Raw genomic sequence first — 46,087 nt, 5'->3', positions numbered from 1 at the left:
GGATAGAGCAGCCTGGTAGCTCGTCGGGCTCATAACCCGAAGGTCAGTGGTTCAAATCCACTTCCCGCCACCAAATTCAAGCGAACCCTGTAATCATTAAGGTTTCAGGGTTTTGTTTTTGGAAACCACTAGAGACAGACAAAGCGACGCGGGATAGAGCAGCCTGGTAGCTCGTCGGGCTCATAACCCGAAGGTCAGTGGTTCAAATCCACTTCCCGCCACCAAATTAAATAAGACAAGCCCCGGCAGCCTAAAAGTTGCTGGGGTTTGTTTTATACCGTCCCTGACCTCTATCTGTAAGAAAAATTAGGACACAGCACTGCTGTGTCCCTACTGGATATTTGTGTTTTATCCAAAAGGAAAAGATCGGACCGATCCTCAACTTCCAGACTTAACCCCATACTTTTCGACGATCGATCGTTTGTGCAAGCTTAATTTGTCAAAAATCTGCAATCCGATATCCATCTTTTTCAACTCAGGATTTTAAATTGCTAAATCGGCTGAGCTTCCAGCCAATCAAAAATCAGGTTTAACTGTTCCAGTGTAACTAATCCGTACTGCCACAGAACCATCGGCAGTTGGCTGGCGTCTTGTTCACCGTGTCGGAGAGCAACGGCGATCGCAGAATTCGATATCGCCAACTCCCCCCGCAAATAATCGAGTAGTAGAGCCTTTCCCATCACCTTCACCGCCAGTTTTATACGATATTGTAAAGATATGTAGCTTAGCCGGCTGAATCAGAAGTTTAATAGTCCTAATTTTCTGTTGAGAATCGGCGATGTGGTGTGATGGAAACGGCACAAAACTTGTGATAAAACTCATAAAAAAAGGCGATCGCAGTCACAATAATTCCGACCATCAAAAATTGGGTTCCGCGATCGCTTGCTTCAAATGAATTAATTTAAAATTGCTAAAGTCCTAGCTGAAGCTGAACTCCCGCTTCTGTGCCACTGTCGGTTTGTTTGGGAGGTAAAGGATTTCCTTGACGCTGGGCGTCCGAAGGAGTAGTGATAAATTCCAATGGGCCATCGATTTTGAGGCGAAATGTGTCGCCCAAGCTGCTTTCCCTTCTAGCAGAATTAGCCGCCGTTTCTGGTTCACCAATCAAGTTTTGGTAGTCCGAGTCTACGGTTCTGTCCTCCACAGTCCTGAGGGAGTCGCCGGATAAAGTCGTTTCCGAATTTTGGGGCGCTGGTTGCAGTCTTTGTTGGGCGAGAACCGCCGGGGTGAAACCGATAAAAATTGAACTCAGTCCAAGAGCAGTGCCAAGAGTAGCAATAACTGCGTTCATCATCCATGCCTCCGCTAGTTGCATCCTACTATGCTTATTGTACTCAGCCGGAATTAAGTTGCACTCTATCAAAAGTAGCTGCTTGTGGAGATATCAATTAAAGTTCCGGCAAAACTTATAACTTTGGATAGCGTTATCGGAAACATACAACTGACGCAGCAACCGGGTTGAAACGCCAAAATACGTCATTTCAGGAATGAGTCAACCAAAAACTCGGTTTGTTTGATTAGCGCACGTCGGGAGTAGAAAAATAGTTAGTGCTGGAGGCACGGACTGGTATCCACCAGTTTTTTTGTCATGAAAATAGTTCGTTGCTGCAGGCCGAAACGCTAATAAAACCCCGTTTCAGATACCAGTTTAAAAAAGAATGCAAAAGCGGGCAAATTCTAAACCCTTACAGAATCAGTCTTTCCCAATTGTTTAATTCTTTCATCTCAAATCTATAATAGTATGAGCGTGTAGGGCGATCCTAGGATTAATAGTGCATTCCTCTCGATCGCCCCTGTTGTTAAAGGGGACGATCGCGCTAAGATGGCGGTGGCAGTCGTTAAAAATTCAATTACCAGCGACAAATTCCGAACTCTTAACAGCACTTTGCCTACTAAAACCATCTCAACTTCAAAATTTGCCCTCGTCAGGCTTTACTTTTCTGAAATGTTGTGGGTTCGTAATATTTCTGCTTCATCATGCCAATCAGATATTTGACCGACCAAATTTTAAAAATGTCAGGCAAAGTGCCAATTCGCATCGTCCTTGTTGTGCCTTTTGCCCTTCAGACTTTCGCTGCTGTAGGGTTGACGGGGTGGCTGTCGCTGCGGAACGGGCGCATAGCCGTCAACCATGTTGCCGCACAACTGCGGACAGAAGTCACATCGCGTATCCAGCAACATATTAATAATTATATTGAAACGCCACACCAAATCAATCAGCTCAATCTCGATGCCATCCGTCTCGGCATGGTGAACGAGCAGGATAGTGATAGTTTGCAACGCTACTTCTACAAACAAATCAAAATTTTTGACAAAATTAGCTACATTCAATTCGCATCCGAAAAAAAAGATTTTATTGGAGTTGAACGCCTCGAAGACGGCAAGTTGCAAGTTCAGATTTCTAATCAATCTACTGGCTATAATTTGCATAGCTACGTGCTGTCGGAGTTCGACGAACCAACCAAGCTATTAAAAACTACTCTCAACTACGACCCCCGCGCCCGACCTTGGTACATAGCTCCGGTGCGCGCAGGGAAACCGACTTGGAGTAAAATTTATAATTATTTTGACGCTCCCAAACTAGCGATTACGGCTGCTCAACCAGTTTATGGCGAGGATGGGAAACTGATAGGAATTCTGGGTTCTGACTTGGCACTTTCCAAGCTCAATCAATTCTTGGAAACTCTAAAAATTGGCAAATCAGGACAGACTTTTATTGTAGAAAGGTCTGGGCAATTGGTGGCAAATTCTACTCTGGAACCGCCATTTATTGTTAGTAATGGTGTTGCGAAACGGATTGTGGCAGCCAGTAGCAAGAATGTTCTAATTCGATCGACCGCCCGCTATTTGACAGAACACTTCGGGGATTTGCACAAAATTGACAGATCTCGCCAGTTAGATTTTACGATCGACGGTCAACGGCAATTTCTACAGGTGACGCCGCTTTTAGACAGCAGGGGCCTCGACTGGTTGATTGTGGTGGCGGTTCCGGAAGCCGATTTTATGGAAAGGATTAATGCCAACACTCGCTACACAGTGTTGCTGTGTTTCGGTGCTTTGGTGGTGGCAACGGCGATTGGCGCTCTGACTTCGAGGTGGATTGTTGTACCGATTCAGCGTCTGAGCAAGGCTGCCGAGGCTTTGTCGCGGGGAGAATGGGACGGGATGGCGGTAGATTTCCGCTTGATGGCGTCTGTAGAGCGGGAGGATGAGGTGGGTGTCCTGGCTCGCTCTTTTAATATGATGGCCGCTCAATTGGAAGAGTCGTTTACTACTCTCGAAGATCGGGTAGAATCTGCGATCGCCGACAAAAATGAATTAATTCTTTCTTTGCAAAAATCGCAGCAAAAACTGGCTCTCCATCTTCACCAAACTCCTTTGGGGGCGATTGAATGGGATCTAAACTTTGAAGTAGCGGAATGGAATTTGTCAGCGGAAAGAATTTTTGGATACAACCGCTTGGAAGCAATGGGACGCCACGGAGTCGATCTAATAGTTCCTGAAAGTGCTAAGGAGTATGTCAGGCAACTATCTATCACTTTGCTAACTAATCAAGGAGGAATTAGTAGCATTAACGAGAACATGACAAAGGACGGCAAAATTATTCTTTGCGAGTGGTACAATACGACTTTGGTTGATGCTGACGGCAGCATTATCGGGGTGGCATCGCTGATTCAGGATGTGACTGAATTTCACAGTGCTGTGGGGCAGTTGCGGGCTAGCGAGGAGCGGTTTCGTCAGTTGGCAGAAAATATTCATGAGGTATTTTGGATTAGAGAACCCAATCAAAAGCAGCTAGTTTATGTGAGCCCTGCTTGCGAGAAAATATGGAATTTGAGCTGTCAGAGTTTGCAGTCAGAACCGGAGGCTTTTTGGGATGCTATTCACCCGGAGGATCTCGATCGCGTCAAGGCTGCTTTTGAGAAACAGGTGCTGGGCGATTATGATGAGGAGTATCGGGTAGTGCGATCCCCTACGGGGGCTACGCCAACGGAAGGTTCAGTTTGCTGGGTGCGCGATCGGGCTTTTCCAGTCCGCAGCCAAACCGGAGAAATTTACCGCATCGTCGGTATTGCTGAAGATATTACTCAGCGCAAATTAGCAGAAGAATTCCAAAAAGTAGCGGAAATAGCTCAAGCCGCAAGCCAAGCCAAAAGCGCCTTTTTAGCGAATATGAGCCACGAATTGCGAACTCCCCTCAATGCGATTATTGGTTACAGCGATATGCTCAAAGAAGACGCCGAGGATTTAGGCTGCGAAGATTTTATCCCCGACTTGCACAAAATTCAAATGGCGGGCAAACACTTGCTGTCTTTAATTAGCGACATTCTAGATATTTCTAAAATTGAAGCAGGGCGGATGGAACTTTACTTAGAAACTTTCAACCCGGTTAATTTAATTGACGAGGTAGTTTCTACTGTCAAACCCTTGGTATATAAAAATTATAATAAGTTTGAAGTTGATTGTGGTAGCGATTTAGAAGTGATGTATGCTGACATTACCAAAACTCGTCAAATATTGCTCAACCTGCTGAGCAATGCAGCTAAATTTACAGAAAACGGCACTATTACCCTCTGCATTGAAAGAGTTAAACATGAAAGCTTAACAACTCAAGAAATAGCAGAACCTTCCGACTTAATAATTTTTCGCGTAGCTGATACGGGCATTGGGATTTCCTCCGAACAATTGCAGCATTTATTTCAAGCTTTTATGCAGGGCGACGCCTCAACTACGCGCAAGTACGGCGGCACTGGTTTGGGATTGACTATTAGCCGTCACTTTTGCGTGATGATGGGTGGCGATATGCAGGTTGAAAGCGAGTTAGGTTGCGGTTCGGTTTTTACAGTGTGCTTGCCGGCGCGGGTTGAATTATTAGTAAGCAGTTAGTCTTGCTGTCCGGGATGCAATTCTTACAGAATAAACCAGGTTTATTGACAAAAAACCTACGCTTTCAGATAAGTTCGGGGCAATAAACTACGGTCATGATACCGTGCACCATAAGTCCTAATCCTAGTTAATTTTCCGTTTCTGCCGCCCCAAAAATTGAGCGGTTAATACCCCGCCGACAAAGCCAAAGAAATGCGCTTGCCAGGAAACTCCCGGCTGCGAGGGCAAAACTCCCCAAATTAAACTGCCGTAGAAAAAACCGACAACTAAAGATACCAAAATAGAGGTAAAGCTGCGTTCAAAATAGCCACGCAGCAGCAAGAAGCCGAAATAACCAAAGATTAATCCGCTGGCACCAATGTGAACGGAATAGGGGGCGCCGGTCAGCCAAACTCCGAATCCGCTGACTAGCACCGTGACGGCACTCACGATAAAAAAGTCGCTAATTTCTCGCAGCATTATCAACCAACCAAATGTCACAAAAGGGAGGGTATTGGCTGCTAAGTGAGCAAAACTGCCGTGCAAAAAAGGCATAAACAGGATGCCTTGAAGTCCGTCGATGCTGCGGGGGCGGACTCCGTAGGCATTCAGCCTGCCTCGGAACACGAATACATCGACAATTTCGATAATCCAGAGGAGGGAGACGAAGCCGCCGAGAATGGCGGCGTGGCTTTGCAATTCGCGGGTGATAGCTTTGCTTTCTGGGTTGCTCATGGGTTGTGAGGGCGGTGATACCGATTATTTCTCATTGTAGGAGTTTCTGAGCGATCGCGACCAAATATAGTTGGGGCAAGGTTTCAGGGTTGTTTGCAGCAGAGCTTATTTAGAAATATGATAAGTTTTATTAAAAGTTCCGCATTTTCACGTATAGGATAATTCACCTCGATGCGTCACAATTGTAATTGAACTACAAAAGGAGAGTCAACCGAAGGTTGAAGCTAAAAAGTAGAAGACAGAATTTTTACCCTATCAATCAATTGTTGGGCTTGAAATGAGGACACTTTTTAGAGTGCACACCGTCTTTAAAAAAAAATCAGGAACTACTTTTCTCGCCCTAAGTCATTAATTTAAGAAGTTCAATCCGGTAAAGCAAAACGAGATGCTGTAGATACTGATTGTAGATAATATAGCACAAGCTCTACAAAGAGTTCTTGGCACCTCGTTATCAAAGAGGAACAGAGCAAAATGAACGTATTTGAGCATACAGTCTCCTACCGAACTCTACCAAATTGGGTAAGGTTTAGCAAACAAGAAACCGCAGTTAATGTCGCTACAAATTCTCAACCTTACGGTCAAAAGCCACACTTTGACCCCTTGCATCCGCTAAAAGAATGGCTTGATAACACTGCAATTAAAAGTCAAAAGTTGGCTCGGTTGCTGTGTAAATTTATTCCTAGCCAGTGTCCGTTTGAGCGAGAATTCAAACTTGGCGCTCGCACTTTATTATCCATTCCGCCGCTGTGCAAGTTAAATCCGCTTTACGAGCAAATCGTTGGGCTGCGCTTTCGTGCTTTGTGTTATTTGGCTGACGAGTGTGGCGAGGATGTGACTCCTTATTGTTAATTCTGCAAAAACTTAAATTTTTAACTGTCTTTTCACCCTCCCTTCTCCTTGTTGGGGAGGGTTTTTGTTTTGTGCGGGCTTTCAAGGATCTAAAGTGCGATCGATTTCTTGCTCGCCCAGTAAATCCGCTTTCAATCAATTCTTTTATTCCGTGATGGATAGTTATCTCAAGGGTGGTTGTTTGGGAGGTTTTCGTGGTTCGCCTCTTGCCTAACTTTATTGGGTTATCTCCCAAAATATGTACGGTTTTGCCCCCTCCACAGCGCTATGAGCTAGATACCATTAGACAAGTGTCAAGGACATCACCAATCTATGTAGGTTGAGCAGTGGAGTGAGGCAAACCGCAATTAAAGTTCAGGTTTATTCCCCACATTTTTTACCAAATTGATATATTAGTAATTGAGACCAATATTTAAGCGATTTCAAGAATATAACTAACACTAAATGTCAAAATCACGAACTCGGTAATTACCTGGTACAAATTATCAAATATTTCAAGGATATAACTAATACCAAGTGTTGAAAAAAACGTTTTTTGCCGTAATTATTGCGGTTTTATCTTTTATGGTTGCACTCATCCTATCAGCTCAAAGTTCTGAGGCTGTCAATGAACTATATGTATTTGGGGACAGTCTTTCGGATATGGGAATGGTATTTCGAGCGAGCGGGGGTCAATATCCGCCTCGTTCGACTTACTTTCAAGGGCGTTACTCGAATGGTAAAGTTTGGGTAGAGTATCTTGCCGATCGCCTAAATTTGCCGCCTACACGAGTTACTAATTTGGCTTATGGAGGTGCAACAACGGGGAGCGATCGCAATAGCCTTGTCCCTGGTTTGTTAGCGCAAGTTCAGTCATGGACTAACTCCCAAAAACAGGCAAATCCTCATGCGCTGTATGTACTGTGGGCGGGTGCAAATGATTATTTGCAGGGGGTAAATAATGCGAATCTTCCCGTTGAAAATGTGGCGAAGGCGATCGCGTCTCTTGCTGGTGTGGGTGCCAAAAATATCCTGCTGGCAAATTTACCAGATTTGGGGCAGTTACCGGCGACGCGAATAGGCGCTAGTTCTACAAGGCTCACTGCATTAACACAAGCACACAATCAAGGTTTGAGGCGAGCTGTTAAGGTATTAAATCAACAGCATTCAGACTTGAAAATCGCGACTTTGGATGCTAATGCACTTTATCGCGAAGCGATCGCAAACCCGGCTAAATATGGCTTGACTAATGTGACGAATGCGTGTTTATCGGGTGGAGGTGTTTGTGGTAGTCCCGATCGCTTTTTGTTTTGGGACGGCATTCATCCGACGACGGCCGCACACAAAATTTTGGGGGAAGCAGCCTCCGCGATTGTGCAGGAAAGCGGGATGATTAAATCTGAATTAGGGACGTTTCGGTAAACCATTTTTAGGCTTTCCGGGCGATCGCCACAAGATCGGGATACTTCCTTTTCGTAGAGGTTGACATGATTTTTTGCCTGAGAGCAAGATTGGCTCATCTGATATTGTAGAAATTTCTCTCGTGGGCGATCGCCCTTGGTTTGAAAAGGGCGATCGCTGCTGCCTCAGGTTAAACTGAATCTAGCGGTTGTCTTAAGCAAGGAAAAAATAGCCGTAATACCTATTCCCAGAAAAATTTGTTGACCAACTGAAAAATTTCTCTAAAATCGAACTGCAAGGAATCTTGAAATTTGCTGATTTTTTGGGATGCAGCGGAGAAAGCAGGAAGTAGCTTCACCCTCCGATGAAACTAGCAACAGCAAACCAGCAAATATGGATGAAGAGTGCGAGGTTCATTATGTTGGTGGAGTCTTAGTCGTCAAAGCATCATTAATAAAAAATCAAGAACTGATTAATTGGGATACAATTATTCCCGATATGCGCGAAGATGGAAAATATCTAATTGAAAAGACATGACTCAAAATAATTTACTGTCTCGCATCTCAATCGACTCGAATATCTGCTTTGGCAAACCGTGTATTCGCGGTCATCGAATCTGGGTTTCTCTGATTCTTGACTTTCTAGCTAGCGGCATGACTTTGGAAGAATTGCTTGAGGAATATCCGGGAATTGAACGAGAAGACATTTTGGCTTGTATTGCTTATGGGGCTGAGTTGGCAAGAGATTATTATGTCGAAATTCCTCTGGGTGAAAAAAAGGTAGTTTTAAAGTGAAGTTAAAACTTGATGAAAATTTGGGCAGCATCCGCGTTGTTTCGATGTTACGTTTGGCTGGCCATGATGTTGCGACTGTACGGGAACAAAATTTGAGTTCCACACCGGATGAATTATTAATTGATATATGTCGGAGGGAAGATAGATGTTTGGTGACTTTGGATAGGGGGTTTGGCAATCGCCTCCGCTACAATCCTTCTGATTATTCTGGGATTGTGTTACTGCGTCTACCTTCTCAAGCGCAACCGCAAGATTTGCCAGCGGCAGTAGAAATATTAATTCGCGGATTGGATGCGGCAGAAGTTGCGGGTAAATTGTGGATTATCCGAGGGGAACAGCTTTTGGAATATCAAGCAATATCGGAAGATGAATCTGACTAAATGCGGGCAGAAATAATGGATAAATTTATTCAAGAATAAACTTTTTATTGGATACATCCGTACAGCTAAACCTTTTTACCGAGGCTGTTTAGGTAGCATTGCCTTTTCCAACATTTCTGCGAAATATGCAATTAATAGGTATCCCGATCCGAAAGGTAAGGCTTTGATAATATCTCGGTCAATGCGATAAACTCTAGAACCAAGTCGGAGAATGACATCTCCATCTTCACGAGCTTTTATACGTTCCCTTAAACGTCGAATTTCCTCACTTATAGCACTTTCGCCAACCTGCTCATCTATTAAAATTAGTTCTCTATCGAGATTTTCGAGTTCAGCTAAAATCCTCACAGCATCACCCTCCAAGCTATCTATCCTATCCAAGGCTGCTTGTCGCCGCGACTCAATTTTTACAATTTCTGCAAGTCGTGAACGTTCTGCTTCGAGAACTTGGATCTTTTCCTCCTGAGTTTTAGCCTGCTCTATTAACCTTTCGATCTCGGGAACTTTAGCAAGCTGCTGTATAATTTTCCTATCAGAACGGCTAAATAATGCGTAATTAAATAAGTTTAGACCAACGGGGGCAGCAATAGCAGAGGCAATACCGAACCAAATTACAAAACGATTATCTTTTCCCGACAGAATGCCAAGATAAACGGTTCCGGTAATAAGAGCAGTTGCAATTAATGCTGAAATAATCTTCCTTATCAAAATCACTGAAGTAATTCCAAAATTAAGGGGTGAAAGAGATCTGTGCAAGATTTTATAGATCGGTAAGGGCATCCACAAGAGATGCCCTTACCGCAATCCAAACTACGCCCCGACAGATTCCTTCGCCGCGTACAGCACCTCAACGGTAATCTTATCAATCCCCCGATCGCGCGCAAACTTCTCAGTATTCCGCTTCACCTTACCCCGCACAAAGCCAGGGATTTTATTCAATTCTGCCTGTCCATCCTTCGTCCAACCCATATCAGAATCAGCCGAAATACCCTTCGTAATCACTTCCTTGGTATCGTGACCGCCGAAGATTTCCAGCAAGTGGTCTTCCATTCCCAAAGTGAAGGAATTGTAAACCAGATCTACGCACTGATTCGTGCCTTCATAACCCAAAAATGGCTTGTAGCCGATCGGGAAATTTTGGACGTGAATCGGTGCAGCAATTACCCCGCAGGGAATATCCAACCGCTTACCGACGTGGCGTTCCATTTGCGTGCCGAAAATTGCCGAAGGTTCGGCTTTGGCGATCGCATCTCCAATCGCCCCGTGATCGTCCGTAACGAGCACTTCATCGCAATACTCGCTAACCTCTTGCCGGAACCAGTCAGCGTCGTGTTTGCAGTAGGTTCCAGCCCACACAACGTGGATTCCCATCTCGCGAGCCAAAATCTTCGTCATCGCCGCAGCGTGCGTATTATCGCCAAATACGACGGCTTTTTTGCCAGTTAAGTTTTGGCAGTCGATCGATCGCGAAAACCAAGCAGCCTGCGACACAAACCGCGTTTGTTGGTCGATGAAATTTTCGTAATCAACATCAGCACCTTGCGCATTCAAAACTTGTTGGATCTTGCGAATGCAGCGCGCAGTTTCTACCACGCCCATCGGCGTAATATCCACCATCGGCGTGCCGAATTCTTTTTGCAAATACTCCCCGGCCATCATCCCCAATTCCCGATAAGGAACCAAGTTAAACCAAGCGCGCGGCAGTCTTTTTAAGTTGTGAACCGAAGCACCTTCGGGAATAACTTCGTTGACTTCAATGCCCAAATCTGCCATCAAACGCTTCAACTCGGTGCAGTCGTGCTGGTTGTGGAAACCCAGCGTAGACATACCGATAATGTTGACCGATGGTTTTTCGCTTTTGGCTTCTACTAAATCGCCTTTTTTGCGGGCTTTGTTAATGTAAAACTGGACGATTTGATCCAAAGTGCGATCGGCAGCTTGCAGTTCGTTGACGCGGTAATGGTTGACATCGGCTAGCAATACATCGCCTTTAGCATCCAATTGAGCTCGCTCCACGAAGTTTTCTAAGTCTTCTTGCAGAATGCTGGAGGTGCAAGTCGGGGTGAGCACGATTAAATCTGGGTGTTCTTCTCTGTCTTTGCGGGTGATGTTGTCCACCACCCGTTCCTGCGAGCCCCGCGCCAGTACGTGTCTGTCAACGACGCTGGTAGTCACCGGGGTGAAATCCCGTTCCCTCTCCAGCATGGAACGCATGACGTTAAAATAGTCGTCTCCAATGGGTGCGTGCATGATCGCATGGACGTTTTTGAAGGAAGTGGCGACGCGCAAAGTGCCGATGTGGGCTGGGCCTGCGTACATCCAATAAGCCAATTTCATAGGTATTTTTCCTGGTGCTGGTTGAGAATTGCCCGATCGGGCGATTACTGCTAAATTTTAAGGTTGTTTCTGATTTTCTCACCGGATGAATCCTTTAGAAATAGTAACTTTCTGAGGATTTACAGATTTGAGAACTGCTCAAACGCTTTGGCTGCTTGGGATTTAACTTGCAATTCCCACAACTTTACCTTTGTTTTATGGCAATAATTCTTAATTTATTGTCAAGTTTCGTTAATAAATCGGCAAATTTTATCAACGTAGGATACCCCTGGCGCAACTTACAGCTAGATTGCTGCCAGAATTTTCGCAAAATATATATTGACTTTTTAGCCAACTCAGAATAAAGTATTAATTAATCGACTATTTTCCCGGCATCAAAAGTTGCAAAGCGGGGGAGATATTGACGTAAAATCAATCCTTGACAAATCCCATGAAACTATCCAAAATAGACTTGAGCAACGTATTAGCAGTTGGTCACTCTAACGGCAAGCTAGGACTGTTAATCGAGCGGGGGGAAGAAGTCGAATTTATCGAAATTGTCGCTCCCGAAGCTGCAAAGGAAGGGCTGCAAATGGTTGATTTCATCGCGAATACAGATTCAACAGAACTCAGTGCTGGTATAGAATTAAAAGAAATTGCTTCAAGCCCAGAACCAATTGCGATGATGTCGGTAGATTCCGAAATGGCTAGATCGATCGGATACGACGAAGAGGAGCAAGTTTTGCAAATAGAATTTAGCAGCGGGTCAGTCTATCAATACAGCGATGTGGAACCCCAAATGTGGGAATCTCTACAAGATGCTGATTCTACAGGCAAATTTTTTAACTCCGAGATTAAAGGTTATTATTCGAGCCGGCGCGTTGATGACTAGCGTGTAGTTAGGAGTTGCACCTTTGCGCGGTTTGATTGAGGTGTGAGGCCTTCATTCAAGCAATCTCCTAAAAGCTGAGATTGTTTTTTTTGTCAGGCGTGCGATCGAGTCTCACAGTAAATCCTTGCACCAATCCTATATTTGTGCTTTTGTTTACGTAACTGCTGAAGTGACGAAACCCCGAAGGCGCTTTTGTCACCTCAGCAGTTCTTTGCTGTCAAGGCGTGTCTTCCCACACATCCCAAAAGATATCTCTTGAGCGATAATGAAGGATAACATAGGATTTACGAAAAGAAACCCGGCTTATACGAGAAAATCTTGGGTTCGTCAACGACTAGCAACGAAGAAACAGGGTTTCTAGCCCGCCGCGCGTAAGTCCTGTAACATTGACCAAGCACACCTAATTTGAGAGAACCCAACTATGATGGCAATTCCCGGCGTTGCAGTTCTCGCTCTCATTTATGAAAGCAGCACTTCCCTGGTTTACCGCGGCCACAACGAGCAGGACAACCAACCTGTTATTATCAAACTTATCAAAGAAGACTATCCGACTCCTGAAGAACTGAATAGATACAAGCGCGAATATGAAATTACTGCCAACTTAAACCTGCTGGACGGAGTTGTTAAAGTTTACAAGTTGCAGCAGGTTAGAAATAGTCTGGCAATGATCTTAGAAGATTTTGGGGGCGAATCTTTAAAAATCTTTATGGCTTCCCAAAAATTTACAATTTTAGGATTTCTGACTACTGCCATCAAAGTTGCTGAAACTTTGGGAGAGATTCATGGTAAAAATGTAATTCATAAAGATATCAACCCCTCTAATATAGTTTTTAATCCAGCTACAGGACAAGTTAAACTCATAGATTTCAGCATCTCAACTGCATCAAACCTGGAACACGTTCCGAATAAAAATCCTAATTTTTTAGAAGGCACTTTAGCCTATATGTCGCCGGAACAAACCGGCAGAATGAACCGGGTAATCGATTACCGCACCGACTTTTATTCCCTCGGCGTCACCTTCTATGAAATCCTGGCAGGACAGCTCCCTTTTCCCACTACAGATCCCATGGAGTTAGTTCACTGTCACATAGCCAAACAGCCAGTACCTCTCGCTGAAATAGCCCCAGAAATTCCTAAAGCTGTTTCAGATATTGTGATGAAATTGTTAGCAAAAACCGCTGAGGAGCGCTATCAAAGCGCTTGGGGACTAAAAGCCGATTTGGAATCCTGCTTGTTTCAGTGGCAAACATCTGGGGTTGTTTCCGAGTTTCCTCTCGGCAGCCAAGATATTTCCGACAAATTTCAAATACCTCAAAAACTTTACGGCAGACAGCGAGAAGTTGAAACTCTTTTAGCGGCATTTGAACGGGTAGCAGCAACAAATAATCGAACCCGCACCGAACAATCCCAAATTTCTGTCATCAAGAAAGAGAGCAAATCCAGGAAAGAAGTTTCCCTGTCAGTCTTATCGAGAGGACAGCATAAATCTCGCAGCGAGATGATGCTGATTGCTGGTTATTCCGGCATTGGCAAATCTGCAATGGTAAAGATTTTAGACAAACCTATTACCCGCAGGCGCGGCTATTTTATTGGGGGAAAGTTTGACCAGTACAAGCGAACTATTCCTTACTCTGCCGTTGTCAGCGCTTTTTCGGAATTGGTGCGACAACTCTTAACTGAAAGCGAGGCTCAATTAGCAGTTTGGCGCGAAAAACTCCGCAGTTCTTTTGGTCAAAATGGGCAAATTATTATTGATGTCCTTCCGGAAATTGAACTAATTGTCGGAGCTCAGTCTCCTGTAGCTGAATTGGGGCCGACGGAATCTCTGAACCGCTTTAATTTAGTCTTTCAAAACTTCATTCGCGTATTTTGCCAGCCCGAACATCCGCTGGTAATTTTTCTCGACGATTTGCAGTGGGCTGATTCTGCTACTCTCAAGTTGATCGAATTGATGATGACAGATGAAGCTACGCAATATCTGTTTTTAATTGGCGCTTATCGGGATAATGAAGTTAGTCCTACTCATCCTTTAATGATGACTGTGGAGACGCTGCGAAATCAGGAAGCTATCATTAATCAGATTGCTTTGTCGCCGCTGGGGGTGGAAAACATAACTCATTTGATTGCCGAGACTTTGCACAGCGATCGAGAATCTGTGAAACCCTTAGCTGAATTGGTAATCAGCAAAACCGACGGCAATCCTTTTTTTGTAAATCAATTCCTGCAAACATTGTATCAGGAAAACTTGCTAGTTTTTCACCAGCCACAGTCGGGGATCAAGGGCGGCTGGCATTGGGATATGAGTCAAATTGAGCAGTGCGCTATCACTGACAATGTAGTAGATTTGATGGTACAAAAATTGAGAAAACTGCCAAGTTCAACGCAGCAAGTTTTGCGTTTAGTGGCTTGTTTGGGCAACGAATTTGACTTAAATACTCTTTCTTTAATTCATGAAAAAGAAGCCTCTGAAACTTTTTCTCACCTGTTGCCGGCGATTAAGTCGGGACTGATTCTGCCAACTTCGGAATTGGAAAGCAAGTCATTAGATTACGTGCTATTTCCGCTTTTAATTCTGAATTATAAATTTTTGCACGATCGGGTACAGCAAGCAGCTTACGCTCTAATCGACGACTCGCAAAAAAAGGCAGTTCACCTGAAAATAGGCAGGCAAATCCTAGAAAACACTCCGGCTGAATATCGCGCTGACAGAATCTTTGAATTAGTCGATCACTTGAATGTAGCTCGATCGCTAATTAAAGACGATCGAGAATTAATTGAACTGGCAACGCTGAATTTAGACGCCGCCCGCAGAGCCAAAGATGCCACTGCTTATGTTGCTGCCTTGCAGTATTTGACCGCAGGCATGGACGGTTTGAGCGCCGATATTTGGGATGCCCACTACGATTTAGCCTTTGCCTTGCACATGGAACGGGCAAATGTTGAGTATTTAAACGGTTTTTTTGAGAAGTCTGAAGAATTTATTAATATAACTTTGGAAAAAGCGCGATCGGCCTTAGAAAAGGTAGAAATTTACAACCTGCTGATCGTCCAGTACACCCTGCGGGCGAAGTACGAAGAAGCCGTTAAAGCCGGAATCCAAGCTTTGGACTTGCTCGGAATTGACTTGCCGCTAGACGGGCTACAAAAAGTCATATCCGAAGAATTTGCAGCAGCCACGAATATTTTAGCTGGTAGAGAAATAGCTTCCCTGATAGACGCCCCGGAAATGACTGTACCAGACAAAAAAGTTGCAGTAAAATTAATTACAAACTTGCTCACATCGGCGTACCTCAAAAATCCCGACTTGTGGAAAGTCAGCGTTTTAAAAGGAGTCAATCTTTCTCTACAATACGGTTTAGTACCCGAAGCCTCTCTTTGCTATGCTGGCTACGGTATGTTCTTAAACGCAGTTTCGGGAGATTACAAAGCTGCGTATCAATTCGGCTTGCTCTCGCTGAATCTCAGCGAAAAATCTGGCAATATCGGCTTGAAGTGCAGAGCTTGTTCATCCCTGGTCAGTATTTTTTATTACTGGTTCAACCACATCAAAGATTCCCACGCGATCAGCAATGAAGGATATCAAGCAGCTTTAGAATCAGGAGATTTAGAGTATGCGGGTTATATCCTGTCCAACCGCATAGCTAACTCATTTTTTCAAGGTAAAGAAATCTCGCAAATTCTGGCCGACACAAGCAGGTATTTGCAGTTCAGCCAAAAAACCAAAAATCAGCTCGTAACCGATATATTATTAGGGGTAGAGTTAATCCTGCGCAACTTGAGCAAACTAACTTCTGAAAAGTTTGTATTTGAAAGCGAAGATATCAGCGAAGCTGAATACGTCAACAACTGTAAAGCTCATCAAAATTTGTACTCGCTCTGCCTTTATCAGATTCGGAAATGCCAGGTAATGTACTGGTACGGCAACTTCAACGAAGCACTAGAACTAGCTTTTGAAGTAGAAAAACAGCTATCTTTTATTACCGGAGCCATACCAGCTACAGAATGGAATTTTTTCTTTTCTCTAGTTTTAGCAGCCGTTTTCCCAAATGTTTCCGAAGACAAGCAAAAGGAATACTTGGAAAAGTTAGAAGCCAACCAAAAACAGATGAAAATTTGGGCAGACAACTGTGCCGAAAATTTTCTGCACAAGTACCTTTTAGTACAAGCAGAAATAGCCAGAATTTCCAAGAAAGATTCAGAAGCTGTAGAGCTGTACGATTTCTCTATAAGTTTAGCCCAAGACAATGAGTTTGTCCAAAATGAAGCGCTGGCTAATGAACTAGCAGCTAAGTTTTGGTTGAGTAAAGGCAAGTATCAATATGCCAAAATCCACTTGCGCGAAGCTCACTCGTGCTACTTGCGCTGGGGTGCAGTCCGCAAAGTAGAAGATTTAGAACAGAAGTATCCGCAGTTGCGGGAAATGACGCCGCTCAACGGAAGTTTTAACAACAATCAAACTACAACAACTATTCATACTTCTACTGGCAGCGATGCGAGAGTGCTGGATTTAGCAACGGTAATGAAAGCATCTCTGGCAATTTCTAGCGAAATTGTCCTCGATAAATTGCTGGCTTCTTTGATGAGAATATCCTTGGAAAATGCGGGTGCTCAATTAGGTTTTCTGATATTAGTCAGAGATGGTCAACTGTTGATTTTAGCTAAAGCGTCAGTATTTTCTGAAGATGTAGCCGTGCTGCAATTTACGCCTGTTGAAGGCTATCAGGATTTACCTGTGACGGTGATTAATTATGTGGAAAGGACTCGCTCGGATTTGGTGTTGAGCAATGCGGCGGCTGAGGGACTATTTACAGGCGATCCTTACGTCGCCAAACACCAACTGCAATCTATTTTGTGTACTCCCATCATCAATCAAGGCAAACTGATCGGCATTCTTTATTTAGAAAACAATTTAACTGTCGGGGCATTTACTCCCCACAGATTGGAAGTTTTAAGGTTGCTTTCTTCCCAAGTTGCTATTTCTTTGGAGAATGCTCTGCTTTACAATTCGGTGGAACAGAAAGTGCAAGAGCGGACGCAGGAGTTAAATGAAAAGAACGAGCGTTTAGAACAAACTTTGCGCGAGCTTAAACTAACTCAAGCTCAATTAATCCAAACGGAAAAAATGTCGAGTTTGGGGCAAATGGTGGCTGGTGTAGCTCACGAAATTAATAATCCTGTAAGTTTCATCTACGGCAATCTCAATCCGGCTAGCGAATACGTTAAAGACTTGCTAAAATTGATTGAGCTTTACCAGCAGCACTATCCCGAACCGGCTGATGAAATCCTAGAGGAAATAGAAACAATTGAGCTGGAATTTTTGAGCGAAGATTTGCAAAAGCTGCTGGATTCTATGAAAGTAGGAGCGGAAAGAATCCGGGATATTGTGCTGAGCTTGCGGAATTTCTCGCGCCTCGACGAAGCGCAAATGAAGTCGGTAGATATCCATCAAGGCATCGACAGTACGGTGATGTTGCTGCAACCGCGCCTGAGAAAAGAGGGCGGGCGTTTGGGAATTGAGGTGATTAAAAATTACAGCACGCTACCACTAATTACTTGTTATGCGTCTCAGTTGAATCAGGTATTTATGAATATTTTGACAAATGCGATCGATGCTCTCCTCATAGCAAGAGATTGCCCGGAAAACTCTCAGAACCAGCCTGCTATTACGATTTCTACAGAGGTGACAGACAGGAATTCTGCTAGAATTAGAATTGCTGACAACGGCCCTGGAATGAGCACTGAGGTGCTGCACAAGATATTCGATCCGTTTTTTACAACTAAGCCAGTGGGTTCGGGAACTGGTTTAGGATTGTCTATTTCGCACTCGATTGTGGTTAGTTCTCACGGCGGAAAGTTGACTTGCGTGTCTGCACCGAGAGAGGGGAGCGAGTTTATTATTGAAATTCCGATCGCCCCCAGGCAAGTTTTGTAATCGGCGCGACTATCAACCCAAATCCCCAAATCAATTCCAATTAGCAACCCTTAACAATCCGACCACGGATTGCGTTTACTAAACTTTGAATTCGCACTGTTAACTCGGCTAAAACTCTGCATTAAAGCCGATCGCTCTGGTTTCGACAAAAGCGCGATCGCCCTTTTTCAGCCGCAATGAGGACTTTCGATCGCGACGAGGTGGCAATGCTCTGGCAAAGCATAAAAAATCTTATTTTTTTACTTAAAAAAGTTAATATTGTGTGTATAAACATGATGGAAGTGTATAGTAGAACACACTAAAAGAAAAGTAATTTTCGAGCATGAACATACGTCACTTCGCCAAAACTAAGGCGATCGGATTGCAGCTCATACTGATCGTCCCATTTGCTTTGCAAATCTTTGGAGCGGTCGGTCTGGTGGGATATTTGTCGTTCAAAAATGGACAAAAAGCCGTAAACGACCTGGCGGCTCAGTTGATGCATCGAACCAGCATTTCGGTGAATCAACATCTGGAGGCTTATTTATCTATTCCGCATCAAGTGATTAAGATTAACGCCGATGCGATTCGGATGGGATTGCTAGATGTGCGCGATCGCCAAACCGTCGGTAAGTATTTTTGGCACCAAATGCAGGCTTATGACCTGACTTACATCGGCATCGGACTGACGACTGGTTATGGGGCCGGAGCCGCACGCTACGACGGCAAAACCGTCGTGATCGATGATTGGAGTCCCAAACCTCTAAACAATCTCCAAACCTACGCCACCGATGACCGGGGTAATCGTACCCGTATCGTTAGTGTCACTAATTGGAGTAGCTTTACTGAAACCTGGTACGCCGAACCCGTGCGAGCAGGTAAACCTCTTTGGTCGCGGATCTATACCTGGAATTATCCCGGTCATCCTTATATTGTTGCCTCGGCGGGTCGCCCCATCTATGACACAAATAATCGCTTGCTAGGAATGGTTGGAGTCGATATCCATCTGTTGAAACTGAGCCATTTCTTACGGAATATAGATGTCAGTAGCTCAGGGCAGGTTTTCATCATTGAGCGCAATGGGCTGTTGATCGCAAATTCTGGAAAAGAACAGCCCTTTACCACCGTCAAAGACGAGATTCGGCGTTTGAAGGCGATCGACAGTCCCAATCCCATAGTGCAGGGAATTGCCAAACAAATCCAGCAACGCTTCAAAGGGTTTCAATCTATTTCTAAAGACACCAATCTCCGACTTGATTTTCAGAGAGAACTCTACTATGTGCAACTCACTCCCTGGCGCGACCAATATGGATTGGATTGGTTAGTGGTGGTGAGTGTGCCAGAAAGCGAATTCATGGCACAGATTGATGCCAACACCCGCACCACAATCTTGCTCTGCTTAGCAGCATTGGGGGTAGCTTGTGGGATGGGCGTTCTCACCTCCGGCTGGATTGCGCGTCCGATTCTGCGACTGAATCGGGCGAGTGAGGCAATAACATCTGGCAACTTCGACCAAGCTGTAGAAGACAGCCGTATTCAAGAACTCAACGCCCTTGCCAACTCCTTTAACCACATGGCAAGACAACTGCGCGAATCGTTTACCGCCTTAGAAAAAAGTAATGCAGAATTAGAAGACCGGGTGGAAGACCGCACCGTTGAACTCAAAAACGCCCTAAGCCAGTTGCAACGCACCCAATCACAGATAATTCAAAGCGAAAAAATGTCTAGTTTGGGGCAACTGGTTGCTGGAGTCGCCCACGAAATTAACAACCCGGTCAACTTCATTCACGGCAACCTCGTCCATACACAGCAATACGCCCAAGATTTGTTGAAGTTCGTGCAGCTTTATCAACAGCACTATCCTAACCCTGCTGACGAAATTCAAATCGCAGCCGAAGAAATCGACCTGGAGTTCTTGCAAGAAGACCTGCCCAAAATGCTGTCTTCGATGAAAATGGGTACGGATCGCATCCGCCAAATTGTCCTGTCGTTGCGGAACTTTTCGCGGATGGACGAAGCAGAGTTTAAACCAGTGGATATCCATGAGGGTATTAACAGCACCCTACTGATTTTGCAACACCGCCTCAAAAATAGACCGGAACGACCGTCTATTGAGGTGATTCAAGACTACGGTTCTCTACCCCTGGTGGAATGCTACGCGGGACAACTCAATCAGGTGTTTATGAATATTCTCACCAATGCGATCGATGCTTTAGAAGATGGCAATGCTAGTCGAACGTTTCAGGATATCCAGGCAAATCCCAATCAAATTAAAATTATGACTTCAGTGGTTGATGGCCACTGGGTGCAAATTGCGATCGCAGATAACGGGCCTGGTATTCCCCAAGACATTCAGCAACAGATATTCAATCCCTTCTTCACCACGAAACCGATTGGAAAAGGCACAGGGATGGGAATGTCTATCAGCTATCAAATTGTCACGGAAAAACATAACGGTAAACTGGAGTGCTTCTCTACTCCTGGTGAGGGAACCGAGTTTGTGATTCAAATTCCCATCCGCTAACACGTCAGCGAAGCTATGTAAGGCCAAGTATCAGCCGTTATTAAACCATTTGACTAAATGCCTGTCACATATAGTCCTGAACGCAGAAACCGAGTTTTCTAACCCCCATACTTCGTTCAAACCTTGAATAAGACTTAAAAACCCGATTGCTGTCGGAGCGCGGAGCTTCCTGACATATAAACTCTTAATAACAAAATCTAAACCCGTCACTTTAGTTGAGATTTTATGTTTTAACTCACATCTTGCAGCATTCTCAATAACAGGCTTTCCGGCCTCTCCTTAAGAATGAATTTCTTGTGGGGTGGGCAGGAGAACCCGCCCAGAAAAGCCTTAGGTCGAATGGTGCAACATCTCTGTTTTAACCTAATGTGGAGTTGACTACTTTATATGAAGGTTCAATTTCTCATTTATCAATCAATATCGTTCAGTCCTTGCCGTGTTGGGGTTTGGTTTTTGCCTTTTTGAACGCAGAGAAACTTTCGCTGACTCCAAGGAAGTTAAAAGCTAAAGAGCTTGTCGCTGAGCCTCCAATAATTCCTGAATCCCAGTTTCTGCCATATCCAAAATTTGATTTAACTGACTCCGGCTGAAACTTCCTGCTTCCGCAGTTCCCTGAATTTCGATGATGTTCAAATCTCCATTCATTACCACATTGCAATCAATTTCAGCCGCCACATCTTCAAGATAATTCAAATCTAAAAACGGCTCGCCTTCCAAAAGCCCCACAGACACGGCAGCCACTTGACGAATAATGGGCGATCGCACTAAATCACCTTTTTGCACCAACTTGTTCAAAGCATCAGCCACAGCCACAAACCCGCCAGTAATTGAAGTCGTGCGAGTCCCAGCGTCCGCTTGCAAAACATCCGCATCCACAAGTATTGTGCGTTCGCCCAATAGTTGCATATCCAAGCACGATCGCAAACTGCGCCCAATCAACCGCTGAATTTCTTGAGTGCGTCCCGATAATTTCATAAATTCCCGCTCTTGGCGCTGCGGCGTAGATCCTGGCAACATTCGGTATTCCGCTGTTAGCCAACCTTGTCCGGTATTCTCCAAAAATCTCGGCACTCCAGGCTTGATTGTAACGCTGCAAAGTACCTGAGTATCGCCACTTTTTGCTAGCACCGAGCCGCTAGCAAATTTGGTAAACTCTCGATCGAAACTAATCGGACGAAGTTGATTTGGTTGTCGGCCGTCGGGACGCTGGAAAGACATAATATTTAGGTGATTCGTAATGGATAATTGGGAATTAAAAATTGCAATTGGGCATTAATATTCCGGCTTTGTTTGATTCCTTACATATGCAGTTATTCAATCTAAAATCTAAAATCTAAAATCTAAAATGGTATGACTATTAGCCCTTAGCCTCGATCAATTTGAGAAGATCCTGCTGGACTTGTTCAGGGGATTGGTCGCCATTGACAGTTAACAGTTTGTTGCGGTGTTCGTAATACTCTAAAAGAGGAATAGTTCGTTCGTGGAACACATCGAGCCGACGCTGTAAAATTTCAGGGTGGTCATCCGCTCGATCGCGCTCGATCGATCGCCTCAGCAAAACCTCGATCGGCACTTTCAACCAAATCGCCCAATCTAGCTGCTGAGCCAAATCGTTCAGCAAAAAATCTAACTCCTCAGCTTGAAAAGCCGTTCGCGGATATCCCTCCAACACCCACCCATTAAAGACATCCCACAGCAGCAGCCGGCGACCGATAAATTTAATCAAAATTTCATCGGGAACTAGCTCCCCTTTTTCCACATAAGGCACCGCGAACTTGCCCAAGTCTGTTTCACCTGCGATTTCCGCGCGGAGAATATCCCCTACTGCAAGCAAAGGAATGCTCACATTGCTGCACAGTTTTTCAGCCTGCGTTCCCTTCCCCGCTCCAGGCCCTCCCAGAATCACCAATCTCACAGTGCTTGCTCCTAGTGCCGCGACATTCAAATTCTACGCGATGTGTAGCTTTTCTTAACAGTCCTGGACTTCCCAAGACTTTCATCGCCTTGCTTTTTCACCGTCTAACTATCTAACTAGGGCGCTCCCCGCCGTATTTTGGTAAAAAAAATCGGTTTTTGCGTAAGTGCTAATTGAGTTCAAAAATCGAACAAACGACTGCGAATGCCACTGCCGCTAGCTTTTGACAACTTGTATATCTAGTGTTCGATCGGATATGCACTCGGCCCAGTACACTATATATTGTCAAGCAGGCTTCAGCCGCGCCAAGGTCGGAGCTGCACTCAAGACTTAGTTGCTGATTAAATATTGCCCTATGGTTGCTCAGTTACAAACCCCTAAACTCAATTTAACCCACAGCTTGCCCTACACAGTTCAAGGGCTGGTGCAAGTTTTTACAGGCCCGCACCGCTGCTTTTTTACCAGTGTCATGGCTCAAGCCCTCAGAATTGCAGGACAGGGAGCTCCGGTGCTGGCGGTGCAGTTTCTCAAAGGGGGAATTAATCAAGGGCATCAGCATCCGGTGCGGCTGGGGCAAAATTTAGATTGGGTGCGCTGCGATTTGCCCCGCTGCATTGACCAGGCAGATTTAGATGAGCTTGAGACGCGATCGATCGAACAATTGTGGCAGTACGTTCAAAATGCGGTGCGCGAAGGCCGTTATGCGCTAGTTATTCTCGATGAATTGAGTTTAGCGGTTAATTTGGGCTTGATTCCCGAAGCAGAAGTGGTGGCATTGATTGACAACAAGCCACATCATTTGGATATGATTTTTACCGGGCCATCCATGCCCCAAACAATTTTGGATGTTGCCGACCAAATTACTGAAATTCGCCGCAGTTAATGACAATAATTCAACTTGCGATCGCCTTTTTAGCGGTCGCATTTTTTATGTAAACAAAAGGCGATCGCTTAGCTCAAAGAGCGATCGCACGCTTATCAATTTAGCAACAACATTACGCTTGAACTACCGGATCGAACACAACACTCAATCGATCCGCCGGAACCATCCGCTTGAGAATTTTCAAATGACCGTCTGCATCAGACCAATTGCGAAACTCACCCACAACCACCTTTTCCACATTCGGAAGCGAGCGAACTACAGTCCACGGCTTGAGACGTTTTTCTGGCAACATAATTATATCTCCTTGGTAAATTGGAGCCAAAGCCAGTCAACGATACTTATTCAGGGCCTAGGCCTGGCTTTTGACTTTCTAAACTTGCCCTTCTCTCAAAACATAGCACAAAAAAAATGGTTTGTAATTATATCTTTTTTTCCGCTTTTTTTATACCTATTTTCTAGAGAACATATGATTAAACTCAAAACTTGTTAAATCTTTAATTCGCAACTCAAAACTATTTAATTACTAACACTTCCACTTCGCTAGCGTGCAGCGTGACTAATAACTTCTGCCTTCTGCCTTCTGCTTTCTACCTTCCTTCTACAAATCCCGCCGCGACAGCAGAAACCAGATCCCGCCCAAACCCAAAACACCGCACAAAACCCCGCCTTCCCACCCAAAAACAGTCCCCCCCGGCAAATGTCCAGGCTTTGCCTTAGAAGTAAAATTCAGCTCCGAATAGTATACCCACTGGCTGTTAACCCGCCAGCCCACTCGATCGCCAAACTTCTCCCAAACTGTAGCATCATAAACACCAGCTTTTCCCCCCGACTTTACCCACAAAGCCTTTTGCACAGAAAAACCGAATCTGCGGTGACTGTGCCGCACCCACAGTCGATCGATAGTCTGCAAATCCTTAGCTGGAAACTTCCTAATATCTTCCTCGCTCAAATAACCCCGTGAAACTTGCTCCATCACCTCCAGCATTTTCACAGAAGTTTCCTCATCAGCACCCCGCCAATTTTTAGCAGCCAGCAGCCTTGCCAAGTGAGAATAATCAATACCTTTTTCCGACTCTAAATTCTCAGAAACTACCGGATACTCAGCCACAGGTTGAGTCGGTACAGAAGGACTAAGAACAGTTGCCTGCTGCAACTTTTCCAGCGCTGGCACAACAATAACAGGAGGTTTTAAAGCCTCCAAAACTTCCACAGCAGATTTGTAGCGGTCTTTAACATATTCCTGAATCAACTTATCCAAAACCTGACCTAAATCCTGGCTAATTAGTGTTCCTTTTGGTAAAGCCTCCCTCCAAAGCCAGCGGCCTTCAAGCGGGTCGTAAAGGTCATCGTGAATGTCCCCGTAGATGTCGAGATAAGGCATAACAGAAGTCAGCAACCGAATGCAAGTCACGCCCAAACTGTAAAGGTCGCTAGCAGGAACAGCCCTACCGTGACGCTGTTCTAGAGCCGCGTAGCCGGGAGTTCCCAACTTAGTTCCTGTTTTCGCCGGAGCAGCAGCTACTACCTGTTTGGAAACCCCAAAATCTATCAGCACTAACTTACGATCGCGAGATCGGCGGATCACATTCTCAGGCTTAATATCGCGGTGAATTACATTCCTCTCGTGAACAAACTTCAATAAAGGCAACAAATCTAACAGCAGTTCGCTAGTTTTACTTTCGCTATAAGCACCGTACTTGTCTAATTCATCCTTTAAATTATTGCCATCAATAAACTCTTGCACCAAATACAAGCGACCATCTTCCTCAAAATAAGAAATTAACTGAGGAATTTGCGGGTGCTTCAGTTCGTATAACCGCCTTGCCTCTTGTTCAAACAGTCGAACATATTTTTTAAAATGAGCGGGCTTCCGCTGGAACTCTTGAGGGGGCGACAACTGTTTGATCACGCACAATTCTTCAAATTTTCCATGATTGACAGCTCGGAAAGTCCTGCCAAATCCCCCGTCGCGCAGCGGTTCAGTTGCTGCATAAAGGTCTTTTAACAGCAGCTTTGAACCACAATTAAGACAATACTTTGTGCCTGGTGGGTTCTGACGCTTGTCTCTTGGGCAATCGAGATTAAGGCAGTATGTCATATATAAAAAAAATGCGAACAAAATTATACTCAGGGTTTTATATTATTCAAGAGTCCGATCGCGAGCTGGTTGTTGTAGAGGCTAGACCTCGAACCTTACGGAGGCAGCAGCCACCTTCGCGATCGGAGGGGGCGTTCTCGCCCGACTGCCCCTGAGCAAGTATAACTCTCTTGAGGGTTTGACCTCAAACTCGAAGCCCAAATCTAACCTTAGACTTCGATCCGTGCAATACATTTGATTTAGCGGTCAAATAGCCAGCAGATTAAACAGAAATAGTAATTTATTACCAGCCCAGTTAGCTCTGCAACGCCGAAAAAAAACTTAGGATTCCGCCTGAGATATAATTTTATTGCCAGAGAGAAGCAGACTAACGGGAGCCACAGCTTCCGTCAAGTTCGATCGACTTTAATATTTTACCAGTATATTTTTTTACCTAAACAGGCAAAATCAACAATTCAAAATTCCCCAACAAACGCACGTTAAAATAAATACTAGCTTCCTCGATCGCAATCCGAGCGGAACCAGACAATTAGCCAGGTTTCCCTGTTTCCTTTTTTCAGCTATTACCAGTTACATCTATTTCGATCTGTCTACTTAATTAGGAACCGCCAGTGACACCAAAACTACAGCCCTCTCCAACTCCAAACTCCCACAAAAAATCACCAAAAGTACCCTGGTTCGAGCGGTTCATGGCACTGGTCGCCCTAGGAAATTTAAGCCTAGTAATATTTGACTTAAGTTACGTACCCGGGCGAGATTTCTACTTCCGGCAACTGCCAGCTCTCACTCAAGTATACGACCCATTTAAAGGAATTAAACCCCACCGAGACACCCAGCAATATCTAGAAACCTTAGAAGAATTAAAAATTCAAGTAGTGCAAACAGGCTTGCCCTCCCCCCAAGTAGCAGCTAAATTGCAGGAAATAAACAATCTGAGCGCGAAAATGATCGACGAAGATCCCTTTCGAGTAGCATCAAAAAGCGGCACCCTAGAAAAAATAAAAGACCGGATGCGCGATCGCGCCCCGAATCCGCAAGACTCGGCTAAACAATCATTCCAAACATTCTGGAGCCCTGACTATTTAAACAAACAAGGCTGGCAAAAAGAAATCAACTGGTTTGACACCAAAATTAAGCCATTAATCGCCACCAACTATTACCGCGAGATTGGAGAAAACGGCGAATTTACCGATAACTTCTGGCAAATCGACCTGCCATTTATTGCCATATTCGCGATCGAATTTCTAGCCCGTACCTACTCGATCAGCCGCCGCCACCGCAGCGTCACTTGGCGAGCAGCCATGCTCTGGCGATGGTACGACATCTTCCTGCTCCTCCCATTCTGGCGCCTGTTGCGAGTATTACCCGTCACAATTCGCATTCACCAAGCCAAAATGCCGGATCTCCAACCCATACGCACCCAAATCAGCCGAGGTTTCGTCGCCAACTTCGCCCAAGAATTGACAGAAGTAGTAGTAATTCAACTCATCAACCAGATGCAACAATCAATTACCACAGGCGAACTAGCTCGTCAACTCTTTAAATCCCCAAAACATCGCTATCTCGACATCAACAATATCAATGAAATAGAAGCGATCGCCACCCATCTAGTGCAAATAACGGTCTACAAAGTCCTCCCTCAACTCCAGCCAGACCTAGAAGCCCTCCTCCGGTACAATATTGAAAGCTTCCTCAAACAATCCCCCCTCTATCAAGGATGGAAGCAAGTACCCGGCTTGGGAAACCTGCCCGAACAGCTAGCACAGCAATTAGTTGCAGAACTCTCAAAATTAGTCACTCTCGGCCCCCAAGATGCCTACGAAGCCTTCAAAATCGCCAGCGAAGACCCCGTAAGCATCAAACTCTCAAGCCAGCTAGTCCAACATTTCGGGCAAGCTTTAGGAACCGAACTGCAACAGCAGCACACCTGGCAAGAAATACAACTGCTGCTGTGCGACTTCCTAGAAGAGTTCAAAATCAACTACATTCAGCGATTGAGCGAAGAAGACTTCGAGAAAATTTTAGAACAAGCCAAAGAACTGCAACGAATAGCCCCGCGTTAGGGCGTGTCATAACTCGGAAGTCCCCAAACTGTTCGGGCAAGTCTCCCCACAGAATGCCCGATCCGTAGCGGTACAACACCGCTTCCACGAACAACCGATTGTAGGCAGGCTGTCGCACACAAATAACCTTCACGTCCCAACAAATCTTTGATCCTTTCCCACTGTTCGTCCCGTAGGGCAAAACGGCGGCTTGTCCTGGCGATCGACTCCTTCTAGTCGGCTGTATCTCTACTTGACCTTCCTTTACATCAACTGATGACAAACCCTAGCCTTTAGGATTTGAAGAACCTTAAAATCATTGCCCGCCATGTGTTCACCTATAATACCAACCAAATTCACTATTAAGCTTAGATAGTTTCCCAGAATTACAAGAATAGCCCTAACTCCTATCCTGTGTCATAATCCCCTCTGCTGCACCGCTTTACTTATTTTTTTCCTCCCCAATTAGCAATTAGCAATTACCCTGCTGTAACTCCTGCAAATAAAACTTGCTGGAATTGTAAAGGTTCACGTGCGATCGGCATTGTCTACGAGAGTCATCTGCAGGGTTGTGCATCAAATCTTCAGCGCAGTAGTTAGTTAGACGGCCGTTAGGGTTCTCAGCGGCCTGGTGTGCCATGTTTTTAGCCAGAGGGATCATTTTTTTTAGACGTATATTATATCAATATATTATATGTAAGTTTGATGAAATTACACTTTTGGCAGCCCATCTGTAAAGTAAAGTTAAAAACTACTACAAATAGCTCTAAGCCCAGTAATCTATTAAATAGGATTGCTAACTGCTTTCCTAAAAGCCAAAATTTTTTACAAATGCTAGAAAAAAAATCAGGCGCGTCAGCATCTTTAGTCAGCTATAATTATAACTATATTATAGAAAACACGTAAGTAGCCATGCTTGTTAAAGCAAGTTACTGTCTAAAATTTTTCAATAACTATTATAAATTGCTTTTCAATATATATTTCCTCAGCCTCATTTCACTAAATCCACAGAGATTTTTCAGCCAACTCGTTACCCTAGGAGTAACAGCAATCAATGTCACAGACCTCTCCAACCACTTTCCTGTCAAACCGTTCTCAAAAAAAGCTGTCACTTCGCCTGATTTTAGTATTGCCATTCGTCGTGCAAATCTTTGCTGTTGTCGGGCTGACAGGCTGGCTATCCTTACGCAACGGACAAAAAGCAGTCAACGAAGTTGCCAGCCTGTTGCGGAGTGAAATTACGGCCCGCATCCAGCAGCAGCTCAACACTTACCTAGACACAGCCCCTCGCGTCAATCAACTGAATGCCAATGCCCTTCGCCTAGGGTACTTAAATCCAGACGAATTGGAGAGTATGGAGCGCTATTTGTGGGAGCAAATTCAAGCCTTTCCTTCTCTGCCCCAGATGGGTTTTGCTACTAAAACGGGAGAGTTCATTGCTATTGAACGCCAAAAGAATGGCCAAATATTTTTTAAAAGAGTAGATAAGGATAGTCGTACTGAATTTCATATTTATGAATCGGACAGCAAAGGCAATCAGACAAAGCTCTTAAAAAATTCTCCTAGCAACAATATACTCAACCGTTCTTGGTATAAAGACAGTGTACGCTTAGGCCGCCCCACATGGAGCAAAATTTTTCCGCTTACAGGTCAGAAAACGCTCTCGCTTCCTGCCGGACATCCAGTGTATGACGAAAGTGGCGAACTGCGCGGAGTATTCGTTGCTAATTTTTTGATCTCTTTCCTCAGTGACTTTCTGCAAAGCTTAAGAATCGGTCGATCGGGACAGACATTCATTATGGAACGTTCTGGACTCCTAGTAGGCAGTTCAACTCTCAAAGAAGCATTTATCACCAACAATGGCAAACTCGATCGCCTGAATGCTTTAGATAGCACAGATGATTTAATTCGGCTGACAACAGCGCATTTAAAAGAACGCTTTGGCGACCTCAGTAAAATTAGCAGATCTCAGCAATTGGATTTTACGATCGCCGGTCACCGACAATTCCTCCAAGTTATGCCCTTTCAGGATAGCCGAGGATTGGATTGGCTGATCGTGGTCGTAGTTCCTGAAAGCGATTTCATGGATCAAATTAACGCCAATACCCAGACTACCATTTTGTTGTGTTTGGGAGCCTTGGCGCTGGCTACCGTTTTGGGAATCTTAACCGCACGCTGGATTACGAGCCCGATTCTCCGTTTGAGCGCAGCTTCTAGGGCGATCGCCAGTGGCGACTTAGAGAAAAATGTGCAGGTAAAAGGCGTAGAAGAACTAGAAGTTTTGGGTCAGTCTTTCAACCTGATGGCACAACAGTTGCGCGAATCCTTTGAGGCGCTAGCCAAAACCAATTCCGAGCTAGAAATTCGAGTAGAAGAACGCACCGCCGAACTCACGGAAGCCAAACAAATTGCTGATACTGCCAACCAAGCTAAAAGTGAATTTTTAGCGAATATGAGTCACGAATTGAGAACGCCACTCAATGGCATTTTAGGATACGCTCAAATTTTAGAACGCTCGAAAACGATGGGCCCGAAGGAACTCCAAGGCATCAGTATTATTCACCAGTGTGGCTCCCACCTGCTAACCCTGATCAATGACATCTTAGACCTCGCTAAAATTGAAGCTCAGAAATTGGAACTGTACGCGAAAGATTTCCATTTTCCTTCCTTTTTGCAGGGAGTCGCAGAAATTTGCCGCATCCGAGCCGAACAAAAAGGAATTGCTTTTGTTTATCAACCAAGTTCTGAAATGCCTCCTGGTATCCACGCTGACGAAAAACGGTTGCGACAGGTACTCATTAACTTACTGAGCAATGCAATTAAGTTTACCAACGCTGGAGGGGTGACTTTTAAGATAGAACATCTGGAAAATGGGACAGGCGAAAAGGTAAAAAGCAATGAGCAAAAGCCAGCCTCACCAATTCACAAAATTCGGTTTCAAATTGAAGATACTGGCGTTGGTATGACACCAGAACAATTAAAAAAAATATTTTTGCCTTTTGAACAGGTAGGAGACAGCAAGCGTCAGGCGGAAGGAACCGGCCTCGGTTTAACAATTAGCCAAAAAATTGTTGAAATGATGGGTAGTACCATTCAAGTAAAAAGTCAGTCAGGAGCAGGCAGTGTTTTTTGGCTAGATTTGGATTTACGGGCAGCGGCAGACTGGGCAAATACAACCACTATTGTCAAGCAACGAAAACTCGTGGGCTACCAAGGTAGAAAGCAGAAAGTTTTGGTTGTGGATGACAAATGGGAAAACCTCTCCGTCATTGTCAATCTGCTGGATCCCCTCGGATTTGAAGTAACCGAAGCTAAGAACGGTCAAGAGGGTTTAGAAAAAGTAGAAGAGTTTAAGTTCGATCTGATTATCACTGACTTGGTGATGCCAGTGTTAGATGGCTTTGAGATGATGCGCCGTATCCGAAATTTGCCAGACTATAAAGAAGCGGCAATCATTGCTTCATCTGCCAGTGTATTTGCTACAGATCAACATAAAAGTTTGGAGCGTGGAGCCAACGATTTTCTCGGTAAGCCCGTGCAGGCAGAAGAGCTATTTGAGATGTTGCAAAAATATTTGGAAATAGAATGGATATATGACGAACTAAAAAAGGAAAAAATCAGCACAAATCCCCTTTCCTCGGCTCCTACATCACTTTCTGAATCGACCTCTTTCATGGCTCCCCCGCCAGGAGAAATGGAACTTTTATTTGAACTGGCGATGAGAGGCAACGTGAAAGGAATTGTGAAGCGCAGTGAGCACCTAGAGAAATTGGATCAGAAATTTGTGTCCTTTGCTGTTGAGCTGCGCCAGTTAGCCCAAGGCTATCAGGTCAAAAAAATCAAAGAGTTTATTACATCCCACAGGATAGAAAAAGAATGAAGGCAGCAAATATGGAAACAAGCACCATCTTAATCGTCGATGACAACCCTAGCAATCTGGACGTGCTTTCTGAAGCTTTAGCTGGTTCAGGATGGGAAATATTGGTAGCAATTGATGGCGAAACTGCCATCGAACAGGCTGAATACAGTCAGCCAGATTTGATTCTGTTAGATGTGATGATGCCAGGAATTGATGGGTTTGAAACCTGTCATCGGCTGAAGGCAAGTCCGCTGACAAACGAAATTCCGGTGATTTTTATGACTGCTCTTTCTGACATAGGAGATAAAGTCAAAGGCTTTAATTTAGGGGCGGTGGATTACATTACTAAGCCCTTTGAACAACAGGAGGTGTTAGCTCGCGTCAACCTCCATTTAAAGCTGCGTTCTCTTACTAAAATTCTTGCCGATAAAAATCTGCTTCTCAAACGGGAAATAGAAGACAGGCTCGCAGCAGAAGCAGCGTTACATCAGCTCGCGCAGGAGTTAGAAAAACGAGTGGAAGAACGAACGGCTGAACTTTCTCAAGCTTTGGATAATCTTAAAAAAGCTCAAGTGCAAATCGTTCAAAGTGAAAAGATGGCTTGCCTTGGTCAACTTGTAGCTGGGGTGGCTCACGAAATTAACAATCCAGTTAGTTTTATCTCCAATAATATCCCTATTGCCAAGGAATATATTGCCGATTTGATCGGGATGACTCGGCTGTGCCAGCACAACGTTACTTCGACATCAGAATTTGAGGATAAGTCCCAGGACATTGAGTTAGAATTTATTGTTGAAGATTTGCCAAAAATTATTGATTCAATGGAGCTAGGAACAGAGCGACTTTACAATCTTTCTATGTCACTGCGTAATTTCTCTCGGTTGGATACATCGGCACTAACGCCAGTGAATATTCACGAAGGGCTAGATAGTACCTTATTAATTTTAGCGCATCGACTGAAATCTAAAGGAAGTTTCCCAGGAATTGCAGTGATTAAAGAGTATGGAAAATTGCCGCTAGTCGAGTGTTATCCGGGGCAACTTAATCAGGTGTTTATGAATATATTGGCGAATGGAATTGATGCTTTAGAAGAGTCTACGATCAGTTGTCCGCTGTGCGGGGAAAAGAAACAGAGCAATGACAGTCCACAGATTCGGATCTGCACTGAAATGCTTCAGGATGACAGAGTGGTGATTCGGATTGCTGATAATGGGGTTGGTATAACTCAGGAAGTAATGCAGCATTTATTCACGCCGATGTTTACTACTAAATCAGTGGGTAAAGGCACAGGTTTAGGTTTGTCGATTAGCCGTGAGATCGTAGAAGGAAAACATGGTGGTAAGCTGACCTGCATTTCCTCGCCTGAATGGGGGGTAGAGTTTGTAATTGAGCTTCCTATTCAGCATTAGTAATGGGGATTTTTTAGGGTTAATCTTAGTTTTGCTGTTTAGTTAAAATACCGTTAATAATACGATCGCCCATGTCTAATCTACCAATCACCATCACTGTCAAACTCTTTGCCGCCTATCAAGAAGCAGAGGGCTTGTCCCAACTGAAATTAGAATTTCCCAAAGAAACCTCCGTATCGCAAGTCCTAGAACGCCTGAGTGCCGCCAACAGTTCTAGAGGCGACCCACCCGCTTCGCTATCAACAAGGAATTTGCCCTCGCCCCACCCCACTCCAAAACGGTGATGAAGTCGTCCTCATTCCCTCTGTCAGCTCTTCCCCTCTCCCCTCGGACGCTCCCCCGAGGGCGATCAGGTTTGTCACCGGGCGGGCGATCGAGCTAAACTTAGAACAGAGGCCTCCCTTCGATCGAAAGAAGTCCTCAAACTTCTTGGAAGAAATTGTTTTACCTAGGAGTGGGTCAAGCCCACTTTTTTTGTTGCATTAGTCGCAGGAAAAGAGCTCAGGGCGTCTGACTTGCAAGTTGAGGACTGATTTAGTAGGGGTAATCCCCCCGCTTGAGATCCCTGCTGGGATGTTAGGTAAGTCCCAAAGTTGAAGACGAAAGTCGCAGCCACCTAATCAAACCACCTCAAAGCCAAGCAATCTCAACACCAAATTTTTCCTTGCCGTGTCCGAGTTCAGGAGTTTTAACTTAAGTATTCGATATGACTCATCCCCTAATCCCACAAATCATTGACTTAGCTACCCCCGTTGCGGAAACACTGGGATTGGAAGTAGTGGGAGCAGTGTTTCACACCAACCAAAATCCTCCCGTCTTGCGGGTAGACATCCGCAACCTCCAACAAGACACCGGTTTAGGCGACTGCGAGCGCATGAGCACAGCCCTCGATGCCGAGTTAGAGGCAGCCGACATCATACCCGATGCCTATGTGCTAGAGATTTCCAGTCCCGGAATATCCCGATTGCTCAGCAGCGATCGAGAATTCATTACCTTTAAAGGTTTCCCCGTGACAGTCAAAGCCACCGAACCGGACTCGCGAATCAAAGAGTGGAAAGGACTGCTCCTGTCCCGGGATGAAACAGCGGTTTATCTCAATCAAAAAGGGCGACAGGTTAAAATTCCCCGCCCTCAGATTGTCAAAGTTGAACTAGACGAAGGAAAGGAGAGGTAAAGGGAAATTTTGAGTTTTGAGTTTTGAGTTTTGAGTTTTGAGATTGCCTCGCAGCAAGCTGAAAACGCTTGGCTGCGAGTTAATTTTTAACAATCCTATCTGTAGCTGCAGGTTGAATAGGGACAACAAATAAATTGTTACAGCACCGAGTTACCCTAATCCAATCCAGTAACTCATCACTCCTCTGTCATCACTTTTCCTTGAAACTTTTCAAGTACAAATTACCGATTACCAGTTACTTATTACCACAGCAAAAAAGGAGCGTTTTATATGTCAATGGTTCCCCTGCCCGGACTAAAAGAAATGGTCGAAGGTATTAGCAAAGAACGCAATTTACCCAAACACGCCGTCCAAGCAGCCTTGCGAGAAGCCCTGCTCAAAGGATACGAACGCTACCGCCGCACCCAAAAACTCGATCACTTCAGCGAAGAATACTTCGACAATTTTGATGTAGAACTCGACGCAGAACAAGAAGGTTTCCGCGTTTTAGCCAACAAAACTATTGTCGAAGAAGTCATCAATCCCGATCACGAAATCTCACTTACGGAAGTGCAAGAAGTAGCCACGGAAGCTCAACCAGGCAGCATCGTGCTCGTAGATGTAACACCAAATCAAAAAGAATTTGGTCGCATGGCCGCCATCCAGACGAAACAAGTTCTAGCTCAAAAACTGCGCGACCAACAGCGCAAAATGATTCAAGAAGAGTTTAAAGATTTAGAAGAAACCGTTCTTCAAGCAAGAGTGCTCAGGTTTGAGAGGCAGTCGGTAATTTTAGCAGTCACCAGCAGCTTCGGTCAGCCAGAAGTAGATGCCGAACTCCCTAAGCGGGAACAGTTGCCCAACGACAATTACCGGGCCAACGCTACATTCAAGGTTTATCTCAAAAAAGTAGGCGAAGGCTCTACTAGAGGGCCGCAGTTACTTGTTTCTAGAGCGGACGCAGGTTTGGTGGTTTACCTGTTTGCTAACGAAGTACCAGAAATAGAAGACGGGGTGGTGAGGATTGTCGCCGTAGCCAGGGAGGCAAATCCGCCCTCCAGGCACGTCGGCCCCCGGACTAAAATAGCAGTTGATACTCTCGATCGCGACGTAGATCCCGTAGGAGCCTGCATCGGAGCGCGGGGATCGCGGATTCAGGTAGTAGTCAACGAATTGCGCGGCGAAAAAATAGACGTGATCCGCTGGTCTCCAGACCCAGCAACTTATATTGCCAACGCTCTGAGTCCCGCTAGAGTAGATGAAGTGCGTTTAGTTGCTCCTGAAGGCAGGAGAGCTCACATTTTGGTCGCTGAAGACCAACTGAGTCTTGCCATTGGCAAAGAAGGTCAGAACGTCCGCCTCGCAGCTCGCCTCACCGGTTGGAAAATCGATATCAAAGATATTGCTAAGTACGATCGCGCCGCCGAAGACAGCAAATTGGCAGCAGAAGCAACTAGGCTCGAAGAACTAGCAGGCGACTACGACGCAGACGAAGCAGGCGACTACGACGACGAGGAAACCGCAGAATTTGAGGAAGAGGAGGCAGTCGCCACGGAGGAAACCGAAGCCGCCGTCTAAAAACTGTGACATTTACCGAAGAAGAATTCAGAATTCAGGAGGCAGAATCCAGAATGGGTTCTGTGCGACAGGATGGAGAATCGAGGTTGAAATCCCGCGATTTTAATCGGGGATCGCAAAAAATTTTTCCGTGACCGTTACCCCTGACATGGGGCATGGCGTATTTTGAATTCTGAATTCTGTCTTCTGACTCCTTGTCATAAGATTTTCTCTCTTCGGGAGACAAGGAGGACTTGTCCCCTACTCCCCCCTCTCCCCCTACTCCCCCTCTCACAAGAAATGAAATCGAACTACCGGTGCTGTGCAAGTTGTCGAAAAATAGCTCCTAAGGAAGCTTTTTGGCGAGTAGTCAGGCTCTATCCTTCTCATCAGGTACAATTAGATCGTGGCATGGGCCGATCTGCTTACCTTTGTCGGGAAGGCGAATGCCTCAAAGCAGCTCAGAAAAAAAATCGACTTGGGCGATCGCTCAAAGCGCCTGTGTCTGACGAACTGTACCAAACACTTTGGCAGCGTTTAGCCACATCTGACTGTACATCTTACTCTGACCGGGCCTGACGAAAAACCGACAATAGTTCGGTATCGACTGTATAAACCCTCTTGGCAGCCCTACCAGTAATTACCGGTAGCGCCAGCTATAAAACCCCAATCCGATCTGCCCACCAGTCTGGAAAGATTTGTGTCAGATTAGATAAGGGTAGGGTACTACCAGAGGTATCCTCAAGGTGGAAAGGCAAACTTTGAAGCTTGAGAGAGTGGGTTTTGCCAAAACTCAGACTTCGGAGTTCCAAGTTCCCAAACAGACTTGAGAATTCTTCAACCGCAGACTTCAGCGAGTTGCATCTTTTTAGATAAAATTGCTGAGCGAGTACCAAAACCCCGATTCCTGACACTGAATCAATCACAGCGAATGATGTCGTCATTAGAACAAAAAATCACAATGTAAAAACTGGTTGGCACAAAAGAGGGCAGAGTGGATGAACAACGGCAAAGTAAGAATTTACGAATTATCACGGGAACTAAATTTGGATAATAAAGACATCTTGGCAGTTTGCGAACGGCTCAATATTTCAGTCAAGAGCCACAGCAGCACAATTACAGAATCCGAAGCAGAGCGCATTCGCAAAACGGCGGAAAAATACGTAGCCAGCAGCCACTCTTCCCCCGGCAAGCCAGCTCCCCCCGAAAGAGCAGCAGCGCCATCTAGAGAATCTGGCCCTCACCCTAACGACCAACAAAAAAAGCAGCAAATTTTAGAAATACGCAGTCCAAAAGTACGGCCGGCTGGTGCAAACTCCCAGCCTGCGGGCAACGAGGAGCAAAAAACCCAGCCTGGGGCCACCGTGGCAACTCCTCCCAAGTCGCCCGCAGCTCAACAACTCCAGTCTCCAGCTAAACCGAATATCAATCGACCTGTACTGTCGAAGCCAAATGTCGCTGTGTCGGCGGCTCCGTCAGAAACAGTGTCGGAAACAGTGTCGGAAACAGTAGGTGCGATCGCGGAAACAACCGCGCAGGCTCAGGCACCTCTGACACCTCAACCTTCATTGGAAAAGGCTCCCGAACGCACCAAGCAACCGCCGCTCGCTCCCCCCGGGCCGTCGGCCAAACTCACGTCGCCGCCAGTTAGAGCAGCGTCCGAGTCGGCTAGCCGTACCCCACAAAATCTGGGAAACAAGCCGGTACTCAAACTTGCAAAAACCGAGCAAGAGCAATCAGAACAGTCAGAAACTCTGGAAGCGCCGGCTAAACCGAGCCGCCCTAGCAGACCTGCACCGGGAACTGCTACCGAATCTCGCGACGCGCAAAGACCTCGCCGCGAAGGCGTTGGTGGCCCAGTAAAAACTCAACTGGCCGATCGACCCCAGCCCGGTGGCCCGCGCCGGAGTCTTGCCCCCGCAACGTCAGCTACCGGGCTGCGTAGCCGGGGCGGTGGCACCGCAGCCATAGGGGATGACACTGATGACAATGAAGAAGATAATACGCCGTTGCTGGAGATTCCTCTCCTCGAAAGGCCCTCCCTCCCTCGTCCTGCCAAAAAGACATCGGTCATTTGGGAAGAAGATGATGACGAAAACTCAGATGCTGCTAAAGCTGCTAAGGCTGTTAAGGCAAAACGTTCTCGCCTCAAACCCATAGACGAGGATGATGATGACTTAGAAAACGGCTTGGATCTGCCAGCACCAGTCACTGTCAGCCTGTCCCTAGCCCGCCCAGCTAAAGCGAAGGGACAAGCAGCACCCAAGTCAACACCAACTCCGGGCGCACCTGGAAGCAGCGGAAAAAATAAGAGACCAGGCCCTTCTCACGATAAAAGTTCTTCTTCAGGCTCCAGCGGGGGACGCGGCAACCGGGGCAAAACAGCGGAAGCTAAGGTAGAACGTCCAGAAAAGCTGCTGCTGAGCAGGCCGATGACCGTTCAAGAACTAGCAGTTACTCTGGCTGTTCCCGAAACCGAAATTATTAAGCGGCTTTTCTCTAAAGGAATTGCGGTAAATATTACCGAAACCCTGGACATTCCAGCGGTGAGGATGGTAGCCGAAGAAATGGGCGTAGAGGTGGAAACCCCAGAAAAAGTAGCCCCAGCTATCAAAGTGATCGAGATGCTGGACGCAGCGGATTTGGAATACCTCGAACGCCGTCCCCCAGTAGTAACGATTATGGGTCACGTGGATCACGGCAAAACTACGTTGCTCGACTCGATCCGCAAAACCAAGGTGGCTCAGGGAGAAGCTGGGGGAATTACCCAGCACATCGGTGCTTACCACGTAGATGTGGAACACGAAGGCAAGAGCCAGCAGGTGGTATTTTTGGATACGCCCGGTCACGAAGCCTTTACAGCGATGCGGGCTCGGGGAACACGGGTTACGGACATCGCCATCTTGGTGGTGGCGGCCGACGACGGCGTGCGACCCCAGACAATTGAAGCGATCAGCCACGCGAAAGCGGCGAAAGTGCCAATTGTCGTGGCTATCAATAAAGTTGACAAGGAGGGTGCTCAGCCGGAACGGGTGAAGCAAGAGCTTACTGAGTACGGTTTGGTGGCAGATGACTGGGGCGGCGATATCACGATGGTTCCAGTCAGCGCGATCCGAGGCGAAAACCTGGATACGCTGTTGGAAATGATTCTGACAGTGGCGGAAATGGAAGACCTCAACGCCAACCCGCACCGACCGGCTAAGGGTACTGTGATTGAAGCTCACCTCGACAAGGCAAGGGGGCCTGTGGCAACTCTGCTGGTGCAGAACGGCACTCTGCGAGTGGGCGATATTGTGGTCGCAGGTTCGGCTTTGGGCAAGGTGCGGGCAATGATCGATGACCGGGGCGAGCGCGTAGAGCAAGCAACTCCATCCTTCGCGGTGGAAGTGCTGGGGCTGCGGGAAGTTCCTCGCGCCGGAGACGAGTTTGATGTCTTCGCAAACGAAAAAGAAGCTGCTGCGATCGCCTCTGGAAGAGCTACATCCCAAAGAGATTCCCGCCTGCTGCAAGGCGGCCGGATCAGCCTCAGCGGCTTCTCTCAACAAGCTAAGGAAGGCGTTCTCAAGGAACTCAACTTGATCTTGAAGGCAGATGTCCAAGGCTCCCTCGAAGCAATTGTCGGCGCTCTGACTCAACTTCCTCAAAAAGAAGTTCAACTCCGACTGCTGCTATCTGCTCCTGGGGAAATTACAGAAACGGATATTGACCTCGCAGCAGCCAGCAACGCTGTAATTATCGGGTTCAATACTACTCTCGCCACCGACGCTCGCCTCGCCGCCGACCAAGCAGGCGTAGACGTGCGGGAATACAGCATCATCTACAACCTCTTGGATGACATTCAAGGGGCGATGGAAGGCCTGCTGGAACCCGAATTGGTGGAAGAACCTTTGGGTCAAGTCGAAGTGCGCGCTGTCTTCGCGATCGGTCGCGGGGCTGTGGCTGGATGTATGGTACTCTCTGGCAAAGTCATCCGTAACTGTAAGGTTCGGGTGCGTCGGGGCAACAATGTCGTTTACGAAGGTGTCCTCGACTCCCTAAAACGGATGAAGGAAGATGCCAAGGAAGTAAATGCGGGCTTTGAATGCGGCATTTCCTTGAGCGGGTTTAGCGACTGGGCGGAGGGCGATCTTATTGAAGCCTACCGGATGGTTACTAAGCGCCGGACTCTTTCTCAATAGTTTTGAGTTGTGAGTGTTGGGTTGGAAGAGAAGTTTTGAGCGAAAGCAACTAAATTGCCGATCGCTCGCCACTATTCTCTTCACTCAATACTCCCAAACTCATCACTCGCAACTTTTGTTTTCAACTTATAGCAGAAGCAAGAAGGAAAAATGTTTTAGTTATCTGGGAGAGAAGGAAGAAGCAATACAAGCAGAGATGTCAGCAATTAAAAACGTCCTAATCCTCTTACCTGTTGCTGAAAATTCAAAATTTAAAACTTAAATAAGACTTACGCAAAGCAACCGATATTCTTCCCAAAAAGCTCGGTTTGACCGCTAGATATGTACTCTTCGCACCGGATTTCTGGGTCAAGAGTGCGTCTCAGACTGTTAAAACTCATAACTCATAACTCATAACTCATAACTATTTAAAGTGCGTTCTTTTTGGTCAGATCCTTTTTTGTGGATTCATGTTTCTGGGGCGGCTACACTGCCGATTTTCCTGGGACTGTGCTTGCTGGGACTCGCAGTGGGTTCTCCCCTGCTCCCTGTGTGGTTAGAAATGTTTTTAGTGGCTGTAGCAGGTATTGTTCCTGTGCTGTTGATGCAGTGGTTCCGCCCTTTTTACATTTTTAGTATTTTAGTGGTGGCGGTGAAACCGCAGAATTTAACTTCTTTGCAGCAGCGGATTCTGACTCGGTTTAAAACTAAGTTAAATAAAGGAATCGCTATTTTTGTTGCTGTTTTGCTGGCAGTAATTTTGTGGCAGCTCTACCGCTTCGCTCCCCTCGCGGCTTCGGTGGCTCCCTTTCCTCCTTCCTCGCGGTGGGCTGGATTGTTGTTGGCAGCTTCTGCTTTTTTCGCTAGCAATTTGTTTTTGCAGGTGTCTGCTAGTGTCATCGGGGTTTTGCTGACGCCGGAATCAGAATTTGCAGCGACAAAGCCTCATGTTTTAGAAAAAATTCGGCAGGATTTTACGATCGCGCCTTGGCAAGTCGATCGACTTTTGCCGGCTTTCGCAGCCGAGACAACTGCCGCTGTGGCTGCACCTGCAGAGCCAATGGGGCAAGCATCCGGCATAGGGAATTCGTCAGGCGGCAGTATTGTCAACCCGAAACCTGCTGATATCAACGGCGTTACATCTCTACCGGAAGAGTCGATCGAAAAAAAGTGAAATAAAAAATTAAGATAGACACACTTGTAGTTTAAGCTACTTTACTTTGGACAGATGTATGCTTTTAAAAAAACAGGTAATTCCCCTCTTATGATTGAGATTATTAATAGTCTTAATATTTAATTTTTAATCGCAGGCTGTGGATATTTTATATTGGTTATTTGGAGAGAAGAATCTATAATAGAGAGTGTCAAGGTAAGCTTTCAATCCTTACAGGGGATTAAAACAGAGGTATAACAATATGGCGAATTATCTACCGCTCTCACAACAGCCTCAAGCCGGAGAGCCGATCGAGCTGTGCGAAGATTCTGAAATCTGGGGCAGTCTCAAAGAAGCGATCGGCGCAAGTTCGGGATTTCAACGCTGGCAGCTAGAACTCAATTTTGAGCGTCAGCAGCAAAATGCCACCATCGATCAGCAGGTTCGTTCCTATCTGCGGGAAACTTTAGAAACTTTGGCTTACTGAATTCCTTAAAACCAAATATTGTCAAGGTTTGTGAATTTTACAGGCAAATTTTGCTGGCATCCCCTCCAATATGCTAAGTGAGTACCCAAAGTGAGCAAAGAGCCCAACTTCGGACATCAAATTGCAGGGGAGAGTATTTCTGCTTACTAAGTCTGGATTAATTCCCGCATTTTACTTGCAGCACACTATCAGAAAAATCAAGAAAAAATTAGCCTAAAACCCCCAATACAAAGCGACTGCAGCCGCTATCTATTGACGTGACCGTTGCCGAAACTCTTTATAATAAGGCTGAAGCAAAATAAAATTAATAGTGCGGTCGTGGCGGTACATCAAACCGTCCCAATCACCGTGTTTACACATCTTTTGCACCGTAAGTCCTATTAAATACTGTACAACCAGAGTTGAGGAAAATGCGCTTAGTCATAGTTCAGTATGCCGGCGATTACGCAGAAGCCTTTCAGCGTTTAGCCAAAGGTGGAAACGAAACATACTACGCTCAAAAATATTCTGTTGATGCCGTTACCGAGATGGCAAAACGAGCGGAGTCCGTAACTGTTATTTGCTGCATGACACCAGAATTTAACGATCGGGTTCTAGAAAACGGCGTGCGGGCGATCGCTTGCGGATTTAATCACAAAATTAATTACCCAAAATTGATCCAGTTAATTGCCGAGCAAAAACCGACTCATTTAGTGATGCGGACGACTCTTACAGATGTTTTCAAGTGGGCAATTAAAAACAAAATTAGAACCATCGCTGTATTTGCAGAATCTATTGCGACCACAAGTTGGCGAAATAAAATCCGCAACTATTTCCTAGCCAAGTTGTTGAATAACAAGCAAATAGAATGGGTAGGGACTTACTGCCTTACTTCATCTTTATTGTTCAAACAAATTGGAGTGAAACCAGATAAAATAATTCCTTGGGACTTCCTGATAGAGACCAATCCCGGCTCTTTGTCGCCGAAAGAACTCCCACCGACCCTCAACTCTTTGAAACTCTTTTACGCGGGCTTGTTAATACAAAGCAAGGGAGTTGGTGATATCTTAGAAGCCGTAGCCAAGCTAAAAGAACGGAATATATCAGTTAACTTAAAATTGGCAGGTACAGGCGAAGAAGAGTTTTTTATCGAGCGAGTCGAACAGTTGCAAATTAAAGATTCTGTAGAATTTCTGGGAGTAATACCAGCTCAGACTATAGAACCCTTAATGAGAGAATGCGATCTCGTTTTGGTTACTAGCAGGCACGAATATCCCGAAGGTTTTCCACTGACTATTCAGCACGCTTTACGCACTCAAACACCGATAGTAGCTTCGGATCACCCGATGTTTAAAATCTATTTGAAGAACGGCGTTAATTCCATGATTTTTGAGGCGGGGAACTCTCTGGCTTTAGCCGAATCTATCGAAAAAGTAATTTCGGATTCAGCGCTTTACCACAATCTTTCTGTCGCTTCTCACTCAACCTGGTATGAGTTGCGCCTACCTGTCAAATGGGCAGAATTGATCGATCGCTGGCTGGATGATTCCCCTGAAAGCAAACAGTGGTTATTTGACAAACGGCTGGCTTCTGGAGGCTACAACTCAAGGTAAAGTTAATAATTAGGTCGCTCTAATTAAACTTGAGTAGGACTTATATGTAGTCCTGTCATATAACCACCATCAGGCAAGTAGTGAGGACGAAGAGTCGTTTCTTAAAGATTTTAGGCAATAAAGACTCTTCGTCAGTCCTCTCCTTTTTAGTATTTATTTTGCCTGCATTTTTTCCCGAATCTGCTTTCCGCGCCTAGCAGCAACTTGTGGCCAAGTCAACTCCAAAGCTCGCTGGCGGGCGGCGGCTCCCATCTTAGCCCGCAAATCAGGAGAATTAGATAGTTTTCGCAGTCCCTCCACCCAGGCGTCTGTATCGTAGGGATCGAGAATTATGCCGTCAATGCCATCACGCACAACACCGCCTCCTCCCATCGGTGAAGCGAGAATCGGCAAACCATGACCCATTGCTTCATAGATAACGAGTGCGCTACCTTCCTCCAGACTGGGAAAGGCAAAAAAGTCAGCTTGGCGATAGGCAGAACTGTAGTCCAAGGCATAATCAAAATGAACTACATCAGGACGTTCCAGCAAATGGCTGCAAGTTTGAGCGATCGCCGGTTCGAGTCTGCCAAAAATTGTCAGTTTTCCCTTAATCCCTGCTCGCTCCCAAGCTTGCAAGAGCAGGTGAGTCCCTTTGCGGACGCAGGCAAAACCGAGAAACAGGATGTTAATTTCCTCTGACGGCGGTTTGTGGGAGTTATAATTAGGGAAATTTTCGGGCGACCAACCTTCAGTGGTTAACAGCAGTTTTTCTTCAGGAACTCCGGCTTCTTGAAACGATTTTACTACTGCCGGACTGGGACAAAACAGAAAGTCAACTAGCTTGAGTTTTTGCTCTTCGTTCTTAATTGTTTCTGGGGTAATTGCGTGTTGAGGTTGCAATTCCAAGCGAGAGTAAGCATCGTCAAGGATACTCTTAGCTTGCCTTTGACAAGTATTAACTCGCTCCCAGAAAATCGGCTTGCTCTGCTTGTTGACGCTCTTTACAGTATCTAAGGAGAGACCGGGCCACAAGTAGGCAGCATCAAAATCTTTGAGATCTTTGAGAAAACGCTTCTCTGTCTTAATTTTGGGAAGACTGGGGCTGCGGTAATACAGTTTTTTCAGAAATGACGGAATTGCTTCAACTATATTGGAGCCGCGGCAGGAGCGATCGCAACTCGGGACAACCATGCGAGCTTTCAGCTCAGGGTGTTGCCATTCTTTGCACACTGAAAAAAATACGTGGCTGATGGCTCGGTCATTGCAATGTATTGGGGATAAAGCACTTAGTTTTAACATGGGATTCATCTTGAGTTAACTAGAGTTTTTCTACTTTTTTCTAAACACGAAGATAGAAAAATGAGGCTCGGTTTAGAGACCAGTCTCGTTTGATTTAAAAGTAGATTCTGCCGTCTGACAGTGATTGTATGGTGACAAGATAACATTTCAGTAAATTCACTGACAAGGCCCTGAACCCAAAATTATGTATTTTTACTGTAAAGAATGAAACAGCAGCATCCACAACGCACTGAAAATTTTTCCAATATGTTTAGCGTCCTCCTACTAAATAGGGCTTTTCAAGCTTTTTAGATAACTTGGCGATTGAAATTGCTCCTACACATACTTTCGTCCTGGTTCTTACGGACTAAGATAACAGACCGGGTTTTAAGCCCGGATTTGCTAAGTAAGACCACTTAAAAAAACAGAATACCCTGAACCCCAACTTCGCGCCTAGTTGTCGGGAGTCTAAAAGCTATTGGATTTTACGTTTAATTAAAGTGATACCATTTTTTTAAAGATGTGATAGAGATAAAGAATGTAAAATCCAAGACCATCCGGTGAGAAAACCAATGACGCGAGCGGTGAAAGATGCCAAAATTTCCTGGACTTTTGTGCGGAGTTCGTCAAGATTACTAAACACCGACCAAGCTAAAGAATCTTTGAGATATTCCCACACTCTTTCTGTGGGATTTACTTCAGGACAAGCCGGAGGCTGAAATAGTAAAATAACATTGTCTGGTAATTCAGATGAGCCTAAATTATGAGCGGGTGCGTTATCAACTTGAATGATGTGTAATTCAGCAGGATATTGTCTTGACAAAAGTTGTAAATATGCTTCAAAACAAACTTTGTCTAAATGCGAAAACTCCCAAAAAAACTTTTTCCTGTAGCGCTCGATACTGCCCCATACAGCCAAAAACACTCAAACTTCCATTGATGCTTTCCGATTGGCTTTACGCCTGAAAGCGTCAGCTTGCGCCGACGAATTGTATGCAGCCCTAGACGAGTTTCATCACTACACCAAAAAGTGACTTTTTTATATTTTTTTACTTGAGGTAAAGCTTTGTCTAGTAAAGCTTTTATCTGTTGATGCAAGTTATTTTTAAATTCATTAATTGCCGTAGATTTATGAGAAACACTGCGAGGTCTTGGAATTTTTAATTTACTTTTTAATTCACCTCTCACTAAAGAATATACAGCCGGGTAACTACTGGCTATTCCTTTAATCAACCAGAGCCAGAGATGAACTTCTTGGTAACTCCGAAATCCTTCGGGGTCTCTCAACTCTTGTTGCAAGGTCGCTGCTATTTCAACTGAAAACTTTTTTGGGCGGCCAAAAACCTGCCTATTTTTCAACAGATTTTCCATACCGCCCTCTTTATATTGAGAGAGCCAGCGATGAATTGTTGCCTCACTTTTACCTAAAAGTGCCGATACTTCCCGCACAGTTTCTACTTGTTTTGACTGAAATAAATAAAGCATTTGAACTTTGTTATAAGCTAGTATTCTTTTTTGCTGTTTGAGGATTTCTCGTAAATTTTCTACAGATTCGGTAATCTTTATATGAGGACGACCAGACATTGTAATTCTTTCCTTTACTTTTTACAGAAGTCTATCACATCTTTAAAAAAATGGTATGAGGTGCTGATAATTAACTTGTCAAAGGCGTTGTGAAGAAAAAAACATCGAAAAAAAACATCCTAGCTGCTTTTCTGAAAAAACAGCTAGGATGTTTGTATGGCAAACTATTTCAGGACTTTAGGCTGCTGTTGCCAAAACCAGATTCTTAGTTTGACCGATCGCCAAACATTTTTTAACAGCAGCAATGACATCTTCCACATCTGCATCTGTTAATTTTGCCGAAATCGGCAA

General features: G+C 45.2%; 32 protein-coding genes, 2 tRNA genes and 2 pseudogenes. 23 read left to right on the top strand and 13 right to left on the bottom strand.

Annotated features, from left to right (window positions below; genetic code table 11):
• A tRNA-Met gene (locus QUA20_RS20365) sits at positions 1-73 on the top strand.
• A 74-nt stretch (positions 74-147) separates the two neighbouring features.
• A tRNA-Met gene (locus tag QUA20_RS20360) sits at positions 148-224 on the top strand.
• Positions 225-491: 267 nt separating this feature from the next.
• On the opposite strand, the gene QUA20_RS20355 is transcribed toward QUA20_RS20360, so the two are convergent.
• Entirely contained in the window at positions 492-680 is a 189-nt protein-coding gene (locus tag QUA20_RS20355; RefSeq protein WP_333190865.1) for a DUF2949 domain-containing protein, read from the bottom strand.
• Positions 681-910: 230 nt separating this feature from the next.
• Positions 911-1,315 carry a hypothetical protein gene (locus QUA20_RS20350; RefSeq protein ID WP_333190864.1) on the bottom strand — a complete coding sequence of 135 codons (405 nt, stop codon included), beginning with the start codon at positions 1,313-1,315 and terminating at the stop codon, positions 911-913.
• A gap of 698 nt (positions 1,316-2,013) precedes the next feature.
• On the opposite strand from QUA20_RS20350, the gene QUA20_RS20345 reads away from it, so the two are divergent.
• Entirely contained in the window at positions 2,014-4,887 is a 2,874-nt protein-coding gene (locus QUA20_RS20345; protein ID WP_333190863.1) for a PAS domain S-box protein, read from the top strand.
• Between the two features lie 123 nt (positions 4,888-5,010).
• On the opposite strand, the gene QUA20_RS20340 is transcribed toward QUA20_RS20345, so the two are convergent.
• Positions 5,011-5,601, bottom strand: a complete 591-nt coding sequence (locus tag QUA20_RS20340) for a rhomboid family intramembrane serine protease (RefSeq protein ID WP_172189944.1) — start codon at positions 5,599-5,601, stop codon at positions 5,011-5,013.
• Positions 5,602-6,072: 471 nt separating this feature from the next.
• On the opposite strand from QUA20_RS20340, the gene QUA20_RS20335 reads away from it, so the two are divergent.
• From QUA20_RS20335 to QUA20_RS20315, 5 genes are all read left to right on the top strand, one after another.
• The gene (locus QUA20_RS20335) at positions 6,073-6,450 is read left to right on the top strand and encodes a Mo-dependent nitrogenase C-terminal domain-containing protein (protein WP_333190862.1); all 378 of its coding nucleotides are present in this window, start codon (positions 6,073-6,075) and stop codon (positions 6,448-6,450) included.
• Positions 6,451-7,014: 564 nt separating this feature from the next.
• A complete protein-coding gene (locus tag QUA20_RS20330) occupies positions 7,015-7,851 on the top strand; it encodes an SGNH/GDSL hydrolase family protein (protein WP_333190861.1) in 837 nt (278 codons plus the stop codon).
• 306 nt (positions 7,852-8,157) lie between these two features.
• Positions 8,158-8,367, top strand: a complete 210-nt coding sequence (locus tag QUA20_RS20325) for a hypothetical protein (protein ID WP_333190860.1) — start codon at positions 8,158-8,160, stop codon at positions 8,365-8,367.
• A complete protein-coding gene (locus QUA20_RS20320) occupies positions 8,364-8,624 on the top strand; it encodes a DUF433 domain-containing protein (protein ID WP_332981292.1) in 261 nt (86 codons plus the stop codon). The genes QUA20_RS20325 and QUA20_RS20320 overlap by 4 nt, the downstream gene beginning before the upstream one ends.
• Positions 8,621-9,004 carry a DUF5615 family PIN-like protein gene (locus tag QUA20_RS20315; RefSeq protein ID WP_333190859.1) on the top strand — a complete coding sequence of 128 codons (384 nt, stop codon included), beginning with the start codon at positions 8,621-8,623 and terminating at the stop codon, positions 9,002-9,004. Before QUA20_RS20320 ends, QUA20_RS20315 begins: the two co-directional genes overlap by 4 nt.
• Positions 9,005-9,079: 75 nt before the next feature.
• Here QUA20_RS20315 and QUA20_RS20310 read toward each other — a convergent pair whose 3' ends face one another.
• Entirely contained in the window at positions 9,080-9,760 is a 681-nt protein-coding gene (locus tag QUA20_RS20310; protein WP_333190858.1) for a hypothetical protein, read from the bottom strand.
• 54 nt (positions 9,761-9,814) lie between these two features.
• Positions 9,815-11,341, bottom strand: coding sequence for a ferredoxin:protochlorophyllide reductase (ATP-dependent) subunit B (gene bchB, locus QUA20_RS20305; protein ID WP_333190857.1), 1,527 nt, complete (start codon positions 11,339-11,341; stop codon positions 9,815-9,817).
• A 430-nt stretch (positions 11,342-11,771) separates the two neighbouring features.
• On the opposite strand from bchB, the gene QUA20_RS20300 reads away from it, so the two are divergent.
• The 3 genes from QUA20_RS20300 (at position 11,772) to QUA20_RS20290 (ending at position 20,647) form a co-directional block, all read left to right on the top strand.
• Positions 11,772-12,212 carry a KTSC domain-containing protein gene (locus QUA20_RS20300; RefSeq protein WP_172189928.1) on the top strand — a complete coding sequence of 147 codons (441 nt, stop codon included), beginning with the start codon at positions 11,772-11,774 and terminating at the stop codon, positions 12,210-12,212.
• A 421-nt stretch (positions 12,213-12,633) separates the two neighbouring features.
• Positions 12,634-18,144 (top strand): AAA family ATPase, encoded by a 5,511-nt coding sequence (locus QUA20_RS20295; RefSeq protein ID WP_333190856.1) that lies wholly within the window; start codon positions 12,634-12,636, stop codon positions 18,142-18,144.
• A gap of 322 nt (positions 18,145-18,466) precedes the next feature.
• Positions 18,467-20,647 (top strand): ATP-binding protein, encoded by a 2,181-nt coding sequence (locus tag QUA20_RS20290; protein WP_333190855.1) that lies wholly within the window; start codon positions 18,467-18,469, stop codon positions 20,645-20,647.
• Positions 20,648-21,151: 504 nt separating this feature from the next.
• On the opposite strand, the gene rph is transcribed toward QUA20_RS20290, so the two are convergent.
• Positions 21,152-21,865, bottom strand: a complete 714-nt coding sequence (rph, locus tag QUA20_RS20285) for a ribonuclease PH (protein ID WP_333190854.1) — start codon at positions 21,863-21,865, stop codon at positions 21,152-21,154.
• A 139-nt stretch (positions 21,866-22,004) separates the two neighbouring features.
• Positions 22,005-22,562: a nucleoside monophosphate kinase gene (locus QUA20_RS20280; protein ID WP_333190853.1), complete on the bottom strand. Its 558-nt coding sequence runs from the start codon at positions 22,560-22,562 to the stop codon at positions 22,005-22,007.
• A gap of 355 nt (positions 22,563-22,917) precedes the next feature.
• Here QUA20_RS20280 and QUA20_RS20275 point away from each other — a divergent pair, with 355 nt between their 5' ends.
• Entirely contained in the window at positions 22,918-23,445 is a 528-nt protein-coding gene (locus tag QUA20_RS20275; RefSeq protein WP_333190852.1) for a P-loop NTPase family protein, read from the top strand.
• 112 nt (positions 23,446-23,557) lie between these two features.
• On the opposite strand, the gene QUA20_RS20270 is transcribed toward QUA20_RS20275, so the two are convergent.
• A complete protein-coding gene (locus tag QUA20_RS20270; protein ID WP_333190851.1) occupies positions 23,558-23,737 on the bottom strand; it encodes a hypothetical protein in 180 nt (59 codons plus the stop codon).
• A gap of 306 nt (positions 23,738-24,043) precedes the next feature.
• Entirely contained in the window at positions 24,044-25,543 is a 1,500-nt protein-coding gene (locus QUA20_RS20265) for a GUN4 domain-containing protein (RefSeq protein WP_333190850.1), read from the bottom strand.
• A 611-nt stretch (positions 25,544-26,154) separates the two neighbouring features.
• Between QUA20_RS20265 and QUA20_RS20260 the strand changes: the two genes are divergently transcribed.
• Positions 26,155-27,606: a hypothetical protein gene (locus QUA20_RS20260; RefSeq protein WP_333190849.1), complete on the top strand. Its 1,452-nt coding sequence runs from the start codon at positions 26,155-26,157 to the stop codon at positions 27,604-27,606.
• A 13-nt stretch (positions 27,607-27,619) separates the two neighbouring features.
• On the opposite strand, the pseudogene QUA20_RS20255 reads toward QUA20_RS20260, so the two are convergent.
• Positions 27,620-27,809: pseudogene (locus tag QUA20_RS20255) on the bottom strand (transposase); the annotation flags it as partial.
• Positions 27,810-28,639: 830 nt separating this feature from the next.
• Here QUA20_RS20255 and QUA20_RS20250 point away from each other — a divergent pair.
• The 6 genes from QUA20_RS20250 (at position 28,640) to QUA20_RS20225 (ending at position 36,142) form a co-directional block, all read left to right on the top strand.
• On the top strand, positions 28,640-31,465 hold the full coding sequence (locus QUA20_RS20250; protein ID WP_333190848.1) for an ATP-binding protein: 2,826 nt from the start codon (positions 28,640-28,642) through the stop codon (positions 31,463-31,465).
• Positions 31,462-32,853, top strand: coding sequence for a response regulator (locus tag QUA20_RS20245; protein WP_333190847.1), 1,392 nt, complete (start codon positions 31,462-31,464; stop codon positions 32,851-32,853). Before QUA20_RS20250 ends, QUA20_RS20245 begins: the two co-directional genes overlap by 4 nt.
• 71 nt (positions 32,854-32,924) lie before the next feature.
• Complete coding sequence (locus tag QUA20_RS20240) at positions 32,925-33,137, top strand: hypothetical protein (protein WP_333190846.1); 213 nt, start codon at positions 32,925-32,927, stop codon at positions 33,135-33,137.
• 422 nt (positions 33,138-33,559) lie between these two features.
• Positions 33,560-34,027 carry a ribosome maturation factor RimP gene (gene rimP / locus QUA20_RS20235; protein ID WP_333161177.1) on the top strand — a complete coding sequence of 156 codons (468 nt, stop codon included), beginning with the start codon at positions 33,560-33,562 and terminating at the stop codon, positions 34,025-34,027.
• Between the two features lie 270 nt (positions 34,028-34,297).
• Positions 34,298-35,584 (top strand): transcription termination factor NusA, encoded by a 1,287-nt coding sequence (gene nusA / locus QUA20_RS20230; RefSeq protein ID WP_333190845.1) that lies wholly within the window; start codon positions 34,298-34,300, stop codon positions 35,582-35,584.
• A gap of 279 nt (positions 35,585-35,863) precedes the next feature.
• A complete protein-coding gene (locus tag QUA20_RS20225) occupies positions 35,864-36,142 on the top strand; it encodes a YlxR family protein (protein WP_172191971.1) in 279 nt (92 codons plus the stop codon).
• Between the two features lie 77 nt (positions 36,143-36,219).
• Here QUA20_RS20225 and QUA20_RS20220 read toward each other — a convergent pair whose 3' ends face one another.
• Positions 36,220-36,507, bottom strand: coding sequence for a hypothetical protein (locus tag QUA20_RS20220; RefSeq protein WP_172191973.1), 288 nt, complete (start codon positions 36,505-36,507; stop codon positions 36,220-36,222).
• A 54-nt stretch (positions 36,508-36,561) separates the two neighbouring features.
• On the opposite strand from QUA20_RS20220, the gene infB reads away from it, so the two are divergent.
• The 4 genes from infB to QUA20_RS20200 all read left to right on the top strand — a co-directional run bounded on the left by infB (position 36,562) and on the right by QUA20_RS20200 (position 42,952).
• On the top strand, positions 36,562-39,741 hold the full coding sequence (infB, locus tag QUA20_RS20215; RefSeq protein WP_333190844.1) for a translation initiation factor IF-2: 3,180 nt from the start codon (positions 36,562-36,564) through the stop codon (positions 39,739-39,741).
• 412 nt (positions 39,742-40,153) lie between these two features.
• Positions 40,154-40,894, top strand: coding sequence for a low-complexity tail membrane protein (locus QUA20_RS20210; protein ID WP_333190843.1), 741 nt, complete (start codon positions 40,154-40,156; stop codon positions 40,892-40,894).
• Positions 40,895-41,135: 241 nt separating this feature from the next.
• Entirely contained in the window at positions 41,136-41,360 is a 225-nt protein-coding gene (locus QUA20_RS20205; protein ID WP_333190842.1) for a hypothetical protein, read from the top strand.
• A gap of 410 nt (positions 41,361-41,770) precedes the next feature.
• Entirely contained in the window at positions 41,771-42,952 is a 1,182-nt protein-coding gene (locus QUA20_RS20200) for a glycosyltransferase (protein ID WP_333190841.1), read from the top strand.
• 153 nt (positions 42,953-43,105) lie between these two features.
• Here the strand turns inward: QUA20_RS20200 and QUA20_RS20195 are convergent, their stop codons facing one another.
• Together QUA20_RS20195 and QUA20_RS20190 are read right to left on the bottom strand one after the other, a co-directional pair.
• Complete coding sequence (locus QUA20_RS20195) at positions 43,106-44,233, bottom strand: glycosyltransferase family 4 protein (RefSeq protein ID WP_333190840.1); 1,128 nt, start codon at positions 44,231-44,233, stop codon at positions 43,106-43,108.
• A gap of 493 nt (positions 44,234-44,726) precedes the next feature.
• Positions 44,727-45,796: pseudogene (locus QUA20_RS20190) on the bottom strand (IS630 family transposase).
• Between the last annotated feature and the right edge of the window lie 291 nt (positions 45,797-46,087).

Origin of the sequence: Microcoleus sp. Pol7_A1, assembly GCF_036701085.1 — a bacterium.
In the GTDB taxonomy this organism is placed as follows: Bacteria; Cyanobacteriota; Cyanobacteriia; order Cyanobacteriales; family Microcoleaceae; genus Microcoleus; species Microcoleus asticus.
The sequence above is the reverse complement of the archived record's forward strand: the minus strand, read 5'-3'. Positions and strand labels throughout refer to the sequence as shown.

Bases quoted from the DNA above. Each gene is read 5' to 3' on its own strand.
- QUA20_RS20355 (WP_333190865.1), bottom strand. From the start codon at position 680: ATGGGAAAGGCTCTACTACTCGATTATTTGCGGGGGGAGTTGGCGATA.
- QUA20_RS20350 (WP_333190864.1), bottom strand. From the start codon at position 1,315: ATGCAACTAGCGGAGGCATGGATGATGAACGCAGTTATTGCTACTCTT.
- QUA20_RS20345 (WP_333190863.1), top strand. From the start codon at position 2,014: ATGTCAGGCAAAGTGCCAATTCGCATCGTCCTTGTTGTGCCTTTTGCC.
- QUA20_RS20340 (WP_172189944.1), bottom strand. From the start codon at position 5,601: ATGAGCAACCCAGAAAGCAAAGCTATCACCCGCGAATTGCAAAGCCAC.
- QUA20_RS20335 (WP_333190862.1), top strand. From the start codon at position 6,073: ATGAACGTATTTGAGCATACAGTCTCCTACCGAACTCTACCAAATTGG.
- QUA20_RS20330 (WP_333190861.1), top strand. From the start codon at position 7,015: ATGGTTGCACTCATCCTATCAGCTCAAAGTTCTGAGGCTGTCAATGAA.
- QUA20_RS20325 (WP_333190860.1), top strand. From the start codon at position 8,158: ATGCAGCGGAGAAAGCAGGAAGTAGCTTCACCCTCCGATGAAACTAGC.
- QUA20_RS20320 (WP_332981292.1), top strand. From the start codon at position 8,364: ATGACTCAAAATAATTTACTGTCTCGCATCTCAATCGACTCGAATATC.
- bchB (WP_333190857.1), bottom strand. From the start codon at position 11,341: ATGAAATTGGCTTATTGGATGTACGCAGGCCCAGCCCACATCGGCACT.
- QUA20_RS20300 (WP_172189928.1), top strand. From the start codon at position 11,772: ATGAAACTATCCAAAATAGACTTGAGCAACGTATTAGCAGTTGGTCAC.
- QUA20_RS20295 (WP_333190856.1), top strand. From the start codon at position 12,634: ATGATGGCAATTCCCGGCGTTGCAGTTCTCGCTCTCATTTATGAAAGC.
- QUA20_RS20290 (WP_333190855.1), top strand. From the start codon at position 18,467: ATGAACATACGTCACTTCGCCAAAACTAAGGCGATCGGATTGCAGCTC.
- rph (WP_333190854.1), bottom strand. From the start codon at position 21,865: ATGTCTTTCCAGCGTCCCGACGGCCGACAACCAAATCAACTTCGTCCG.
- QUA20_RS20275 (WP_333190852.1), top strand. From the start codon at position 22,918: ATGGTTGCTCAGTTACAAACCCCTAAACTCAATTTAACCCACAGCTTG.
- QUA20_RS20270 (WP_333190851.1), bottom strand. From the start codon at position 23,737: ATGTTGCCAGAAAAACGTCTCAAGCCGTGGACTGTAGTTCGCTCGCTT.
- QUA20_RS20265 (WP_333190850.1), bottom strand. From the start codon at position 25,543: ATGACATACTGCCTTAATCTCGATTGCCCAAGAGACAAGCGTCAGAAC.
- QUA20_RS20250 (WP_333190848.1), top strand. From the start codon at position 28,640: ATGTCACAGACCTCTCCAACCACTTTCCTGTCAAACCGTTCTCAAAAA.
- QUA20_RS20245 (WP_333190847.1), top strand. From the start codon at position 31,462: ATGAAGGCAGCAAATATGGAAACAAGCACCATCTTAATCGTCGATGAC.
- QUA20_RS20240 (WP_333190846.1), top strand. From the start codon at position 32,925: ATGTCTAATCTACCAATCACCATCACTGTCAAACTCTTTGCCGCCTAT.
- rimP (WP_333161177.1), top strand. From the start codon at position 33,560: ATGACTCATCCCCTAATCCCACAAATCATTGACTTAGCTACCCCCGTT.
- nusA (WP_333190845.1), top strand. From the start codon at position 34,298: ATGTCAATGGTTCCCCTGCCCGGACTAAAAGAAATGGTCGAAGGTATT.
- QUA20_RS20225 (WP_172191971.1), top strand. From the start codon at position 35,864: ATGAAATCGAACTACCGGTGCTGTGCAAGTTGTCGAAAAATAGCTCCT.
- QUA20_RS20220 (WP_172191973.1), bottom strand. From the start codon at position 36,507: ATGACGACATCATTCGCTGTGATTGATTCAGTGTCAGGAATCGGGGTT.
- infB (WP_333190844.1), top strand. From the start codon at position 36,562: ATGAACAACGGCAAAGTAAGAATTTACGAATTATCACGGGAACTAAAT.
- QUA20_RS20205 (WP_333190842.1), top strand. From the start codon at position 41,136: ATGGCGAATTATCTACCGCTCTCACAACAGCCTCAAGCCGGAGAGCCG.
- QUA20_RS20200 (WP_333190841.1), top strand. From the start codon at position 41,771: ATGCGCTTAGTCATAGTTCAGTATGCCGGCGATTACGCAGAAGCCTTT.
- QUA20_RS20195 (WP_333190840.1), bottom strand. From the start codon at position 44,233: ATGTTAAAACTAAGTGCTTTATCCCCAATACATTGCAATGACCGAGCC.